This window comes from Streptomyces sp. NPDC017520, from assembly GCF_044329855.1.
In the GTDB taxonomy this organism is placed as follows: domain Bacteria; phylum Actinomycetota; class Actinomycetes; order Streptomycetales; family Streptomycetaceae; genus Streptomyces.
Map to the genome: position 1 here is coordinate 209,849 of NZ_JBIRKB010000011.1, position 49,850 is coordinate 259,698.

Consider the following 49,850-nt stretch of genomic DNA (forward strand, 5'->3'; position numbering starts at 1 on the left):
TCGCTGGAGTCCATGCTGGTCAGCACTCACGTCGACCACCGTGCCTTCTTCTCCGGACTTCACACCGTCGTCATCGACGAGGTGCACGCGTTCGCGGGCGATGACCGCGGATGGCATCTGCTCGCTGTCCTGGAGCGTCTGAGCCGGATCGTCGGCCGACCTCTCCAACGGGTCGGTCTGTCCGCCACCATCGGCAATCCTGACGAGCTGCTGACCTGGCTGCAGGGCTCAGGACACGGGCGTCGGCCCGCGCGGGTGGTGGCACCGCACCTCGCCGAAGCGCACCGGGCGGACATGCGGCCACAGGAGCGGGCTGTCCCGGGGCCACCGCCCGGCGATGTGGAACTCGACTACGTCGGTTCCGTCGTGAACGCCGCCACCGTCATCGCGGGCCTGCACCGCGGTGAGAAGCGCCTGGTCTTCTGCGAGACGCGCCGGACCGTCGAGGAACTGGGTGAGCAACTGCGCCTGAAAGGCATCACGACGTTCCTGTCCCACGCCTCGTTGTCCGTGGACGAACGGCGCCGTGCCGAGGAGGCCTTCGCCGAGGCACGCGACTGTGTGATCGTCTCCACCAGCACCCTGGAACTCGGCATCGACGTGGGCGACCTGGACCGTGTCATCCAGCTCGACGCGCCGTCCACGGTCGCCTCCTTCCTCCAGCGCATCGGCCGCACCGGGCGCCGGGCCGGGACCACACGCAACTGCCTCTTCCTCGCACTCGAACCCGAGGGTCTGCTGGCGACCGCAGCCCTTCTGTCGCAGTGGTCCCGCGGCTGGGTCGAACCCGTCGTCGCTCCGCCCGAGCCCCGCCACCTGGTGGCCCAGCAGCTCCTGGCCCTGTGCCTCCAGGAACACCGAGTGGGGGAGAACCTGTGGCAGGAGTGGTGGGGCGGTATGGGCCCCTTCGGTTCCGGCGCGCTGCCCGTTGTCCGTCATCTGGTCGAAGAGGGATACCTGGATCAGGACGGCGGACTGCTGTTCATCGGACCGGAGGCAGAACGACGCTACGGGCACCGGCACTTCATGAACCTGACCGCGATGTTCACCGCCCCGCCGGAGTTCACGGTACTCAGCGGCAGGAACGAGATCGGCCGCACCGACCCCGACCTGCTCACCGAGGAGATCGAGGGCCCGCGCAAGCTGCTCCTCGCAGGCCGCAACTGGCTGGTGACCTACATCGACTGGACGCGCAAGCGCTGCTTCGTGGAGCCTGCGGACGAAGGGGGCCGCGCACGTTGGAACGGCTTCGGCGGAGAGCGTATCCGCTCCTTCGCGCTGGCCCGTGCTGCCCGGGACGTGCTCCTCGGTCAGGATCCACCGGTCCGCCTCACCGCCCGCGCAACGGCGAAACTCGCCGAAGCGCGTGAGGCCCACCTGCACGTCGTCCACCCCGGCGGCACGGTGGTCAGCCGGCACCATGACGGTGAGGTCCGCTGGTGGACCTGGGCGGGCCACCGCGCCAACGCGACGCTGGCTGCCTCGCTGGCTTCGGTGGCGGCCCCGCATCGGCGTGTCAGCGACCAGTGGATCCGGCTCCGCGACGACATCACGCATCAGGTCTGGCAGACGGCCCGCGCGGATACGCAGGCGGGATTGTGTCTGCCGGATGTCAGCAGCAGGGCGATCCGTGGCCTCAAATTCGGAGAAGCTCTGCCTCCCCGCCTGGCAGAAGCCACCCTCGCTGCGCGCATGGCGGACGAGAAGAGCGCCGGAACCGTCCTCGCCGAACCGGCGCGCTTCATCACGCTGAGCCACACATAGCCCCACATCAGGGCCTGCCACCGGACGAGCCGAAACAGCCCTAGGTGTATTGCCCTGTGAGGTCGTGTCCGCAAAGTCTCGTCTGGCCGGATGGCGGACGACGATACTTTGCGGACACTCCCTAGAAGACTCCTGAAGATCTTGCTCGGGCCGACTGTTTCACCCCGGATTGCCGGTAAATGTCAATCAGGTCGAACCAGTGCAACCCGGGCACGATTTCAAGATCTTCATCGGTCTTCTAGCAGCCGGGGCGCCGTCGCGCGGTCTTCTTGGCGGCTCTTCGCGCCCGGTCGGGCCGGTCGGCCGTGACCACCGGTGGCGTTGTTGGTGATGCCCCCAGGACCTTGGACGCGAAGGCCGACCATGCTTGGGCGTCAGCACCGTTGAGGTCGTCCGTCCACATGAGCGAACCGTTCCGTCCGCCACCCTGTGTATGTGGAAGGACGCCGTTCTCTGCGTACCAGGTCTTCTTCAGTTCCCACTTCCGGGCGTAGTCGGGCAGGTCGAGCATTCCCGCGTGCTCCCAGTAGACCGTGCGTCCATCGGTGGTCGTGATCGTGAAATCGGGCCGGACGACCCGCCCGTCGATTCCGGTGAAAGGCCCCTCGTACTGCCAGTGGCCGGGGACGAGCCGGTCGAGGATGCCGGCGATGATGACCTCGTTCTTCGACGCCATGGGGATGCCACTCGCCGACACGTGGATGAGCTTGCGGTCGAAGCGGCGAGTTGTGCCCTGGATATCGAGTGCTACCGGATGTGGCGGGTCGAACAGATCGGTCAGCCGCCGGGCCGTCTCCGAGCGCCACGGCTGTGCAAGCTCGCGCAGATCGGCGAGCGTACCCTCGTGCAGAATGACGATCTTGTCCTTCTGTCTGGTGAGGGCGGTGTACATGAGTTCCCGGGAGACGTTCGCCCGGGCAGGGAGGATGAGGAAGGTAGTGCGGAATTCGGAGCCCTGTGACTTGTGGACCGTAACCGCCCATGCCAGTTCCAGTGGTGCGTCGTCGGATTGCGTCGGCCGGTACGCGTACTGGAACCCCTCCTGTGAGGAGAACTCGACGTTGAGGCGCAGCTGGGACTTGGGCGTCTTCGCCGTCGGTACGGTGCGCCCGATCGCAACGCCGATCTCGCCGTTGGCCACGTAGTTCAGCGCGTTCTGCTTGGGCCATGCGTTCGAGCGCCTGTTGGTGGTCTGCATGACCTTGTCGCCGCGCACGATCAGCTCGGGCCCGATGGGCTTCGGGATGTTGGCTCGACGGTTCTGCTGTGCCCACCTGGTGTCGCTCGACCGGTAGGTGCGCTTGATGTGGCGGTTGAGCTGGACCGTACCGAACGCCCGGGAGCGGGCCGGGGAGAGGATCTGCCAGTTCTCGGCATGCCCGCCCGCTCCCATCTGCCAATTGAGGTATTCGCCTTGGATGACGCCGCCATAGGTGAGCGCGAAGGCTCGCTCCGGGTCCGGGTGACGGTCGAGGTCCAAGTTGTGCCCCAGCTCGTCCGTCAGTGCCTCGACAGCGGTCCTGTCGCCCCAGGGCACGTAGCGCACGCTGGGCAGGTCGGGGTTGTCGGTCAAGTCCGCCCAGATGGTTTCGTCGCCCGCCCCTCGGGTGTTGTCGCCGAACCAGGCCGCCAGTTCGAGGTCGTGCCGGGTGCCATGGCTTCCGTCGGCGAGTTGGCGTCGGGGCACCTGGAGTTCGACGTATCCCGGTGCGACCCGTACCCAGTCGGGGAAGCTCTCGGGCCGCATCTTGTTGACGAGGTCGACGAAGGGCCGGCCGGCACCGATCGGAGGGAGTTGTCGCGGGTCGCCGACGAGGATGATCCGTTTGACTCCGGCAAAGGAGTCGAGGGTGGCCGCGAGCATCTCCTCGGTGAGCATCGAGGCTTCGTCAATGACCACCAACGCGTAGGTCTGCCGCGGTTGCTCGTCTCCCCGCACGAGGTACCGGCCGGACTTCCCGTCGTACCTGTGGGTGGCGCTCAGGTACGACGCCAGGGTCCTGGCGGGCAGCTTCACCTTCGTTTCCAGCTGAACCTTCGCCTTGCCGGTGGGGGCCAGGAGCAGCACATTGCCCGCGGCCGCTCCGACGTACTCGACCAGTGCGCGCAGCAGTGTGGTCTTGCCGGTTCCCGCTGATCCGATGAGCACCGAGAGGGGCGCGTCGTGAAGGGCCGAGAGGCCGGTGGTCTTCTCGGCACGCGCGCGCTCCTCCAACTCGTCGAGCTTTCCCGTGACGTTCTGGTTGCGGTCGAGGGCACCGTCCAGCATCTGTCTGGCGTCGGGCACCGGACCGAAGCTTTGGCGTTGCTCCTGAGCCATGATCCAGTTTCGGACAACGGACGCGGTTTCGTCGAACCTGGTGAGCTTGTACGCGGGAGTGCCGTCGGCGAGAGAAACGCTGGCCAGAGGAGACCACTCCTCCCACTCGTTGATGCCGTCATGGTCCAGCTCCTGGGCCTCCAGGATCATCCTGGTCAACACGGGCGGTTGGGCGAGTGGCACATCGAGCGCGAGCGCGATGGCCTCACCTGCCGGTACGACGGTGTCGCCCTGCCGTCCCCGTCCTTCGAGAACGTCGGTCAGCAACGCCTCGATCCGACGCCGGTCGTGGGGGCCCTCCAACGCGACGGCATCGGGAACCGGAGACTTCCACGTGACATGGGGCGGGGGAAAGAGGGCGCGGTCAACGGTGCTGAACGGTACGTGGTCCGCAGAGCCGTAGGTACACGTCGAAGCGAAGTACGGGTTCTGGAGCAGTTCCTCGGCCGACATCTCGACGTCAGTGTCGCCCTCGATCAGCATCTGCACCTGGGCCGGGGAGATGTCGAACCCGGACAGCAGACGCAGCACAGCCTGATGCTCCGGCGGCACCTTCCGCCAGATTCTTGCCTGGAGGGCGCCGAGATGCGCGTTGATCCCACCCGGCGCGCGGGATGGATCGGCGAGGACGGTGTGGAGGAGATCCCAGGGGTCGGTCGTCTCACCTGCTTCTGCCATCACTGCCCGCGCCGCCGCATATGGCTGTTGGACGCCCATCGCCTTGAGGAAACCCGGCAGTCCGGGAACAGGGCCGCGCAGCTGCCAAAGACGCTCGATCTGGACCTGTAGCCAGGTGAGGCCTGTGTCGGGCAGGGTCACGCCCAGTTGCCGCATGCCCTCGGCGGCCGACTGCAGAGAGGTGAGGGCTTCGATGGCGGCATCGTCGGAAAGGTGCTCGGTGACGTACGAGAACTCGACGACACGGCCCTCGGGTGCCCACGCCAGCGCCTTGTCGACGTCGATGCCCTGGTCCATCAGGGAGACGATCCGCTGGTACGGCAGGAGGAAGCCGTCGGTCATGTCGGCTCGGAGCGAGTGCTCGACAACCGTCTCCCACATGGATGACGTGAAAGGCGGGTCTCCTGATTGGTTCCACATCGGCGGCGGAGTGACGCGGCTGATGCGCGCGGCGCCCACCAGTAGCCGGTCGGTGCGCTGCTCCTGAAACGGCGAGTGCTTCAGATAGGCGAAGACCAACGAGTCACCCGGAGCGACGGCTTCGAAGAAGGTGTCCATGACGGCACGTTGGTTGTCTCCGTCCATCACCCATGGAGGGGCGGAGTTCAGCGCGGCGTCAACGGCGTCCTCGGCGACATGGCTGAACGAGGGAACCCGCTCATGGCCGACCTCGTGCGCGAGGGTGTCGCGGTTCATCCAGCGGAAGGGAACCGCCTCGAAGGCGTAGCCGGGGATTGTGACGCGGGTGTCGTGGAGCTTTCCCTGCAGGGCACGGCTCTTTTGGTACGGATGCTGCTTGAGAACCGTGTAGCCGAGTGGAGACATGAACGTCGCGCGTTCGCTCAGGCAGGGGAGTCGGTTCTGGTCGAGGATGTCTATCCCGGTGCCGGCGTGGGCGAGCTCGAACGAGTCGTCTCGCTCCTTACCGATCGCGGTGAGTAATGTGCATGACGAGTTTCCCAACGGGTCATCACAGATGAACTGGTCCCATGGGCGGTCCCGCCACGGAACCCTCATCGACAGGTGTTGAATGCCAGTCATGGCAGGAGGTCTATCACCTGCTACCGACACCGTCCGGTCTTCAGCCCTATTGGTGCCTTCGCCCGCGCTCGGTCGCGCGGGCACCGACCGTGACCAGGCCGCCCCTCCACGGTCGAGGCGCCTGGCGGCGCGTCCGACGCGGGTTGCCACCTCGCATCCTCGACCAGGACGGTGGCGGCGACCCTCCTGGGCGTGATGGCGATCGCCTCGTCGGCTTTCTGAAGGCGAGACGGTTCGAGCTCTGTTGTCGTGTGGTTCATGGTCCTCTCCGGATCGGTCCGTTGGGCCTCACGAAGACGACGACGTCTGCGGCGTCGATCTCTCTACAGTTCTCGGCCAGTTCTGTAGAAAAGAACCCCATCTCCGCTTCTTGTCGAGGCAGTTCCGGCTGAGCCAGAGTTCGGGGCGCGGCGACAGGAACATGTCATCGCCGCCGGGCAGTGTCCATGGAACACATCGCGCTTCCCCAGGCGCGGTGTGGCCACCCCCCCCATTGTCTGGACGCTCGCCTGCGTAGCGGAAGGAATCGCGTGAAGCACAGCCGGAAGAAGAACGCGCGCAGATACATCGTCGCCGCATCGATCGGCGCTCTCCTGTCGGCCGGAGTCGCCACAGGGGCCTACGCCGGGGCGCCGACGGAGCCCTCGGCTCCCTCGGCTCCGGCGTACCAGCCGGAGATGGTGAAGGCGCTCGCCACCACCCTGGGTGTCAGCGAGAAGGCCGCGGTGCGGCGGCTGGACCGCGAGGCCGACCAGCAGGACCGGTTCGCGGAGCTGCGGAAGGACCGGGTCGACACGCTCGGGGCCTTCTTCGCCGAGGACGGTTCGCTGATCGTCAACGCCGCCGACGCCGAAGCGGCGAAGGACGTCCGGGCCGCTGGGCTCAAGGCCCGTGTCCCCGAGCGCGGCGAGAGCGAGCTGGGCCGGATCAAGGCGCGGCTCGACGCCAAGGCGCTCAAGAGCGCCCCGGCCGGGGTGTCGGCGTGGTCCGTCGACCTCGCCTCGGACACCGTGACCGTCGAGGTCAACGGCGACTCGGACGCCGCGACCCGCAGCTTCCTCAAGGCGGCGAAGAGCAACGGTGCCGCCGTACGCGTCGTGAAGGGCCAGGAGAAGCTGGAGACCCAGGCCGTCGTTCCGCCCGGCAGCCGGATGACCTTCAACGGCTACCTGTGCTCCGTCGGTTACGGTGCCAAGGACCGTAACGGCAGGCAGGTGCTCGTGACCGCCGGGCACTGCATCGAGGATCTGCCGGCCCTGGCCTACAACGGCACCCGGTTCGCCAAGGGCACCCACACCCGGTTCGCGCTGGGCACCCGCAGCGTGGACATGGGCATCGCGCACGTCGACGCCGGCCACTCGATCGGCCTCGACGTCACCACGTACGGCCGGGCCGGCACCGTCCCGGTCAAGGGCAGCAAGCGGGCCCCCTCGGGTGCGGCGCTCTGCAAGTCCGGTCAGACCACCCAGTGGACCTGCGGCAGGGTCGGCTCGTACAACGTCAGCGTCACCTACACCGACCAGAACGGCGGTCCGGACACCGTCGTGACCGGCCTGGCGAGCTCCAGCGTCTGCACCCAGGGAGGGGACAGCGGAGGCGCGTACATCTCCGGTGACCAGGCCCAGGGCATGACGTCCGGCGGTCCCAGCAACCAGCGCTGCAACGGTCAGGTCAACTCGCCGGGCTCCTCCTACTTCCAGCCGCTCGACAACGCCCTCGCGTACTACGGGCTGACGCTCAACACCAAGTAACCGCACCGGAGCTCAAGACCGGCCGAAGGCCACCCCCCCCAGACGCGGGAGGCCGTCCACTCATCCTGGGCGGTCTCCCGTTCCACTTGTTCCCGTCCCGTAGTCCCACGCCACCCCGTGGACACCGGGCTTGCACCGGGAGGTGAGGACATGGACGTCGTGCGATTCGCTCAGCGGGATGCGCCGCCGGGCGCGGGGCGGGGCGCCGACCTTCTCCCGGACGTAGCGGTGGCAGTCCGACGGCAGGGCGCCGGGGTGGAAGAAGACCTGCTGGAGGTATTCGTGGAGGTTCGTCCGCGACCAGCGTTCGTAGTGGGTGGCAGGCGTCTCGGACGGGCTCACCTCGACCGCGTAACTCACCACCGTGGTGTCCAGTTTGGCCAGCTCCCGGCCGAAGTGGATCTCCAGCACGAGGGATTTGAGCCCCTTCAGATAGGTGGCCTCGGCGAGGCGTCCGCAGCTGACCCTGATGTCGACCGGCTCGGCCGCCTCGTCGTCGAAGCTGAGTACGAAGATCGCCCGGTCGGCCCCCGCCCGGCTGGCCCGCAGAACGTTCGTGGTGGAGATCGCGCTGAGGGTGCCGCTCTCGCCCATCCTCACGATGTCGTGGACCATCAGGGAGCTGGTCTCCTGGTTGAAGTGGCGGAAGCGGGCGCCGAGCGCCTTCTCGACCACCGAGTCCTCCCCGAGGATCTGGAGCGCCGCCCCCTCCGCGCCTGGCGGGGTGATCCGGCCGCGCGGGCGGCGCGGTCCGAGCAGCGAGCGCAGGGCTCCGGCGGGCAGTTCCAGGATCTCCTCCAGCACCTCCACCGCGCGCAGGGACCGGGCCCGTTCGGGCTGGCTCCGGCCGCGCTGCCAGCTGCTGAGGGTGGCCTGGCTGATGGTGATGCCGCGTACCCTGAGCCGGTCGCTCACCCGCTCCAGGGACAGCCCGCGGCGGTTCAGCGCCTCCCGCAGGGCCCTGGGGAAGGTGTCGGCGCCGGTCGCCGCCGCGTGCAGGGCCGAGGTGGTGATGGCCTCGCCCGTCCGCGCCGCGGTGGAGTGTGCCTCGGTGACCTGCGCTTCGGTGGCCCGTGCTTGGACCACCCGCGCTTCGGTGGCCCGTGCTTGGACCACCCGCGCTTCGGTGGCCCGTGCTTCGACCACCGGCGCTTCGGTGACCTGTACCTCGGTGACCCGTGCTTCGGTGGTGTCCGGGCCGGTGGAGTCGCTCGCTCCGCCGCCCGTGGCCTCCGGCAGCGTGACGCCGGTGTCCGCATCGCTCGACATGTTCCTCCCGTTCCCGGCACTCTCTCGGCGGGACGGCCTACGGGCCCCCGCATACTGGTTGACCACCGGGCGGGGGGCGGATAACAAAACCCTCAGGGGTGACCTGTCCCACATCCCGGTGGCGAACCGAACGAAGGGCGTGAACGGCGTGGACAGCACCGCTCTGGTCATCGCGGCGAGGAACGGCGACCGGGCCGCGGGGGAACGGCTGGCCGCCCAGTACCTCCCGCTGGTCTACAACGTCGTCGGGCGCGCCCTCAACGGCCATCCGGACGTGGACGACGTGGTGCAGGAGACCATGCTCCGGGCGCTGTCCGGACTGCCCTCGCTGCGCGATCCGGCCCGCTTCCGCTCCTGGCTCGTCGCCATCGCCATGAACCAGGTCCGCACCCGCTGGTCCGGTCTCGGCCACCGCCCGGCCCCGCTGGAGGCGACCGACGAGCCGGCCGACCCCGCCGCCGACTTCGTCGACCTGACGATCCTGCGCCTCGAACTCTCCGGCCAGCGGCGCGAGACGGCCGAGGCCACCCGCTGGCTGGACGACGCCGAGCGCGACGTGCTGTCCCTCTGGTGGCTGGAGACGACAGGCGACCTCACCCGGTCCGAACTCGCCGAGGCGCTCGGGCTTTCCCCGCAGCACGCCGCCGTACGCGTCCAGCGGGTGAAGAACCAGCTCGACGTCGGCCGCGCGGTCGTCCGGGCCCTGGCGTCCGACCCCCGCTGCCCGGCACTGGAGGATCTGCTGGGCGACTGGGACGGTACGCCGACGCCGCTGTGGCGCAAGCGGATCGCCCGCCATGTACGCGGCTGCGCCTCCTGCTCCGACGGCAGTGCGGGGCTGGTTCCGCCGGAGGGCCTGCTCTCCGGGCTCGCCCTGGTGGTGCCGCTCTACGACAGCGGGCAGCAGGCGGCGGTGGCCCTCGCCTCATCGGCGGCCCCGGCCGCCGCGTCCGCAACCGCCCCGGCCGCCTCCGCGCCGCTCGCCTCCGCCCCCTCCGCCTCCGGCGCGTTCTCGGCCGGGAAGGTGGCGGGGCTCATAGCCGGCGCGGCCGCCGTGACCGCCCTCGCCGTGCTGATCTGGCCCTCCGCCCCCGCCCCGCCCGCGTCACGGGGCGGGGGTGCCACATACAGCCCCCCACCCCCGCCGCCCGCGGCCGCCCCCGCCGAGCCGCTCCCCACGCCCACCACGGCCTCGCCCTCGCCGACGCCGAGCCGTACCGCCGCCTCCCGGCCGCCCACCGTCGCCGGTCGCCCGTCGACCGCCGCCCCGCCCGAGCCCGCCGAGCCGCGCTCCCGCCCGGAAGCGGGCGTGGTCACCCGGGTCAACACCCTGCGCGCCGCGAACGGCTGCCCGGAGCTGGAGACCGACCCCCGGCTGACCGAGGTGGCCCAGCGGCACTCCCAGGACATGGCCGCGCACGACTACTTCGACCACACGGACTCCTCGGGCCGGGGCGCGGGCGACCGGGTCGACGCCACGGGCTACGACTGGTCGGCCGTCGGGGAGACCATCGCGACCGGCATGAGCGATCCGGCGGCGGTCGTCGAGGAGTGGCGCAACAGCCCGGGCCGCGACGGCGACATCTTCAACTGCGATTTCGTCCATGTGGGCGTGGGCATCGCCGACTCCCCGCGCGGCCCCTACTGGACCCAGGTGCTGGCCACCCCGCGCTGAGCGGCCCTCGGCCGACTGTCAGTGGCGGGTGCCAGACTCGGTCGGCATGGAGAACAGCGTGCGGCTCAGGGATGTCGAACCAGCGGACCTGGAGGTCTTTCTCGCGTACGAGCACGATCCCGAGGCGGTCCGGAGATCGCGCTTCCCTCCCCGGGAACGGGAGGCGTTCATGGCGCACTGGACGTCGAAGGTGCTGGGGGACCCCGCCAACCTCGTGCGGACGGTCGTCGTGGACGGCGAAACGGCGGGGAACATCGTGGCCTGGTGGGACGGCGAGCGGCGCTACATCGGCTACTGGCTCGGCCGTCCGTACTGGGGACGGGGCATCGGCACCCGGGCGTTGACCGCGTTCCTGGAGCGGGAGACGGTCCGCCCGTTGTACGCGGACCCCGCCTCCGGGAACACCGGCTCGATACGCCTGCTGGAGAAGTGCGGGTTCACGGCGACCGGCACGGAGCGGCACGGGGAGGACGAGCACGTGGTCCTGGTGCTCGGCGGGGGCGCCTGAGCGATCGCCCCGCCGGACGGGCCGGCTCCCCGGCGCCCGGGTAGCCGGGCAGCCGGGTCAGGCTCCGGGCGGCAGGAGCGGCTTCGCCATGCAGATGCTGCTCTCGTACTCCCGGTAGTAGCCGAACTTCTCGCAGACCGTGTAGCCGCTCGACGTGTACAGCGCGATGGCCTCGGGCTGCTGGTCGCCGGTCTCCAGGACCATCCGGGTCCGGCCGGCGGTGCGTGCGTCCTCCTCCAGGGCGGCCAGCATCCGCCGGGCCAGGCCCCTGCCGCGCCCCTCGGGTATCACGAACATCCGCTTGATCTCGGCGTCGCCGTCCCAGTAGCCCTCGGCGTTGCGGTTCTGGGTCCGCCAGCCGCCGGTCGCCACGGGGCGGTCCAGCTCGTCGTAGGCGAGCAGGTACAGGCCGCGCGGCGGAAGGAACATCAAGGGGTCGAGCTCTGTGAGATCGCCCCCATCGCCGTAGCGCTCGGCGTATTCGAGCTGCACCTGATCGTTGAGTTTGACGGCGTCGGGGTGGTCGAAAGGCCGTGTCTGAATAATCATGCTAAATATCGTACATCTATGCGTAAGGGGGGAGTGGGTACTGTTTCGGGATGCTCACCGTTACCAGCGTAAATGTCAATGGGCTCCGCGCCGCCGCCAAGAAGGGCTTCGTCGAGTGGCTGGCGGGGACCGACGCCGATGTGATCTGCCTTCAGGAAGTGCGGGCCGAGCTCGCCCAGCTGCCCGAAGGTGTGGGCGCTCCCGAAGGGTGGCACACGGTCCACGCGCCCGCCGCCGCCAAGGGCCGCGCCGGCGTCTCGCTCTACTCGCGGCAGGCCCCCGAGCGGGTCCAGATCGGCTTCGGCGGCTTCGGGGCCCCCGGGGCGGAGGAGTTCGACGCGAGCGGCCGGTATGCGGAGATCGACCTCCCCGGTGTCACCGTCGCGAGCCTGTATCTGCCCTCCGGCGAGGTCGGCACCGAGCGTCAGGACGAGAAGGAGCGCTTCATGGCCGCCTTCCTGCCCTACCTTCAGGGATTGAAGGCGCGGGCCGCGGCGGACGGCCGCGAGGTCGTGGTCTGCGGCGACTGGAACATCGCCCACCAGGAGGCGGACCTGAAGAACTGGAAGGCCAACCGCAAGAGCTCCGGCTTCCTCCCCGAGGAGCGTGCCTGGCTGACCCGGGTCCTGGAGGAGGCGGCCTACGTGGACGTCGTGCGGGCGCTGCATCCGGAGGTCGAGGGGCCCTACAGCTGGTGGTCGTACCGGGGGCGGGCCTTCGACAACGACAGCGGCTGGCGCATCGACTACCAGATGGCGACCCCGGGGCTGGCCGGACGCGCGGTGAAGGCCTGGGTGGAGCGGGCGGCCACGCACGGCGAGCGCTGGAGCGACCATGCGCCGGTGACGGTCGTCTACGAGCGGTAGTTCCCGGCCGGCACCCGGAGAACGGGTCCACGCCTCGGGTCCCCGGCCGGCACCCCCGGGAAATCCGGCCGACGCCCCCGGGGAACCGGAACCGGCCGGCACCCCGGAGAATCCGCCCGACGCCCCGGAGGATCCGGCCGGCACCCCCGGGGGCCCCGGCCGACGCCTCCCCCGGGGGCCCCGGCCGGCACGCGGAGAACGGGGTCCACGCCCCGGGTTCCGGTGGGTGCCCCGGGCGAGGGGGCGGGTCAGTCGGACTTCGGGGGCTGTGTGCCGTCCTCGCGGCGCAGCCTCCGGTCGAAGGCCATGGACAGCTCGGCGTCCACCACCGCGCGGGCCAGTGGGCGGAGTTGGGCCGGTTCGGTCTCCTTGGCGTGGGCATGCAGTACGCGTACGAAGATCTCGGCGAGCGCGTCCGCGTGCTCGCGGACGCGGCGGCCCGAGGAGAGCACCGTGGACAGCGGCACCCCTCCCCGTACGAGCTCGGCCGACACCTCCAGGAGGCGGCGGCTGATGTGCACGATCTCGTCCCCGTCGGTGGCGAGATACCCCAGGTCCAGTGCGGTGGCGAGGTTCTCGGGCGTGACCTCGCTCTCGAAGTAGTCCGCGAGCTGCTCCGGGGTGAGCCGGACCGGGGTCTCCTCGGTCGGTTCGCCCAGGCCCAGCACCTCGGCGACATCGCGGCCGCTCTCGAAGGTGGCCGCCAGGTCGGCGATGCCGTTGAGGGTGTGGCCGCGCTCCAGCAGGCCCGTGATGGTCCGCAGCCGGGCCAGGTGGTGGTCGTCGTACCAGGCGATGCGGCCCTCGCGGCGAGGCGGCGGAATCAGCCCGCGCTCCCGGTAGAAGCGCAGGGTCCGCACGGTGATGCCGGCCTCCCTGGCCAACTCCTCCATGCGGTATTCGCGGTGCTCGCGTCCTTCGGCCACAGGGGCACCCTATGTTGTACCGCCGGTAACTTTCCTCGGTCCGCCCCCTACCCATCAGTACGGTCCTGCTCTACTCTCCGAACAATGCCAGTGATTGCTGGCAGAGTCGTGTGACGTACCGCGGGAGGCGGCAGCATGGCCCAGCAGGAACACGTACGTGTGGCGGTGATCGGAACCGGATTCGGGGGCCTGGGGGCCGCCGTACGGCTGCGCCGCGAAGGCATCACCGATTTCGTCGTCCTGGAGCGGGCCGACTCGGTGGGCGGCACCTGGCGCGACAACAGCTATCCCGGCTGCGCCTGTGACGTACCGTCCCACCTCTACTCCTTCTCGTTCGCCCCCAACCCCGACTGGCCGCGCACCTTCTCCGGGCAGGAGCACATCCGGGCCTACCTGGAGCGCGTCGCCGACAACTTCGGGCTCCGCCCGCACATCAGGCTGAACCACGAGGTGAAGCTGATGACCTGGGACAAGGAGAACCTGTACTGGGTGATCGAGTCCGCCGAGGGGGCCGTGCTCCACGCGGATGTCGTCGTCTCCGCCACCGGGCCGCTCTCCGACCCCAAGACGCCCGACATACCAGGGCTCGACTCCTTCCCCGGCAAGGTCTTCCACTCCGCGCGCTGGGACCACGACTACGACCTGACCGGCAAGCGCGTCGCGATGGTCGGCACGGGCGCGTCCGCGATCCAGATCGTCCCGGCGATCCAGCCGAGGACCGCGAAGCTCACGCTCTTCCAGCGCACCCCGCCCTGGGTCATGCCGCGCGTGGACCGCACGATCAGCAAGGCCGAGCGGGCACTGCACCGCGCCGTCCCCGTCACCGGCACGGCGCGCCGCGGACTGCTGTGGGGCATCAGGGAGTTGCAGGTCAGCGCCTTCACCAAACACCCCGACCAGCTGGGCCTGGTGGAGAAGATCGCCAAGTCCAACATGGCGCGGGCCATCAAGGACCCTGCCCTGCGGGCGAAGCTGACCCCGGACTACCGCATCGGCTGCAAGCGGATCCTGCTCTCCAGCACCTACTATCCGGCCCTCGCCCAGCCCAATGTGGACGTCGTCGCCTCCGGGCTCAGCGAGGTACGCGGTTCCACCGTGGTCGCCGCCGACGGGAGCGAGGCGGAGGTCGACGCGATCATCTTCGGCACCGGCTTCCATGTGACGGACATGCCGATCGCCGAGCGGGTCGTCGGCGAGGAGGGCATCACGCTCGCCGAGTCCTGGAAGGACGGCATGAACTCGCTGCGCGGCGCGACCGCCGCCGGGTTCCCCAACTGGATGACGATCATCGGCCCCAACACCGGGCTCGGCAACTCCTCCATGATCCTGATGATCGAGTCCCAGCTGAACTACCTGGCCGACTACCTGCGGCAGTTGAACGTGCTGGGCGGACGTGCCGCGCTCGACGCCCGTTCCGCCGCCGTCACCGCGTGGAACGACCGGGTCCAGCAGCGGATGAAGCGCACCGTGTGGAACACCGGCGGCTGCACCAGCTGGTACCTGGACGAGGCGGGCCGCAACACCACCGTCTGGCCCGGCACCACGGGTGAGTTCCGTCGGCAGACGCGTTCGGTGGACCTCGCGGAGTACGACGTCGTCCGGGCCGGCGCGGCGGGCGGGACGGGGCGGGCCGCCGGGAGCGGACGCGTACCGGAGCAGCCGGGCCGCACCGATCGCGAGACCGTGACCGCCGCCTCCGGCACGGCTTCCGACTCCGTCGCCGAGAAGGCCGCGCGATGAGCCGCCTCCTGCACCGAGACACCGTACCGCCGGTCCCAGCGGCCGAGCTGACCGCGCGCTCCGCCGACGGCTCCCGGATCCACGTCGAACTGCACGGCCCCGAGGGCGCCCCGGCGGTGGTCCTGGCCCACGGCTGGACCTGCAACACCCGTTTCTGGGACGCCCAGATACGCGACCTTGCCGCCGACCACCGGGTCATCGCCTACGACCAGCGCGGCCACGGGCTCACCCCCGCGCCGGGGCCCGGCGGCTACAGCACGGACGCGCTCGCCGACGATCTCGAAGCGGTCCTCGCCGCGACGCTCGCCCAGGGCCGCAGGGCGGTGCTCGCCGGGCACTCGATGGGCGGGATGACGGTGATGGCCGCCGCCGCGCGCCCCGGACTCCGCGAGCACGCCGCCGCCGTGCTGCTCTGTTCCACCGGAGTTACGCGGCTGACCGCCGAGGCCCGCGTCCTGCCGCTGCGCGCGGGTGCGCTGCGGACTCGGCTCACCACTGCCGTACTGGGCGCGAAAGCACCGCTCGGGCCGGTCAACCCGGTCTCCAGGAAAGTCCTCAAGTACGCGACGATGGGGGCCGGTTCGGCTCCGGACCGGGTCGACGCCTGCGCCCGCATCGTGCACGCCTGCCCGCGCCGCGCGCGAGTGGCGTGGGGCCAGGTGCTCGCCGAGCTGGACCTCGCGGCGGGCGTGCGCGAGCTGCGGGTGCCGACCGCGGTGATCGCCGGCACGGACGACCGGCTGACCCCGCCGGTCCACGCGCGGGCCATCGCGGCCGCGCTGCCGGTCGGGCTCGGACTGACCGAGCTGGCGGGCATGGGGCACATGACGCCGGTGGAGGCCCCGGAGGCCGTCACGGCGAAGATCAGGGAGCTGGTCACCCGGTACGTCGCCACGGGGGCGGCCGCCGAGCGGAAAGCCGCCACGGCGGAGAGGGAGGATGTCGCATGAGCGGCAAGCGCGGTCTTGAGGGCCAGGTCGTCGTCGTCACCGGCGCGGCCCGGGGCGTGGGTGAGCTGCTGGCCCGCAAGCTGTCGGCCCGTGGGGCGACGCTGGCGCTCGTCGGCCTGGAGCCGGACGAGCTGAAGCAGGTCTCCGAGCGGCTGCACGGCGAGAGCGGCCACTGGTTCGCCGATGTCACCGACCACGCGGCGATGGCCCAGGTGGCGCGCGAGGTCAAGGAGCGCTTCGGCAAGGTCGACGTCGTCGTCGCCAACGCGGGTGTCGCCGCGGGCGGCCCGTTCGCCGACTCCGACCCGGACGCCTGGCGGCGGGTCATCGAGGTGAACCTCATCGGCGGCGCGGTCACCGGGCGGGCCTTCCTGCCGGTGCTGATGGAGAGCCGCGGCTACTTCCTCCAGATAGCGTCGCTGGCCGCGATCACCCCGGCCCCGATGATGACCGCGTACTGCGCGTCCAAGTCGGGCGTCGAGGCCTTCGCGCACAGCCTGCGCGCCGAGGTCGGCTACAAGGGCGTCAAGGTCGGCGTCGGCTACCTCTCCTGGACCGACACCGACATGGTGCGCGGGGCGGACCAGGACGACGTGATGCGCGAGCTGCGCCGGCGGCTGCCGTGGCCGATGAACCGTACGTACCCGCTCGGCCCGGCCGTCGACCGGATCGTGGACGGCATAGCGCGGCGCTCCCCGCACGTGTACGCCCAGTGGTGGCTGCGCGGGATGCAGTCGGTCCGCGGTTACCTGCCGTCCGTCATCGCGATCGGCGGGCAGCGCGAGATGCGGCGGTTCGAGCCGCGGCTGCACACCGTGCCGAAGGGGCTGGTGGGGGCCGGGGGAGCGGCGGACCAGGACGCGCGTGCGGAGCGTGCTGACCGTACGTAGCGGTACGAAATGCGAGGGATGTCGGGCCGTGCAACGCTGGGCGAGGCCCCGCAGGGGGCCGTCCCCCACCTACCCCGCGCATCCCACAGGAGTGAACAGCATGGGTATTTCGGACCAGTTCAAGGACAAGGCGCAGGAGCTCGCCGACCAGGCCAAGCAGAAGGCCGGTCAGGGCAAGGACGAGGCCAAGGACCGCGCCTCCCAGGGCCGTGACCAGGAGTCGGGCTCCTCCTCGGGCATGAAGGACCGTGCCGAGGACGCGAAGGACAAGGCGCGCGAGCGTTTTGACCGTTGACGGTCACTGAGGTGTGACGCGTGCGTGCTGCGGTTCGCGCGTGCGTACGCGTCGCTCCAGGAGGCGCACCCGGGTGACCGGGTGCGCCTCCTGCCTGTGCGGACACGGGGGCACTCATGCGCCCATCTCCCCCGCACTTCTGCCAGAACGTCTCGGGCATGCGCCCTGCTCCCGTGGGGCTGGGCCGGCCAGACCGCTTTCCCAGGCCCAGGCGGCGATGCCCACCCGGTTGCGGGCCTTCAGCTTCGCCTGGACGTTCGCAATGTGGGACTTGGCTGTGCCCGCTGAGATGAAGAGTTTCTCGCCGATCTCGGCGTTGGTGAGGCCCTCGGCGACCAGCCGGGCAATCTCCTGCTCCCGGGCGGTGAGAGGCGACAGAGCCGTGGGCGCTGCTGGGGCGGGCGCAGGGACGAGGGTCTGGAGCAGGCGGACCGTGATCTGGGGGCTGATGAGGACGTCCCCGGCCATCGCCGCTCTGACACCCTCGATCAGCAGCCCGGGGCCCGAGCGCTTGAGCAGGAACCCGCAGGCGCCGTCGTGCAGTGCCGTGCGTACGTAGTCGTCGTGGTCGAAGGTGGTGACGACGAGGACACGCATCGGGTTGGGTACGTCCGGGCCGGCGAGGCGGCGGGTGAGTTCGAGGCCGTTCAGGACCGGCATGCGGATGTCGGCGAGGATCAGGTCTGGGCTCAGGGTGCGTGCGAGGTGAACGGCGGTGAGGCCGTCCGCCGCCTCGCCGACCACGGTCATGTCGGGCTGCGAGCCAAGAATCAGGCGGAAGCCGCTGCGTACGTCCTCCTGGTCGTCGGCGATCAGGATGCGGGTCGGGCCGAGGGGCGTCGTCATGAGGTCTCTTTCGGGAGCGTGGCAGGCAGGACGGCGGTGAGCTGCCAGCCGCCGTCGCCGTGCGGCCCCGCCGAGAGGGTTCCGCCGAGGGCCTGGGCGTGCTCGGTGAGTGCGGGGAGGCCGAGGCCGCCCCGCCAGGCGCGGCGGCGGGCCGGGGCGGTGCGGGCGCCGCGGTCATTGGTGACCCGGATCTCCACGGTGGTGGCGGTGGGGGTGAACGTGACGGTGGCGCGGGGGGCGCCGGGGGCGTGTCGGCGGATGTTGGTCAGCGCCTCGAGGACGATGCGGTACGCGGCGGAGCCCGCCTCGCGGGAGAGCGCCTCCGTGGCCAGGGGAGGCAGGTCCAGATGCGCCTCGGTGGCTCCCGCTGAAGTGAAGTCAGCTATCAGCGCAGGCAGTTGGGACACGTCGGGGAGCGGCTCGGCGGCGGGTGCCTCCCGGCCGTGCAGCATCTGTACGGTCCGGTCCATCGCGGCCAGGGCGCTCAGGCCCGCCTTTTCGATGCGTTCCAGGGCGAGCACCGTGTGGGAGGGGTCGGTGGAGGCGACGAAGCGGGCCGCCTGGGCCTGGACGACGATCCCGCTGATGTCATGGGCGACGAAGTCGTGCAGGTCGCGGGAGAGCTGAAGACGCTGGGCGCTGCGGGCCTCGGCCACCGCGCTGCGGCGCCGCAGTTCCTGGCGGCGGGGGTAGGCGCCGGCCACCAACGCGGCGGCTACGGGAAGCAGCCAGAAGGTGGCGATTCCGATGGATTCCAGGAAGGACTCACCGTCGACCAGCGGCAGCGGCCAGAGGATCACCGCAATGGCGGTCAGCGGGAGGGCCGACTTGAGTTCGCGCAGGGGTGACCAGCGGGTGACCACGGCCAGCAGGAGCAGCAGGACGGCGGTCTCCGCCAGCTTCCAGCCGGAGTCGAATCCCGCCTTCGGCAGAGCGAAGCTGGTGGTCAGAGAGAGGGCCGCACAGACCGTGGTCGGGCGGGCGAGGCGGCCGAGCCGCTGACGAACTGCGGCACGGGGGCGGGCAACGGCCCACACCAGCGTGCCCGCGGCCGCGAGCGACGGCAGAGCGCCAAGCACCTGGACGGCCGAGCCGGTTGATTCCCACATGGTGGTCAGCGTACGGATGCGCGATGTGGCGGGGCTCTCTGCCGAACGGCATAGGAGGGCCGGGCGGCGGCGCGATCTTTGTGCCGATCGGCGGATGGGATCGAGGCGCACCAGGGGTGAAGCTTGAGCCGTTCGACCGACCACGGCACTACAAATATCGTGCAAGGCAAGGGAGTTCATTATGCGCAACGCCGCAATCGGCGCTACAGCAGCCGTCGCCGTCCTCGCCGGGCTGGTAGTCGCCGGGCCCGCTCCTGCAGCCCCGGCTGCGTCCGTCGAGAGGAAGCCGGCGAAGACCGCGAGCGTCCACGGGGAAGCGCGAATCTCCTACATCGAGTCGATCAACGACGACATCCGCTTCACCATCCACGCCGAACAGACGCCGTTCACCCGGCCGATGCCCCCCACGGCTCCCGAGGGACTGTCCACAGATGCCCGGGGCACACTGAAGATCTCCCATACCCCCCGGGGCGGAGCCACGGGGTGGGCGGAGGCCCAGGTGGACTGCCTGGTCACCAGCGGCCGGACGGCGACCCTGACCGCAGTCGTAACGAAGTCGAACGTCGAGGAGATCGGCGCCCGGTTGGGCATCAGCGTCCAGCAGGGCGGGAAGGGCGAGCCGGACCGGCTCGGCTTCTCCTGGGGGGTGGTGAACGTCGACCCCGGGCACGTCGATGAGAACGGCCGGCCCGCAAGGCCGCAGGCCGGTACGTGCATGGCCCCCGCACCGTTCACGACCGTGGTCAAGGGTGGCTTCAAGGTGGTCCACGCCGAGATCACCAAGTCTCCCGCGCAGCCCGAGGCGGCGATCCGCCGTGGCTGACACCCTGGCTGTCGAGACGCCTGTACCAGGCGCGCCGCAGGTCCCCCGTTCCGTCCGCCTGGCGGCGCACGCAGCCGCACTGACCCTGGCGCCGTCCGGGCTGTGGCGTATCGCCATCGCCCTGGGCTGGGACTCCGGATTCACCGATGAGGTCCTTGGCCCGGAGAACTTTCCCGGCGAAGGGTCCCCCTATCTGATCGGACTCAGCCTGTTCGCCGAGGCGCTCGGGCTGCTCACCCTGGGCCTGGTCCAGAGATGGGGCGAGGAACTTCCGCGCTGGGTACCGGTCCTGGGCGGCCGGAGAATTCCCGTATCGGCCGCGGTGATCCCTGCCTCGCTCGGTGCGGCGTTCGTCACCTTCATCACGTTCACCGGTGCGTTCGGCTGGAACGATGCGGACAACATGGGTGCCGTCGGATCACCCGATGGCGCCCACTACTGGCTGATGACCGCCTGCTATCTGCCACTGCTGGCCTGGGGGCCGCTGCTCGCGGTAGTCACGGTGGCCTACTACCGACGTCGGCGTTGGGGTCGCTGAGTCCGGCAAGCGGGGTTCGGCGTCCCGATCCCGAGGCGTCGACATGGACGATACTGGCGGCAGTCTCATCGGGTTCCTCAGACGGTCTTCAGGAGCCCTCGGATCTGTTCGGCGAGCAGGCGGGCGTCGGGGCGTGAGGTGGTCGAGGCCGGGGCCGGGGTGGCGGCACCCGGGCCGGACCGGCGGCAGGGGCCGCAGAGGCCGTCGGGGAGGGATTCGGGGCGGCCCGGGGCCCCGCATTCGGTGCACTCGACCAGTAGACGGTGGGCCGTGACGCCCGGCGCGGGGGGCGTGGGCGGCAGGTGGGGCGGGAGTTTCCTGATGAGCCGGTCGCGGACGAAGCCGGCGGGGGAGTCGACCCTGGCCGGGATCCCGCAGGTGAGGGCCTGGAAGAGATAGTCCGCGTCCACTCCCCGGTCGAACCAGCCCTGCGCCAGGCTTTGCAGCGTCTCGCAGTCGGCGGAGGAGAGCGCCAAGCGAGGCTCGTGGCGGCCGAGTTGGGCCAGGGCCACGTAGGCGAGGGAGAGGGCGGCGCGGGGCGACTGCGGCAGTGCGGCCGGTGTCGTGGGGGGCGTCGCGGCGGGCGCTTGTGGCGGCGGGGCCGGGGCGGGGGGCGTACTCGCTTCCGGTGTCTGCGCTTCCTGCTGTTCGGGTCGGCGTACGTTTTCCTCTTCCGATTCCCGCTCGGGATCCGGCTCCGGAGCTTGCGCCTGCGGTGGTACGTGTGCGGCGGGCGCGGGCTCTTCAGCAGTTGCCCAGGGCGGGGGCCCGGTCTCGGAGGTCGTCGTCGACGGGGAGGTCCCGGCGTCCTCCTCCGCCAGGAACGCGTTCCACCACTCGTTGTCGCGGGCCGTGCGTGACCAGAAGGTCCGGAAGGCCCAGCGGACCTGGTCGCCCTCGCCCGCCGGGCGGCGTACGCGGCGCAGGTGTCCGGCCACCGACAGGGCGGTCAGGGCCGAGGACACGGCTTGCTGGCCGTAGAGCGGGAGCTGCTTGGCCAGGGTCTTGATGTCCATCGCCGAGCCGTCGGGCAGGTGGTCGACGAATCCGGCGACATAGCGCTCGCGCTCGGGCAGCAGGGCGAACTCCGCTCCGGTGGCGGGAACCCGGGAAGGTGCCGAGCGCTTGCCGTAGCCGGGCTTTGCCTTCGGGTAAGGGTGTGAGCGCGCGGGTGCACGCAGGGCGGGGCTAAGGTTCTCAGTAGCCACGGGATCGTCTTTCTAGGTTCTTCGGTCTTGTGGTGAGACCCCGGCACGGTGTTGTCAGCACCGGTCGGGGTCGTTTCATTGGGGGCACCGTAAGCAGCCGCGTGATGGCGCCGCAACTCGCTGCGGATTAGTCATACTTGCTGGTCGAGACGGGGGCGGGAGGGAAGGGAGGGGAGGGCGGTTTTCCCAACCCCCCTTGTTTCCCTACCGGTGACAGAAGGAGCTCGAACCTCGGAGCTCGTGTCCCGACACCCGCGTCCCGAAGCTCAAGCTTCGGGCCCGCACCCCTCCCACGTACACCCGAAAGAGTGAGCACTCCCCTTCCGGAGCTCGGCTCTCGAAGCTCGGCCCCCGAGCCCCGGGGGTCACCTCGGTGGCAGCGGTGGCCGTCGCAGGTTCGGGGCCGTTTCGTACGAGGGCGGGGTCGCCGCCGGGTGCGCGGCCAGGAGTTCCAGGGCCAGGCGGACCGCGTCGTCGAGGACGGCGTACCGGCCCTCCGCCCAGTCCAGCGGAGTGCGCAGGGCCTCCACGTCCGGTTCCACGCCGTGGTTCTCCACCGACCAGCCGTACGTGTCGAACCAGGCCGCGTTCATCGGGACCGTGATCACCGTGCCGTCGCCCAGGCGGTGGCGGCCGGTCATCCCGACCACGCCGCCCCAGGTGCGCTGGCCCACCACCGGTCCCAGCTTCAGCAGCCGGAACGCGGCGGTGATCATGTCGCCGTCGGAGGAGGTGGCCTCGTCGGCCAGGGCGACCACCGGGCCGCGCGGCGCGTTGGAGGCGTAGCTCACCGCCTGGGCGTTGCGGGTCAGGTCCCAGCCGAGGATCTTGCGGGTGAGGTTCTCGACGACCAGCTCGCTGATGTGGCCGCCCGCGTTGCCCCGTACGTCCACGATCAGGGCGGGGCGGGAGACTTCCAGCCGCAGGTCGCGGTTGAACTGCGCCCAGCCCGAGCCGCCCATGTCCGGGATGTGCAGGTATCCGCATTTTCCGCCGCTCAACTCCCGTACGACGTCACGGCGTTTGGCCACCCAGTCCTGGTAGCGCAGCGGGCGTTCGTCGACCAGGGGCATGATCGCCACCCGGCGGGACGGGCCGCCGCCCGCCGGGGAGAAGGTCAGCTCCACCGTCGTGCCGCCCGCCGCCGTCAGCAGGGGGTACGGGCCGGCGACCGGGTCCACCGGGCGGCCGTCGACGTGGGTGAGGACCGCGCCCTCCCTGATCCCCGTGCCCGCCAGCGGCGAACGGGCCTTGGAGTCCGAGGAGTCGCCGGGCAGGATGCGCTGGACGGTCCAGGCGCCGTCCCGGCAGACCAGGTTGGCGCCCAGCAGGCCGATCGCGCGCTGGTAGTGCGGCGGGCCCTCGTTGCGGCGGGCGGGGGAGACGTACGCGTGCGAGGTGCCCAGCTCGCCCAGCACCTCGCGCAGCAGGTCCGCGAACTCGTCCGGCGACGCGACCCGTTCGACCAGGGGGCGGTACTGGTCCAGCACCCCGTCCCAGTCGATGCCGCACATGTCCGGCTCCCAGAAGTAGGCGCGGATGAGCCGCCCCGCCTCGCCGTACGCCTGCCGCCACTCCGCCCCCGGGTCGACCTCGTGCAGGATGCGGCGCAGGTCCAGGAAGACGGTGGAGTCGGTGTCGCCGGGCTCGGTGGCCGGTACGGCGCGGAGTTCGCCGTCGTCCATCACGACCAGGCGGGACGCGTCGCCGCTGACCGCGAACCAGTCGAGGTGGTCGACCAGTTCGGTCCTGCGGGCCTTCGCGATGTTGAAGTGCTCCAGGGTCGGCCGCCCCGACATGTCGGCCGGGTTGGCGAACGTCTCGCCCAGCGCCCCCGAGATCGGCCAGCGCAGCCAGACCAGCCCGCCGCCGCTCACCGGGGCCAGCGCCGAGTACTTGGAGGCGGAGACCGGGAACGGCGTCACCCGGCTCTCCAGCCCCTCGAACTCGACCATGACCGTCGACCCCTCCGGCGTACCGCCTTCCGGCACGTCCACCGGGTCCAGGCCGCCCGCGGCCGGACGGCCGTCGGGCGAGAGGGCGAAGGGGGACGGGGTCGCCGAGGAGAGCGGGACCAGGTACGGGCGGCAGCCGAGCGGGAAGGACAGGTCGCCGGTGTGGACGTCGTACACCGGGTCGAAGCCGCGCCAGGAGAGGAAGGCGAGATAGCGGCCGTCGTCCGTGAAGACCGGGTTCTCGTCCTCGAAGCGGCCGTTGGTGACGTCGACGATCGCCGGGGCGCCGGGGCCGGAGATCCGGGCCAGCTTGATCTGCCGCAGCGAGCGGCCGATGCCCGGGTGCGACCAGGTCAGCCAGTCGCCGTCGGGGGAGAAGGCGAGGTCGCGCACGGGCCCGTTGACCGAGCGGATCAGCTCGGTGAGGCCGGGGTGCTCGTCGACCGGCGCGGCACGGTCCGGGGTCGCCGCACCGGCGGCGGCGTGGAGGTCGGCGCGGGTCGAGCCGCTGGGGGCCTTCTCCCCGGCTTGTGGAGCTTCCGCCTCCGGTTCCAGCAGCTCCGCCTGCCCCTCCCCCGTGTCCAGGAGCAGCAGGCGGCCGTCGTTCGACGCGATGGCGAGGCGTTCGCCGTCCGGGTCGGAGATCATCTCCTGGACCCGGCCCAGCAGCCCGGAGGCCAGCCTGCGCGGCGGGCGGTCGCCGCTGGCGCGCGGCAGATAGGCGATCTCGACGGCGTCGGGGCCGTCCGCGTCGGTGACGTACGCGACCTGACCGCCGCTGCCGAGCATCTCCGGCAGCCGCACCCGGACGCCGGGGGTGTCGGCGATGGTGCGGGCCGGGCCGTCGCGGTGGGTGAGCCAGTAGAGGCTGCCGCGTACGGTGACGGCGCTGGCCCGGCCCGTCTCGTCGACGGAGAGCGAGTCGACGTTGCTGGCGGCGGGCACCTGGTGGACGCGCCGGCCGGTGCGCGGGCCCCCGAGGCGCACCTCCAGCTTGCGCGGGGTGGCGTCGGGCGACTCCAGGTCCTCGACCAGCCACAGCTCGCCCGCGCACTGGTAGATCACCCGGTGACCGTCGCTGGAGGCGTTCCGGGCGTAGAAGGCGTCGTGGTCGGTGTGCCGGCGCAGGCCGGTGCCGTCCATCAGGCAGGAGTAGAGGTTGCCGACGCCCTCGTGGTCGGAGAGGAACGCGATGCGGCGGCCGACGAACATCGGGTTGGCGAGGTGGCCGTCGATGTCCGGGAGCAGGCGTTCGCCGTGCAGCCACAGGCGGCCCATGGCCCCGCCCCGGTAGCGCTTCCAGGCGGCCGGTTCGTGCGGGGGCGTGCCGGTGAGCAGCAGGGTGCGGCGCTCGCCGTCGACGTCGGCGACCGCGATGTCGGAGACCGGGCCCCAGGGGAGCCTGCCGCCGGGGCCGCCGTCGGTGGGGACGCTGTAGGCCCAGGAGAAGTAGGAGAACGGCTGGTTGTGCGAGGAGACGGCGAGGATCTGGCAGGCCTCGCCCGGATCGGGGCTCCAGCCGCAGACCCGGGCGTCGGTCGAGCCCCAGTGGGTGAGCCGGCGGGCCGGGCCGCCGTCCACCGGGGCGAGGTGGATCTCGGGGTCCAGGGTGCGCCAGGTCGTGTAGGCGATGGAGGAGCCGTCGGGCGAGAAGCGTGGATGGCTGACCCTGGTCCGGTCGGCGGTCACCCGCCAGGCCCGTCCGGGGCGGTGCCCGGCGGCGGCGAGGGGGGCGACCCAGAGGTCGTCCTCGGCCGCGAAGCACAGCAAGTCCTGGTGAAGGTGCGGGAAACGGAGATACGCGACGTCGTCACTCACCCCCCAATGTTTTCGGTGCGCGGGGTCCGGGGCAACTTGTGGTGCAGAACACAAGCGAAACGATTTCGTTTCGCTGGGCCGTGCGGGTACGGTTCACGTGTACGAAACAGTTTCGTTCGAGGGTGAGCGGAGCTGCTGAGCAGGACGGACTGTTGAGCGGGACGGACTGTTGAGCGGGACACCGGACAGTGAAGCGAAGGAGGTCGGCACATGGCACGCACCAGGCTGACCCCCGAGCGTGAGGGCGAGCTGTACGAGGCCGTCCTCGATCTGCTCCGCGAGGTCGGTTACGACGCCCTGACCATGGACGCCGTCGCCGCCCGTACCCGGTCGAGCAAGGCCACCCTCTACCGCCAGTGGGGCTCAAAGCCCGAGCTGGTCGCGAAGGCGCTGCGGCACAACAAGCCGGGGAGCCTTTCGGACATCGACACCGGTTCGCTGCGCGGGGACTTCCATGCCGCGCTGAGCCGGACCGACGACTGCCAGATGGAGAAGGACGCCGCGCTGATGCGGGGCCTGAGCCATGCCGTCCATGAGTATCCCGAGCTGCTCCAGGCCCTGCGCGAGCTGCTGATCGAACCGGAGATGACCGGCCTCGACCAGCTGCTGCAACGGGCGGTGGACCGGGGTGAGATGCGCCCGGACAATCCGGCGCTGAAGTACATCCCGCACATGCTGGTCGGCGCGCTGGCCGCCCGGCAACTGATCGAGGACCGTCCTGTCGACCAGGAGTTCCTCATCGACTACGTGGATTCCGTGGTTCTCCCCGCCCTCGGTGTCTGACGTCCCCGTCCCACCCGTACGGCCCTCTCCCCGACGCTCCACCTGACACGCCGCTCTCGTCGTCGGGCTGGTTCCGCATGCCCAATTCCACTCATACGACCTGACCGGGAGTACGCCCCCGTGGCCACTTTCCTCTACAAGCTCGGACGGCTCACCTTCCGCCGCCGCCGCTTCGTCGCCCTGATCTGGGTGGCGTTGCTGGCGGTCGCCGGAGTCGGTATGGCGACCGCGTCCACCGACACCTCCAACTCCTTCTCCATCCCTGGTACGGAGGCGCAGCGCGCCTTCGACCTGCTGGAACAGCGCAACCCCGGCACCAGCGCCGACGGCGCCACCGCCCGTGTCGTCTTCAAGGCGCCCGGCGGCGAGAAGGTGACCGATCCCGCCAACAAGAGCGAGATCACCGGCATCGTCAAGGAGCTGGAGTCCGGCTCCGAGCAGATCGCCTCGGTCGCCGACCCGTTCCTGAAGCAGGCCGTGAGCCAGGACGGCTCGACGGCGTACATCTCGGTCGGCTACGAGGTCAGCTCCATGGAGCTGACCGAAGAGACCAGGGAAGCTCTGAAGGGCGCGGCCGAGGACGCGCAGAGCAGCGGGATGAAGGTGGAGATCGGCGGTGACGCCCTCCAGGTCATGCCGCACACCGGGACCGCCGAGGTCATCGGTGTGGCCATAGCCGCGGTCGTCCTGGTCATCACCTTCGGCTCGCTGGTCGCCGCCGGACTCTCGCTGCTGACCGCGCTCATCGGCGTCGCGATCGGGGTCGGGACGATCACCGCGCTGGCCGATGTGCTGGATCTGGGCTCCACCACCGCGATCCTCGCCACGATGATCGGCATCGCGGTCGGCATCGACTACGCGCTCTTCATCGTCTCCCGTTACCGCGCCGAACTGGCCGAGGGCCGGAAGCACGAGGAAGCCGCCGGACGGGCCGTCGGCACGGCCGGATCCGCCGTCGTCTTCGCGGGCCTGACCGTGGTCATCGCCCTGGCCGGCCTCTCCGTCGTCAACATTCCGATGCTGACGAAGATGGGCCTGGCCGCTGCAGGCGCGGTCGCCGTCGCCGTCCTCATCGCGCTCACCCTCGTCCCCGCCGCCCTCGGCTTCGCGGGCAAGCGGGTCATGGGGCGCAAGGCGCGCAAGGCCACGGAGGCGGAGAAGAGCACCGAGGCCAAGCCGAACATGGGCACCCGCTGGGCGCGGTTCGTGCTGCGCAAGCCGGTCTGGGTCATGCTCGTGGGCGTTCTCGGCCTCGGCGTCATCGCCGTACCGGCGGCCTCGCTGGAGATGGGCCTGCCCGACGACGGCGCCCAGTCGGAGTCGACCACGCAGCGTCAGGCGTACGACATGCTCTCGGACGGCTTCGGCCCCGGGTTCAACGGTCCGCTGATGACGGTCGTCGACACGAAGAACAGCTCCGACGGCAAGGCCGCCGTCGCGCGGGTCTCCGAGGAGATCGAGTCCATCGGTGTCGTCGCCGTCGCCCCGGCCACCTTCAACAAGGCCGGCGACACCGCGACGATCGTGGTCATCCCCAAGGACCGGCCGTCCTCGACGGCCACGGAGGACGTCGTCCACTCCATCCGCGACGCGGGCGAGGACATCAAGGCGGACACCGGGGCCGAGGTACTGGTCACCGGCGCCACCGCGATGAACATCGACTTCTCGCAGAAGATGAACGACGCGCTGCTGCCCTACCTGGCGCTCGTCGTCGGCCTCGCGTTCCTGCTGCTGATGCTGGTCTTCCGCTCGATCCTCGTCCCGCTGAAGGCGGCCCTGGGCTTCCTGCTCTCGGTGGTCGCGGCCCTCGGTGCGGTCGTCGCGGTCTTCCAGTGGGGCTGGCTCGGCTCGCTCTTCGGCGTCGAGCAGACCGGTCCGATCATGAGCATGATGCCGATCTTCATGGTCGGCGTGGTCTTCGGCCTCGCGATGGACTACGAGGTCTTCCTCGTCACGCGGATGCGCGAGGCGTACGTCCACGGAGAGAGCCCCGGGCAGGCCATCGTGACCGGCTTCAAGCACGGTGCACGGGTGGTCACGGCCGCGGCGGTGATCATGATCGCGGTCTTCTCCGGCTTCATCGGCTCCGCCGAGCAGATGATCAAGATGATCGGCTTCTCGCTGGCGGTCGCCGTTCTCTTCGACGCCTTCGTGGTGCGGATGGCGATCGTGCCCGCCGTCCTGGCCCTGCTCGGCAAGCGGGCCTGGTGGCTGCCGCGCTGGCTGGACCGGGCGTTGCCCAACGTGGACGTGGAGGGCGAGAAGCTGCAGAAGCAGCTGGCCGACGAGCCCGGCTCCGAGCAGGGGCCCGGGGACGGCGGCGGCGAGGGTGAGCGCGAGCTCGCCCGCGTCTGACCCGTCCGTCCCGACGGTGCCCTCCCAGCTCCGGGGCCGGGTCTGAGCGGAGCGTGGCCCCGGAAGCGCCGGTTACCTGTGGGGACGGGGACCGGGGCACAGCGAAAGCCCCCGTGCGCACTGCACGGGGGCTTTCCTCTTGCGGTGTTTCTCCGGTCGAGGGCGGGCGAGTCGTCGAGGGCGGGCGAGGTGCGGGCGGGGCGCCGCACGCGGTCAGCGCGCTGCCGGGTCGCGGAGGAACAGCGACTTCGACCACAGGTAGCCGAGCACCACCAGGCCGAGGCTCCAGCCGACGGCCAGCCAGCCGTTGTGGCCGATCCCGGTGCCGAGGAGCAGGCCGCGCAGGGTCTCGATGACGGGGGTGAAGGGCTGGTACTCGGCGATCGGCTGGAACCAGCCGGGCATGGTGTCGGCCGGGATGAAGGCGCTGGAGATGAGCGGGAGCAGGATCAGCGGCTGTGCGCTGTTGGCGGCGGCCTCCGCGTTCGGGCTGGCCATGCCCATGCCGACCGCGATCCAGGTGAGCGCCAGGGCGAAGAGCGTGACGAGTCCGAAGGCGGCCAGCCACTCCAGGGCGGTGGCGTTGACGGAGCGGAAGCCGATGGCCACGGCCACGGCTCCGACCAGGACCAGACTGGCGAGGATCTGGAGCACGCTGCCGACGACGTGCCCGGTGATCACGGAGCTGCGGTGGATCGCCATGGTGCGGAAGCGGGCGATGATGCCCTCGGACATGTCGGTGGAGACGGACACCGCGGCCCCGATGACGGTGGAGCCGATGGTCATCATCAGGATGCCCGGGACGATGTAGGCGATGTAGTCGGAGCGGTCCCCGCCGCCGATGCCCGCGCTCATCACGTCGCCGAAGATGTAGACGAAAAGCAGCAGGAGCATGACAGGTGTGAGGAGCAGGTTCAGGGTGAGGGAGGGGTAGCGCCGGGCGTGCAGGAGGTTGCGGCGCAGCATGGTGTTGGTGTCGCGGACGGCGAGGGCGAGGGTGCTCATCGGAGGTTCTCCTTCGGCTGGTCGGCCTGTGCGGGCACGCTGGTGGAGGCGGTGAGGGCGAAGAACACGTCGTCGAGGTCGGGGGTGTGGACGGTGAGTTCGTCGGCCTCGATGCCGACCGCGTCCAAGTGGTCGAGGATGGAGCGCAGTTCGCGCTGGGTGCCGTCGCTGGGGATGGAGAGCGACAGGGACTCGTCGTCGGGGGCGGCCTCGGTGAGCGCGGAGGCGGCGGACCGGTAGGTGTCCGGGTCGGTGAAGCGGAGCTTGACGTGGCCGCCGGGGACGATCCGCTTGAGCTCATCGGCACTGCCCTCGGCGGCGATCCTCCCGTCGTTGAGGACGGCGATGCGGTCGGCCAGCTCGTCGGCTTCTTCGAGGTACTGGGTGGTGAGGAAGACGGTGACGCCGTCGGCCACCAGGCCGCGGATGATGCCCCACATGGTGTGGCGGGAGCGTGGGTCGAGGCCGGTGGTCGGTTCGTCGAGGAAGATGATCCGCGGGGAGCCGACCAGGGTCATGGCGATGTCGAGGCGGCGCTTCATGCCGCCGGAGTAGGTGGACGCGGGCTTCTTCGCGGCTTCCACCAGGTCGAAACGCTCCAGGAGTTCGGCGGCGACCCGCCGCCCCTCACGCCGGGGCAGGTGGTGGAGGTCGGCCATGAGGAGCATGTTCTCCTCGCCGGTGATCAGCCCGTCGACGGCGGAGAACTGGCCGGTGACGCCGATCGCGGCGCGGATGGCCTGGGCGTCGGTGGCGAGGTCGTGTCCGCCGACGCGGATCTCGCCGGAGCCGGCGCCGGGGGAGACGAGGGTGGAGAGAATCTTGACGGCGGTGGTCTTGCCGGCGCCGTTGGGGCCGAGCAGTGCGAAGACCGTGCCGGCCGGGACGGCCAGGTCGATGCCGTCCAGGACGGCCTTGTCGCCGTACGACTTCCGCAGCCCGTTCGCCGCGATGGCCGGATGAGTCATGGTCGTTGCTCCTCGAAGAGTGCGTTCAGGGGGCGCGTTCGGACGGTGCGTCCGGGGCGCGATGAGTGCGGGTCAGAGGCTGCGGGCGGTGATGTCGCCGTGGGCGGTGGTGGCGCGGATGTCGAGCTCGGCGGTGCCGTCGTTCTTGAGGGCGTTGCTGACGCGGCCGTGGTCGGTGCCGGCGTCCAGGGCGGCCGAGACACCGGCGGCGGCGGTGACCGAGATGTCGCCGGACCGGGTGCGGAGCACGACCGCGCCGCGCAGGGCTTCGGCGATCCGGATGTCACCGCGGGTGGTGCTGATCTCCGAGGGGCCGCCCAGCCGGCCGACCTCGACGTCCCCCTCGATCGCGGTGAGGCGGAGGCTCGCCGCCTCGTCGATCTTGATCCGGCGGTAGGCGCCGTCGAAGGCGACATCCCCGAGGCGTCCGACGCCGCGGAGTTCGGCGGCGCCCGAGCGCGCCTCGACGTGGGACCCGGCGGGCAGTTGGACGGTCACCTCGACGGAACCCGAGTCGCCGAGGATCCGGTTCCCGGACGCCGGGGCCGCGATGCGCAGGACGCCGTCGCCGTAGGCGACCTCGATCCGGTCGGCGGCCTTCACGTCCCGGCCCCTGGAGGCGTCGGCGGGCCGGACCTCGACGGTGGCGTCGCCTCGGTCGGCGGCGATGAACTGGACCCGTCCGGCGGGGATGTCGAGGACGGCGGTGACCGGGGCGGTGGTGTCGAACTTCTGCATCGTGCTCTCCTTGCACTCGTCGTTTCCGATGAGGGAAAAGCTACGTTGCCTTTACGGATTGCTCAACAGGTTCGTTGCAAGTAACTCTCGAAATAGCAGGTCGGAGCCGTTAATTCGTTGCAATGCTGCTCGCGATTAACGCAACGTCAGCTAGGGTTGCGTTGCAATAGATTGAGGGTGAACGCTAGAGTGGGGGCTCCGTGGACCACGAAGGAGAACCGCGATGCCGGGAGGCAGACTCACTCAGCAGGAACGTCAGCAGATCGCGCTGGGGCTGGCCGACGGCCTCGCCTACGCGGAGATCGCCAGGCGTCTGGACCGTCCGACCTCGACCATCACGCGTGAGGTGATGCGCAACGGCGGCCCCACCGCCTATCGCGCCGATCTGGCTCACCGTGCCACCGAACACCGCGCGCACCGGCGGAAGCAGGCGGCCCCCCGGGAGCCGCAGTCGTCGGCGCAGCCCTACGGGCGCGATGCCGAGGCCGTGCGGGAGTACGAGGAGCAGTTCACCACCGTCATCATGGGTTCGGGCATGCCTCTGATGATGTCCAGGGTGCTGGCCTGCCTCACCCTCACCGACTCGGGCAGCCTCACCGCGCCTGAGCTCGCCCAGCGCCTCCAGGTCAGCCCGGCGTCCATCTCCAAGGCGATCGCGTTCCTCGACAGCCAGGGCATGGTCCGCCGGGAACGCGACGAGCGCCGCCGTGAGCGCTACATCGTCGACGACGACATCTGGTACCAGTCGATGATGGTCAGCGCCCGGGCCACCGCCCAGCTGGTCGACACCGCGCGGCAGGGTGTGGGCGTCCTCGGGCCCGGCACTCCGGCCGCCGTCCGCATGGAGAACGTCGCCCGCTTCCTCGACTTCGTCTCCGAGGGCATAGCGCGCGCCGCCGAGCAGGCCCGCGACATTCTCCACGCGGCGCCGGCACCGGATGCGGCGCCGGCACCGGATGCGGCGCCGGCACCGGATGCGGCACCGGCACCAGATGCGGCGTCGGACGGGACGCCGAACGGGACGCCGAACGGCTCTGACGGGCCGGGTTCAGGCCGCGGCTGAGTACCCCTCCCTGCCCCCTCCCGGCGCTCCTCCCCGCGGCGCTTCAGCCGTGGGCGGGCTGTGTGCCCTGTTCCGCCTGTGCGCCCCGTTCCGGCCGCGTGCCCCGCTCGGGGCGGGCGGTGCGGGACGGCGGCTGCGGCTGGGATTCCCGGCCGGCGTCCGGCGCGGTGGCCGGTGTCTGCGCGCGAGTGCGGGCGAGGAAGCGGATCAGCGTCCGGATCTCGAACTGGAACACCTCGACTCCGTCCGTCGAGTGAAGCTCCACGATCAACTGCGTACGGCCGCACGGCCAGACGCGGACGTCGCCGCGCTCGATCGGGGTCCGCAGGCCGCGTTCCAGGAGGTCGCGGCCGAACGGCCAGTCGGTGCCGTCGGGCAGTCGTATGTGTACGGCGCGCCGCTCGTCGGCGGGGTCGTAGCGCAGGTCGACGGGGACCGGGCGGGTCAGGGGGCCATCGGTGATGAGCCGGGCGCGCGCATGTACTTCGATCACAGGGGACATGGGCCGGCTCCTCCTATATGTATCGCTCTGCCCTCTAATGTCCCATATTTTACGAAAGTGGCACGATGGGTCCGATCTGCCTCGGACCCGCAGGAGGCGGAGCCTCCCCTGCGTGTACCCGTACCCGATGGTTTCATCGATGCACCTGCCGAGGTCACCGCGCTGGCGGCCACCCACGATCTGCCGTACGCCCCTTGAGCTCTGGTTCCGTCGGCGTAAACAGGTCGTGACAGCACGGTGGTGACGGCGACCCGCCCCCCGAACACCCTGGCGGGACGTGCACCATGGGGGGATGAGCGGGAGCGCGGGAGTGAGCACGACGGCGGGCGCGGAAGCGGAATCGGGATCGGGATCAGGCGCGGGAGCGGAACCGGACACGGGGGCTGAACCACGCACGGGATCGGGATCAGGCACGGGAACCGAACCAGACACGGGAGCGGACGTGACCGGGGCCGACGCCGTGGCCCAGGCCGGGACCGAAGCCGGGACCGACGCCGTGGCCAAAGCCGTCACCGTGGACGTACGGGGCACGGTCGCGCCCGGGTTCGAACCGGTCGCGGAGGCGTTCGTCCGTAACTTCGAGCAGCGGGGGGAGCGCGGCGCAGCCGTGGCCGTCTACCGCCACGGGCGCAAGGTCGTCGACCTGTGGGCCGGTACGCGCGACGTCGACGGCACCGAACCGTGGGCCGTCGACACCGTCCAGATCGTCCGCTCGGCGGGCAAGGGCATCGCCGCCGCCGTCCCCCTGCTGCTCCACCAGCGCGGGCAGGTCGATCTGGACGCCCCGGTCTCCACCTACTGGCCGGAGTTCAAGGCGAACGGCAAGGAACGCGTCCTCGTCCGCGACCTCCTCGCCCACCGGGCCGGGGTGCCCGCCCTGGACACCGCCCTCACCCCCGCCGAGGCCGCCGACGGGGTCTCCGGGCCCGCCGCCGTCGCCGCCCAGCGCCCGCAGTGGGAGCCCGGCACCGACCACGGCTACCACGCCCAGACCTACAGCTGGCTGATCGGCGAACTGGTCCGCCGCGCCACCGGCCGCACCATCGGTCGCTGGATCGCCGAGGAGATCGCCCGCCCGCTCGGCCTCGACTTCTGGTTCGGGCTCCCGGCCGACGAGGCCCACCGCATCGGCCGTATCGGCCCGGTGGAGCCCCCGGCGGCGGCCACCGCGTCGGGCGCCCTGCGCGTACGCCCCAAACGCTCCGTCGTCGAGGCCTACCGGGACCCGGACTCCCTCACCCGCAGGGCGTTCGGCGCGATCGCCCCGTTCCCCGACGAGAACGACCCCGCCTACCGTGCGGCCGAACTCCCCGCGTCGGGCGGCATCGCGACCGCCCGGGGCCTGGCCCGCTGCTACGCCGCGATGATCGGCCCCGTCGACGGCCACCGCCGCCTGTTCGCACCCGCCACGCTCACCCTGGCCCGTACGGAGGAGTCGGCGGGCCCGGACCGGGTGCTGGTCGTCAACACCCGCTTCGGCCTGGGCTACATGCTGCACGGCCCGGCGTCGCCGCTGCTGGGCCCCGGATCGTTCGGACACCCGGGCCGGGGCGGCTCCCTGGGCTTCGCGGACCCGGAGTCGGGCATCGCGCTGGGCTATGTCACCAACGGCCTCCAGAAGGGAGTCACCGCCGACCCCCGTGCCCAGGCCTTGGTCAGAGCAGTACGGTCGGCGCTATGACTCCAGCACCCGTCCAGCCCCCGGCCGCCCGCTTCACCGGATACAGCGTCCTGGTCACCGCCGCCGGCCAGGGCATCGGCGCGGCAACGGCCCGCCGCCTGGCGGCGGAAGGCGCCTCCGTCCTCGTCACCGACCTCGACGCGAAGCGCGCCGCCCACACGGCGGCGGCGGTACGCGAGGCAGGCGGCACCGCCGAATCCCTCGTCTGCGACGTGGCCGACCGGGCGGCGGTCGAGGCGGCCGTCGCCCACGCGGTCGCCGCCTTCGGCCGGCTCGACGTCCTGGTCAACAACGCCTACGCGGCGGGCCAGGACACCCCGCTCTTCGAGGACGAGACGGACGAGGTCTGGGAACGCGACCTGGACATCACGCTCTCCGGCCCGTTCCGCTGCGCCCGCGCCGCACTGCCGCACCTGGTCGCCTCGGGCCGGGGCGCGATCGTCACCATCGGCTCGGTCAACGGGGAACAGGACTTCGGCGGCCACGCGTACAGCGCCGCCAAGGCGGGCCTGACCAGCCTCACCCGTACGCTGGCGGGCCACGCCGGACCGCGCGGTGTACGCGTCAACCTGGTCGCTCCCGGCACGATCCGCACCGACGCCTGGGCGGGCCGCGACGCCGAACTGGACCGGGCCGCCGCCCTCTACCCGCTGGGCCGCGTCGGCACCCCCGAGGACATCGCGTCCGCCGTGGCCTTCCTCGCATCCAGCGACGCGGCCTGGATCACCGGGACGACGCTGCGCGTGGACGGCGGGATCCTCGCGGTGAACACGGGCTTCCGGCAGGCGATGGCGCAGCCGTAAGGACGCGGCCGCAGATCTCGCCGTCTGCGCGGGCGACGAGGTGGCCGGGCACCCACCGTGCCCAACTACCGCTCGGCGCTCAGGGTCATCAGCATCTCGGGGTTGGGCACCGGGACGAACCCGACCTTCTCGTACAGCTCGTGGGCGTCCATCGTGGCCAGCAGGGTCCGCTTGAGTTCGTACGGGGCGAGGTGGTCGCGCACGGCGGTCGCCAGCCGTACGCCGAGGCCCCGGCCGCGATGCGCCGGGTCCACGTAGACGTCGCACAGCCAGGCGAAGGTCGCCCGGTCCGTGACGACCCGGGCGTAGGCGACCTGGGCCCCGTCGGGGCCGTAGACACCGAAGTTGAGCGACCCGCGCATGGACCGCTCGACGAGGTCACGGCTGCGGCCGAGTGCCCAGAAGGCGTCGGTGGAGAGCCAGTGGTGCACCAGGGCTATGTCGATGCGGTCCGGGTCGGTGTCGATCTCGTACCGGTCGGCGCACTGGTTCCCGTTCCCGTTCCCGTTTCCGTTCTCGGTTCCGTTTCCGTTCTCGTCTGTGCTGTGCGTGGTGGACGTCATGGCCTGGGATCGTAGTAGCGGCCCGCAGCACCGGTGGCGTCCGCGCGGTGGCGCTCGCTCTGGAGGGGACGGCAGGTGGGCGCGGGTTGGCCGGACGGGATGATGGCCCCCGACGGTTTCAGTCGTCTCGCTCGCCGCGTTGGGACAGCGCCACTTCCAGGCGGGCGATGTCTTCGGCGTCCTTGGCCCGGCGCGGCATACCGGGCACCCAGACCGGAGTCATTCGCTTGATCTCGATCTGTCCCTGTGGGCTGACGATGGGGGCCTCCAGGCCGGCGAGGCGACCAGGGGCGGCAGCGGGCATGGCCTCGGGCCACAGGGTTCCGGCCCACGGCCCACCAGCGACGCAGGAGCGGCCGGCCTCGTCCTCGGACAGGAGCGTGACGCTGATCTCCAGACCGGCTTTGGCGAAGTCGAGCTGCTGCTGTGGTGGCGGTCCGACGACCGGCTCATAGCCGCTCCGCGCCAGGGCAGCGGCCAGTCTTCCCGCGTCGGCCTCCCACGCGAACCAGTCGATGTCCCCGTGGTCCCGCGTGATCTCGCCGAGGAAGAAGTCCATCGCCCAGCCACCGCGAAGCCACACGGCGACGTCGTTCGCCTCGGCGACCTCCATGACCTCGGCAATGAGCCGGAGCTGCTGACCAGCACGTCGGGTGTCCACAGCTCGGCAGACTATGCGGCACCCGCCACCCCGTCACCCTCGATAGCGCAAACGTCCGCGTGCGTGCGCGAGGGACGTCGACGCCGCGACTTGGTGCCGACCGACGACTGGATAAACGAGGTGATTACGCCGGGCCGGCCCGACACACTGGTCCGATGCAGTACGAGGAAGAGCCGTTGCCCGGCGGCAATGTCAGTGACGGAGTCGTTCGCGTCGGAGATACCGTGCGCCGCCCTGCCGGCCCGTGGACGCCAGCAGTCCATGCCCTGCTCACTCACCTGCACGAGGTGGGATTCAAGGCGGCGCCTCGCCCGCTGGGCCTTGACGACCGAGGCCGCGAGGTCCTGACGTTCATGCCAGGACACGTGATGTGGCCCGATCGCTTCTCGCAGCTGGATACCGCGCCTCGACTGGCCCGCGTCGCCCAGCTGATCAGGGAGTTCCACGAGGCAGTCCAAGGCTTCAGGCCGCCATCCGACGCCTGCTGGCAGAAGCTGATCCCCGCTGACAGCAGTGACATCATCGCCCATCACGACCTGGCCCCATGGAACCTCATCATCGGAGACGACACGCAGTGGGCCTTCATCGACTGGGACGGCGCAGGCCCCGGTTCTCGCTTGTGGGACGTCGCCTACGCCCTCCACGGGTTCATCCCGCTTTCCGCGGATGCCGCATGGCAACGCCGTGACGCCGCTGACCGACTGAGGGTCTTCGTCAACGCCTACGGCCTCGACGAAGCGGAACGCCGTGAACTCGTCCCCCTGCTGGGACGCCGTACGCGTTCCATGCATGACTTCCTGCTCGACCAGGCGGCCCAGGGCGTGCAGCCCTGGGCCAGGCTCTGGGCAGAAGGCCACGGCGATGTCTGGCGAAGCGACGCCGAGTACATCGAGCTGCGCGAAGACCAGTGGACGCACGCGTTGCTTGCCGACTGAAGAACCCCGGCCAAGGCCGTCGCGACACTCAGAGAGTTGCGACGACCCCTGGAATTCGCCCCCGCCCCGTCGCGGGCCCCTCACCCCGAGGCATGGGGCGACGCGTCAGCGGCCGTCCGTGAGCCGTTCGGGGGACGGCGCGTACCACCTCGTGGACGCCGCGAGAGCCCACGGACCCAGCGGGAGCCGGCTCGTCTAGCGTCGCCGCATCCGCACCGTGAACGCCCGGAGGAGCCCGTCCGTGAATTCCTGGCTGCCCGAACGACGACGCTCACTCCTGTGCCTGCTCCTCGCGGTGAGCGCGGCCCTGGTGCTGCCCCTCGACAGCGTCGTGCGGATCTCGGCCTACGACGTCGGCGTGCTGGTGTTCTTCGCCTATCTGGTCCCGTACCTGACCATCACCTTGACCGCCTTCCTGAGCGCCTCGCCGGAGCAGATCCGTACCTGGGCGGACCGCGAAGCCCGAGGCACGTTCCTTCAGCGGTACGTCCTGGGCACCGCGCCCGGGCCGGGGGCGTCCATCCTCATCGCGGCAGCCGCGCTGGCCGTGGCTGTCGTGTGGCTGCCCGGCCACCTCAGCACCACCTTCGCCGAGGGGCCGCGCGCCCTGATGGCGCTGTCGCTCGTCGTCATCGCCTGGACCTGCGTCGTCGTCGCGTTCGCCGTTGCCTTCCAGGCCGACAATCTGGTGGAGAACGAAGCGGCGCTCGACTTCCCCGGAGCGGGGGCTGCGGCCTGGGCCGACTACGTCTACTTCGCCGTGGCCGTCATGACGACCTTCGGCACCACCGACGTCAACGTGACCTCCCGAGACATGCGGCGGACCATCTCGGCGAACGCGGTCATCGCCTTCGTCTTCAACACGGTCACCGTCGCCAGCCTGGTCTCCGCGCTCCGGGACTAGGGCGTGCCGTCAACCGCCGTCGTCGCCCGGAGGGCGGCCCTGCGGGGTCAGGTGCGTGCTCTCGGTGTGCCGGGCGCCGGTCCTCGGAGGCAGGAAGGTGTTGCATCGTCAGCTCGAACACCCTCTGGTCATGAGCGAGGTGCGTAACGCGGCTGTGCAGGTGATGCCGATGGGTCGGGAAGAGCGGGTGATCGAGGGGGGGCGGGGCACCTTCTGCTGGACGAGTCGCCGGAGGCGGTCCTCGTCGCGGTGCGGGAGATCTGCGAGGCCGTCGCGACGGGGTCATGAGCCGCGACGGTCTGTCTGCGCGCCGGTCTGTCTACGCGGCGACCGGCGGGGTAGGCGGAGGCGGGAAGGCCCCTCTGACCGGAGGCACCCCCTCCGACCTGCAGATAGGTGTCCGATAAACGTATCCGTGGTTCCGCATAACGATGACGTCACCCGCCCAGCATCTTCATGGACGCACGCCGATAATGTGATCTGCATCACTAAAGATCAGCTAAACGGCGTGGTACAAATGCCCAACTTCGCAGGCGGAACCCTTGCCGAAGCGGAGCGCCGGGACCGCCCCGGTGGCAGGCCAGAGCGACCGTCGCCGTCGTCCACTCCATGGGACACGCCGGATCGCCGACCGGACGACGACGTTCGCTCACCCCTCCAGATACGACCCCCATCGCACACCGACCGGCGAAGACACCCCACCTGTCCGCTGTTCCCGCGTCATCGAGGTAGCCAACGTGTCACTCGAATCCATAACCGAGAACGTCGACGAAGCCGTCAGCGGGTTCTTCGAACCGATAGCCGAATGGCTCGGCGAGATCGTCTTCTACGCCGTCCCCGTCGGCGGGACGGACCTCCCGCTCATCGTCGCCTGGCTCGTGGTGGCGGGCCTCGTCTTCACCGGCTGGTTCGGATGCGTCCAGGTACGCAAGTTCCGTCTCGCCGTCGACGTGGTGCGCGGCAAGTACGACGACAAGGACTCGGCGGGCGAAGTCAACCACTTCCAGGCCCTGACCGCCGCCGTCTCCGGCACGGTCGGCCTCGGCAACATCGCCGGCGTGGCCGTCGCCGTCTCCATCGGCGGCGCCGGAGCCACGTTCTGGATGATCCTCTGCGGCCTCCTCGGCATGGCCACCAAGTTCGTCGAGGTCACCCTCGGCGTGAAGTACCGCGAGGTCCACGCCGACGGCACCGTCTCCGGCGGACCCATGCACTACCTGCCCAAGGGGCTCGCCGAACGCTTCGGGAAGAACGGCAAGAGCTTCGGCAAGGTCCTCGCCGTCCTCGCCTCGATCATGATCCTGTTCTTCGGGCTCTTCGGAGGCAACCTCTTCCAGGTCAACCAGTCCTACGCCCAGCTCGTCTCCGTCACCGGCGGCGAGGACGGGGCGATGGGCTCCTCCGCGGGGGCGCTCTTCTTCGGCATCCTCGTCGCCGCCCTCGTCGGCATCGTGCTACTCGGCGGCATCCGCTCCATCGCCTCGGTCACCAGCCGGCTCATCCCCGCGATGGCCGGGATCTACATCGCCGCCTGCCTCGTCGTCATCCTCGTCAACGTCACCGCCGTGCCCGCCGCGATCGGGACGATCATCGAGGGCGCCTTCAACCCCGAAGGCGTCGCGGGCGGTGTGCTCGGCGCACTGATCATCGGCTTCAAGCGTGCCGCGTTCTCCAACGAGGCCGGCCTCGGCTCCGCGCCGATCGCCCACTCCGCGGTCAAGACCAAGCACCCCGCCAGCGAGGGCCTGGTCGCCCTGCTGGAGCCGTTCATCGACACGGTCGTCATCTGCACCATGACCGCGCTGACCATCGTCATCGCCAACCCCGCCAGCTGGGCCGAGGCCCGCAACGACGACTCCATCGGCGGTGTGACGATCACCTCGGACGCCTTCGAGACCGTACTGCCCTGGTTCCCGTACGTCCTGACCGTCGCGGTGATCCTCTTCGCCTTCTCCACGGTGCTGACCTGGGGCTACTACGGCCTCAAGGCCTGGACCTACCTCTTCGGCCGCAGCCGCACCAGCGAGATCGTCTTCAAGTCCCTCTACACCCTGTTCGCCGTCTCCGGGTCCCTGCTCACCCTCCAGACCCTCATCGACCTGGCCGACGCGGTGCTCTTCTCCCTGGCCGTCATCAACATCATCGGCCTCTACCTCCTCGCGCCCATCGTCAAGCGCGAGCTGAACACCTTCCTCGAATACGTCCGCACCCGGAAGGCCGGCGGAACGGACGGGGACAGGAACGACGAGCCGTCCAAGACCACCGCCTGAGGTCTGCCTCTCACCATCGGTGATCGATGCCCCTCGCCCCTGCCGGTACGCAGGGCGGGGGGCATCAACTCGTGTGCAGCATCAGGCCGATGCCCACCACCATCAGCCCCGCCGCCGCGATCCTCGGGGCCCCGAAACGCTCCTTGAAGAACAGTGTGCCGATCGCCGCGCCGACGATGATCGACGACTCGCGCAGCGCCGCGATCGGGGCGAGCGGGGCCTTCGTCTGGGCCCAGAGGACCAGCCCGTACGCGGCCACGGAGAGGGCCGCGCCGAGCAGGCCCCGTACGGCGAACGGCTTGAGCTGCGTGATCAGTTCGGCGCGGCGGCGGTAGTACGCGTACGCCGGGATCGCCAGGCCCTCCAGGACCATCAGCCAGGCGACGTAACCCAGCGGCGTGCCCGAGGCGCGCACGCCGACGCCGTCGACCGTGGTGTACCCGGCGATGGCCAGGCCGGTGCCGAGGGCCGCCACGATCGCCGGCCAGTGCGGGCGCTTGCCGGAGCCCCGGATGCCCCACAGTGCCAGCCCGACCAGCCCGGCCGAGGCCACCGCGACGCCCGCCGTGGCCCAGCCGTCCGGGCGCTCGCCGACGAACACCGCCGCCAGGACCGTCACCACCAGCGGGGCCGTGCCCCGGGCGATCGGGTACATCTGCCCGAAGTCGCCGAGCGTGAACGAGCGCATCAGCAGCAGCATGTACAGCACGTGCAGGGCGGCCGAGGCCGCCAGGTACGGCCAGGCCTCCGCCGCCGGGAACGGGGCGAAGAGGGCCATCGCCGCGCCGATCAGCAGACCGCCGCCGGAGATCAGCGTGAACGAGAGCAGCTGATCCTTGATCGCGTGAGCGATGGCGTTCCAACTGGCGTGCGTGACGGCGGCTATGAGGACCGCGAGGGCGACCAGAGGGGTCACTGGGCGGGCTCGCGCACATCCGCGACCGTCGCGCCCGCGTGCGCGATCAGCGTTTTCGGGTCGAGCGGGAACACCGTGTGCGGGGTGCCCGCCGCCGCCCACACCACCGGGTGGTCCAGGAGGCGTCGGTCGGCCAGGACCCGGGTCCTGGTGGCGTGGCCGAAGGGCGGTACGCCGCCGATCGCGTACCCGGTCGTCTCCCGGACCAGCTCCGCGTCCGCCCGCTTGACCTTCCGCACGCCCAGCTCACGCCGTACCAACTCGACGTCCACCCGCGAGGAGCCGTCCATCAGGACCAGCACCGGCACGCCGTCCGCCGTGAAGACCAGCGACTTGACGATCTCGCTCAGCGAGCAGCCGACCGCCGCCGCGGCCTCCGCCGCCGTACGGGTCGCGTCGGGGAAGCGGCGCACCTCGACCTGGAGGCCCAGCTCGGCCAGCGCCTCGGCGAACCGGGGATGGGCGTGGGAGACGGGGGCGGCGGGAGTGGTTTCGAGGGGTTCGGGAGTGCTCATGGCTGCACGCTAGCCGGTCGGTGCGGTATGCATGCAGGGGTTCCGGGGGGTGGGCGCCGCACAGGCCCTGGGCGGCCGCGCCCCGCCGCGTACGCCGTTCCCCTGGGACGGGCAGGTGCCCTCACTCCGTCCGGTGGGAGCCCGGGGTGTGGCCGAACGTGCGGCGGAACACCTCGATGAAGGCGCTGGTGGACGACCAGCCGCACTGGTGCGCCACCGCGGTCACCGGCGTCCGCTCGGTCAGGAGGATCAGGGCGTGATGGAGACGGAGCTGGGTGCGCCACTGCGGGAAGGTCATGCCGAGGTCGCCGCGGAACAGCCGGGACAGGGTCCGGTCGCTCGCCCCGACCTGGCGGCCGAGTTCGGCGAGCGTACGGCTGTCGCCCGGGTCGGCCCGGAGGATGTCGCAGAGGGCGCGCAGCAGCGGGGCGGCGGGCGTCGGCAGGTGCAACGGCTGCTGGGCCGAGGCCCGCAGCTGGTCGAGGAGGACGGCGCGGAGGCGGGCCCGTTCGGGGCGGCGGTCGTCGCCCTCGGCGCGGGTGTAGGCGATGAGCAGTTCGCGCAGCAGCGGGCTGACGGCCAGCACGGTCGGTGTGTCCAGGCCGAGCGGATTTTCGGTGACGGGCAGCCCCACCAGGTGCAGATCGAGTTCGCCGTAGGCCCGGTGCGCGTGCACGGTGCCGGCGGGTACCCAGATCGCGCGCGTGGCCGGGGCGACCCAGGACCCCGCGCTGGTCGTGACGGTCAGCACCCCGCGGCCCGCGTAGACGATCTGGTGGTCGTCGTGCCGGTGGGCGTCGATCGAGCCGCCGGGAGCCAGCCGCCGGGTGCGGGTCGGGGCCACCGGATCGTGCCGGACGGCAGGCTGGTGGATGTCAGGCTGGTGGATGGAAGCCTGCCGAGTGGCAGCCTGCGGGGTGGCAGCCTGCGGGGTGGCAGCCTGGCGGATGTCCGTCATCATGTGGCAGTTTATCGAAAGCGCGACAGCGGCCCCGGGTCGGACCATGGCGGCATGCGAAGGAACACGCCGATCGTCCTGCTGTCCGTGGGCCATGCCTGTGTCGACGTCTACCAGGGCTCCGTCGCGGCCCTGGTGCCGTTCTTCCTCGCCGAGCGCTCCTACTCCCTCGCGGTCGCCTCGGGCATCGTGCTGGCCGCCTCGCTGCTGTCCTCCGTGGCGCAGCCGCTGTTCGGCGTACTCACCGACCGCTGGGCCATGCCGTGGCTTCTGCCGGTCAGCACGCTGCTCGGCGGTGTCGGCATCGCGCTCAGCGGGCTGAGCGGCTCCTATGCGCTCACCCTGGTGTTCGTCGCGCTGTCGGGGATCGGGGTGGCCGCCTACCACCCCGAATCCGCCCGGGCCGCCCGGATCGCCGCCCGGGGCAGCCACCGGGCGATGGGCTGGTTCTCCACGGGCGGCACGGTCGGCTTCGCGCTCGCCCCGCTCATGGTCGCCGCCGCGATGAGCGTCGGAGGGCTGCGCTGGACGCCCCTGCTCGTGCTGCCGGCCCTCGTCGGCGCCGCGCTGTGCCTGCCGGTCGTGCGCGTCCTTCAGCAGCGGCAGGCCGCCGGGCCCCGGACGACGCCGCCCGCCGGGAGCGACGACGTCGCCTCCTTCGTGCGGCTGTCCCTGGCCGTGGTCTTCCGGTCGATCGCGTTCATCGGCCTGAGCACCTTCGTCTCGCTGTACGTCCGCCAGCGCCTGGGCGGCGGTATCGCCGTGGGGACCGCGGCCCTGTCCGTGCTCTACCTCGGCAGCACGGTCGGCGCGGTGCTCGGCGGGTCCCTGGCCGCCCGGTGGGACCGGGTGGTGGTCGCGCGCTGGTCGTACCTGGTCACGGTCGCGGCCGTCGCGGGCGTGGTGTGGGTGCCCGGCCCGGCCGTCTTCCTGTTCCTGGCGCTGACCTCGGCCGGCCTGTACGTGCCCTTCTCGCTCCAGGTCACGCTCGGCCAGGACTACCTGCCCTCCCGGGTCGGCACCGCCAGCGGTATCACCCTCGGCCTGACCGTCAGCGTCGGCGGCCTGGCCAGTCCCGCCGTCGGGGCGCTCGCCGACGCGACGTCCCTCCAGACCGCCCTGGCGCCGCTCGTGGCGATGCCCCTGCTGAGCTGGCTGCTCTTCCGCACCCTGCCCGAACCGGGTGTGCCGGGGGCCGAGTCGCCCGGGGCCGTCGCCGCCGCGCGCTCCGGGAGCGGGGCGGCGGAACCCGGATGACCCGGGCGGGGGGCCGCGGCCTCAGCGACCCGCCTTCAGCACCTCGGCGACGACCGGGCCCGCCGCGTCGCCGCCGTGGCCGCCGGTCTGGACGACCGCCGCCGCGGCGAGGTCGTCGCTGAAGCCGGTGAACCAGCTGTTGGAGGTGTCCTGCCCGTCGACCTCCGCCGAGCCGGTCTTGGCTCCCTTGTCGCCCCCCACCGAGGCCATCGCCTCCGCGCCGGTGCCCCAGGCGGCCGTGGCGCGCATCATCGTCGTGAGCTGCTGGGTGACGGACGGCGACAGCGACCGCGAGGCCGTCGCCAACTGCCGGTTGTCCAGGGACTGCGGGACGATGACCGGCTGACGGAACCTGCCGGTGCGGGCGGTGGCGGTGATGGACGCCATGTTGAGGGCGTTCATCTGGACCGTGCCTTGGCCGATGTACTGGGCGGCGGCCTCCCCCTCCACCTCCTCCGGCACACTGCCGTCGGTCGTGACGACACCGGACTTCCAGTCCAGACCGATCCCGAAGACCTCCCGCGCCTCCTTGGCGAGCGCCGAGTCGTCGTCGACGTCGTCGATCAGCTTGACGAAGGCGGTGTTGCAGGACTTGGCGAAGCTCTGCGTGAACGTCGAGCCGTCCGGCAGCGAGAAGTGCTTCAGGTTGTGGATCGTACGGGTGTAGTACCTGGCTTCCTTGGGGCACTCCGCCGCCCCGTTCGCCGTGACCAGGCCCTTCTCCAGCAGCATCGCCGCCGTCATGATCTTCAGCGTGGAGCCGGGCGCCTGCTTCCCCTGCAACGCCGCGTTGAACCCGGTCGCCGGGTTGTTGGCCACCGCGCGGATCGCCCCGGTGGACGGCTTCACCGCGACCACGGACGCCTCCGGGAACTTCTTCACCGCCCGCTCGGCCGCCGCCTGCGCGTCCGCGTCGATCGTCGTCTGCACCTTGCCGGGCTTGCCCTCGGCCAGCGTCAGCAGGTTGACGTCCGGCTGGGTCTCGTCGGCGGGCTCGATCCACGTCTCGACGCCGGGCGAACCGCCGGCGCTCTCCCCGTACTTCTCGCGCAGCGTGTCCAGGATCGGTCCGAGCGAGGGGTACTTCTCCTTGGTCAGTACCTTCCCGTTGTGGTCGACGGCCTCGATCATCGGCGTCGAGGACTCGCCCGTCTTCAGCGTCGCCCCCTCCGTCAGCTGCGGATGCACGACCGTCGGCGCCCAGTCGACCAGCGCCTTGCCCGTTGTCAGGCCGCGCACCACGGTCAGCTCCGAGGCGTACGACAGAGGCTTCGACTCCCCGTCGTACGAGACGGTCGCCTTCACCGTGTAGGGCACCTTCGTGCCGACCGCCGGGCCCGGGGTGATCTTCACCTTGCCGATGCGGGCGTCCTCGCCGTACGAGGCGAGCACCGGCTCCGCGCCCGCCTCGTTGTTGGTGAGGAGCGACGCGGCCGTCGCGTCCCCCGCCGCCCACGCGTCGAAGAAGCCCTTCGACGTCTCGGCTATCTCCTCCGCGCTCGGCGGCCCCGTCTTCACCTTCGACGACTCGGACGCGCTCCGCGTACCGCCGTCCCCGCCGACGGTGTCGCCGAGCATGCTGTACGCCCCGTAACCGATCCCTCCGGCCACCAGGACGAACGCTCCGCCGATCACGGCGACCTTCGCTCCACTGCGCATCTCGCAGTCCCCCTCCCCTGGAGAGCCCCCTGAACACGTTCAAGGGGCAACCGTGAGGAACCCTAAAGGCTTTTGGCAGGCAGGGAGGACGTTGTTACCGGACCGGAATGCTTGGCCGGAAAGCGTTCTCCGCTGTGTGGCGGTGGCCCGCGGTGGGCAGACTGGCCGGGAACACACGGGGGAGTGAGCGTCGGGGGGCGTGCGGCATGGGCCTACGTGGGCATGTGGCGGTGGACCGGTGACGGCGTATCACATCAAGCGTCTGCCACCGGAGATCCTGCCCGACGGCGCTTGCACCACCTGGTCCGTGACCGGAGGCGGCACGGTCTCCCGGCTGTCCGGCGGCGTCGCCGTCTGGCCCGCGGCCGATGCGGAGCGGTGGCGCAAAGCGGGGGTCCCGGCCGTGCTCGCCCCGGTCGCGGGCGGCTGGATCCTCGCCGCCCTGGTGGCGGCGGCGTACGTCCTCCTGTTCGGGATCTCGTCCGGCTCCGAGGCGTGGGGCGGCGGGACCGGGGGCGGGACGGACTGGCTGAGGTACCCGGGCGTGGTCCTGCTGACCGCCCTGCCGTTCTGGTACCGGTACGTCCCGGTCGCGGCGGTTCCGGCCGCGCTGTACGTCGCTGTGGCGGCGGGGCTGTCCCTGGCCCGGCCCGGCGACTCCGACCGGCCGGCGACAGCCGGTCACCTGGTCGTCCTGGCCGTCTGCGCCTCGGTGCTCGCGGGAAGCCGCCTCCGGCTGCGGGCCCGCAGCCGACAGCGGGCCCTGGCCATCGAAGCGGCCGGAACGCGTCGCTTCCCGCTGCCCGACCGCGTTCCGGAATCGGACGGCCATCGCGGCCACGCGCAGGTGTACCTCGGGCTGGCGCTCTGCCTCGTCGCCGTGGGGATCCTGACCGACGGCCTGGTCGAGGACCTGACCTCGGGCGGCGTCGGGTACGACGCCGTCGGCCAGCAGCGCATCGGCCTGGTGTTCCTCGTCACCGGTACGACCTTCGGCGGCTGGGGTCAGCTCGCCTACCGGGCGGCGCGGCGGCTGCACGAGAAGGAGCAGCCGGCCCTGATCGTGGGCGTGCGCGCCGGAGCGGACGGGCGCCACTGGATCTGCGCGGACGCCCGCACCCGCACCGCGCCGCCCCTGATCGCGTACACCCCCCGCACGAGCGACACCCGCGAACGGACGCGGCTCCTGGGCAGTGGCTCGGCGTACGGGGTGGGGAACGGGCACCACGACATCGACCCGAAGCACGAGCCCTTCGAAGCGGTCCTGTACGGCACCCTCGCGGAGGGCGACGAGATCGTCCTCGCCTACGCCTGCGCCGAATACCACCGCCACCAGGAGATGGGGCGGATGTACGCGACCGTGACCACGGCCCTGCTCCGCCCCGACCGCCGCCACCGGCTGGGCCCGTGGGAACCGGCGGACGGCGCCGCCCGGCAGCAGGAGCGGCTGCGCGAGGGCCGGGAGCGGGTGGAGCGCCAACGGAGGGCACAGCGCGAGGCGGAGGAGCGCCGCAGGAACCCACCGCCCCGCCCGTCGCGCGGGAGCGGCTCCGGCAACCGGCACAACGGGGGCGGCTGTGGGTCCAGCTGCGGATCGAGCTGCGGAGGCGGTTGCGGGGGCGACTGAGCCCCCGGAACCGTCGTGCCGGCTGCCGCGCTACCGCCCTACTGCGCCCAGTCGAAGACGTCCGACTCCAGGTCGATCTGCGCGGTGCCGCCGCCGAGGTTGAGCCCGCCGACGCCGTCCTCCAGCTCGAAGACGTACGGGGTCAGCCCCTCGGGCATCCCCTGGCAGGGCATGATCGTTCCGCCCAGGTGCGAGGTCCCCTCGATGGACGACCAGAACTCCTGGAGCTGCTCGTCCTCGGAGGACCAGGCGGCCACATAGCCGCCCGCGCCGTCCTCCGACGGGGCGATGCCGGTGTTGGCGTCGCCGGTGCGCTCGCCGAGCCAGACCGTGGTCTCGGGGGCGCTGTCGTCCCAGGCGTTCTGGCCGCGGCTGTACCGGTCCCCGAGGCCGGGCGGGCGGATGTCGGCCGGAGGATCCATGCGGGGCGCGGCGAACTCCTCGGCGGTGAGCCACAGGAGCGCGTGCGCGCCGCCGATGAGGTCCTCCAGGTCCCGCTGCTGGGGATGGCGCGCCGCGGCCGTCGCGGCCACCGCGGCGAGAAACGGATCGGCGCCCTGCTCGGCGGTGGGCGCGGTGCCCGCCAGCAGCTCGGCGACGCCTTCGATGTCGTCGGCGACATGGTCGTCGGCGTGGAAGAGGGAGAGGGCCACCAGATTCTCGCCCTTGCGCCGGTAGTCCTCCGGCAGTTCGAGGGTGATGACGTGAATCATCGGCAGTCCGGTGACGAGGCTCCGCGGCCACGCGGCCGTGCCGATGCCGGGCGCACGACCGCCGCACCACCCGGCGACGCGGGCACCGGGCAGATCGGTCTCGGTGAGCTTGCCGGGGCGGACCGTCAGCTTGTCCGCGGATTCCCCGAACCTCAGTTCGTACGCCTTCACTGTGTGCCTTCCGTTCGACTGCGACGGCGCTCAAGCTACGCGAGGGCACGGACACCCCGGCCGTGGTTGCCGACACCAGGCAGCCGGGACCGGTCCGGTTATGCCTGCATCAGCTCCTGAAATCGCCTCGGTCACCCGCCTACCCTGCTCGGACACGAGGATCACGAGGATCACGAGGATCACGAGGACGCGGAACGTCGGCTCGACGCCGACGATGCCGACGAACCGACGGGCAAAGGGGGGCGAGCCAGGTGGACGGCGAAGCGAACGGGGGCGCGTCCGGAGTGCGCGCCCCGGCGAAGACAGGCGCGGCCGGCGGCGGAGCGAACGGGCTGGGGCCCCGTGCGTCCATGCTGATGTCGTTGGCTCTCGGCCTGCTGCTGGGGGCGCTGTCGGCGATGGTGATGTTTCCGGCGGCAGAGCACCTGCGCTCCCTCCAGGACGGCGAGCGGGCCCAGGCGACCTTGCACACCAGCGGCGCGTGCATGACGGGCCAGTGCGAGGTCACGTTCGAGGCCGGCGGGCAGACCGTGGTGGCGGACCTCCCCGTGGGCAGCGGAGGCGGCAAGCGGTCCGTCGGCGCGCCCATGACCGTCCGGTACCAGGCGGACGACCCGCAGGTGGTCGCCCGCGAAGCAGACGTCGGGGGTGGCGGCGCGGCCCTGCTGGCGTGGATGTCGGGCGGGGCCGCCGCGTTCTTCCTGGTGCTTTCGGGGGCGGCCGCGATCTTTCTGGCGCGACAGCGGCGATCGTGAAGGCGATGATGTGAGAGCGATGTGTGAATGCCGAATTGCCGGGCACCAGGACCTTCGCAACGAGGTTCTGGCGACATTCGGAACCGGGCGGTACCGGTGAGGTGCACTGAGGCCGTTGTGAAGCGCAGGCGCATACGCGTCTGAACCGACTTGACGATGGGAAACGAAAATGATCATTCTGGGGCTTATTCTGCTGATCATCGGCCTGCTTGTCGGTGTGGGGCTCCTGACGACCATCGGCGGAATTCTCATTCTGGTCGGCGCCATCCTGTGGATCCTGGGTGCGACCGGCCGCGCGGTGGGCGGGCGAAAGCACTTCTTCTGACCTTCGGGTTCAGAAGAAGGATCCGGGAATCCGTCGACCGGACGGAATCCTGTGGAATGCGGGCGGGGGGGGGGGGGGGGGGGGGGGGGGGGCGGGGGGCCCCCCCCCCCCCGCCGCGCTCCGGACGCATAAGGCCTACGCATAAGGCCTACGCGCACGGCCTACGCATACGGCCCAGGCGCACGGCCTACAGGTGCGTCGGCT

The 49,850-nt window shown here is 70.9% G+C and carries 42 protein-coding genes (1 of these 42 cut by a window edge); 23 read left to right on the forward strand and 19 right to left on the reverse strand.

Annotated features, from left to right (window positions below; genetic code table 11):
• Positions 1 to 1,764, forward strand: partial view of a DEAD/DEAH box helicase gene (locus ACH4KB_RS26055; RefSeq protein ID WP_398068312.1) — the 3' portion only. It extends 399 nt beyond the left edge of the window; 1,764 of the gene's 2,163 nt are visible here — the last part of the coding sequence; its start codon lies beyond the left edge, outside the window; the stop codon is at positions 1,762 to 1,764.
• Positions 1,765 to 2,002: 238 nt separating this feature from the next.
• Here the strand turns inward: ACH4KB_RS26055 and ACH4KB_RS26060 are convergent, their stop codons facing one another.
• Positions 2,003 to 5,953: an AAA family ATPase gene (locus ACH4KB_RS26060; RefSeq protein ID WP_398068313.1), complete on the reverse strand. Its 3,951-nt coding sequence runs from the start codon at positions 5,951 to 5,953 to the stop codon at positions 2,003 to 2,005.
• A gap of 380 nt (positions 5,954 to 6,333) precedes the next feature.
• On the opposite strand from ACH4KB_RS26060, the gene ACH4KB_RS26065 reads away from it, so the two are divergent.
• Entirely contained in the window at positions 6,334 to 7,554 is a 1,221-nt protein-coding gene (locus ACH4KB_RS26065) for a S1 family peptidase (protein ID WP_398068314.1), read from the forward strand.
• A gap of 60 nt (positions 7,555 to 7,614) precedes the next feature.
• Here ACH4KB_RS26065 and ACH4KB_RS26070 read toward each other — a convergent pair whose 3' ends face one another.
• Positions 7,615 to 8,823 carry a multiprotein-bridging factor 1 family protein gene (locus ACH4KB_RS26070; RefSeq protein ID WP_398068315.1) on the reverse strand — a complete coding sequence of 403 codons (1,209 nt, stop codon included), beginning with the start codon at positions 8,821 to 8,823 and terminating at the stop codon, positions 7,615 to 7,617.
• A gap of 139 nt (positions 8,824 to 8,962) precedes the next feature.
• Between ACH4KB_RS26070 and ACH4KB_RS26075 the strand changes: the two genes are divergently transcribed.
• Positions 8,963 to 10,498, forward strand: coding sequence for a sigma-70 family RNA polymerase sigma factor (locus ACH4KB_RS26075; protein WP_398068356.1), 1,536 nt, complete (start codon positions 8,963 to 8,965; stop codon positions 10,496 to 10,498).
• 46 nt (positions 10,499 to 10,544) lie between these two features.
• Positions 10,545 to 11,006 carry a GNAT family N-acetyltransferase gene (locus tag ACH4KB_RS26080; RefSeq protein WP_398068316.1) on the forward strand — a complete coding sequence of 154 codons (462 nt, stop codon included), beginning with the start codon at positions 10,545 to 10,547 and terminating at the stop codon, positions 11,004 to 11,006.
• A gap of 57 nt (positions 11,007 to 11,063) precedes the next feature.
• On the opposite strand, the gene ACH4KB_RS26085 is transcribed toward ACH4KB_RS26080, so the two are convergent.
• A complete protein-coding gene (locus ACH4KB_RS26085) occupies positions 11,064 to 11,555 on the reverse strand; it encodes a GNAT family N-acetyltransferase (RefSeq protein ID WP_398068317.1) in 492 nt (163 codons plus the stop codon).
• A 50-nt stretch (positions 11,556 to 11,605) separates the two neighbouring features.
• Here ACH4KB_RS26085 and ACH4KB_RS26090 point away from each other — a divergent pair, with 50 nt between their 5' ends.
• Complete coding sequence (locus ACH4KB_RS26090) at positions 11,606 to 12,421, forward strand: exodeoxyribonuclease III (protein ID WP_398068318.1); 816 nt, start codon at positions 11,606 to 11,608, stop codon at positions 12,419 to 12,421.
• A 248-nt stretch (positions 12,422 to 12,669) separates the two neighbouring features.
• On the opposite strand, the gene ACH4KB_RS26095 is transcribed toward ACH4KB_RS26090, so the two are convergent.
• Entirely contained in the window at positions 12,670 to 13,314 is a 645-nt protein-coding gene (locus ACH4KB_RS26095) for a MerR family transcriptional regulator (RefSeq protein ID WP_398068357.1), read from the reverse strand.
• 168 nt (positions 13,315 to 13,482) lie between these two features.
• Between ACH4KB_RS26095 and ACH4KB_RS26100 the strand changes: the two genes are divergently transcribed.
• The 4 genes from ACH4KB_RS26100 (at position 13,483) to ACH4KB_RS26115 (ending at position 17,222) form a co-directional block, all read left to right on the forward strand.
• Entirely contained in the window at positions 13,483 to 15,087 is a 1,605-nt protein-coding gene (locus tag ACH4KB_RS26100) for a flavin-containing monooxygenase (protein ID WP_398068319.1), read from the forward strand.
• The gene (locus ACH4KB_RS26105) at positions 15,084 to 16,037 is read left to right on the forward strand and encodes an alpha/beta fold hydrolase (protein ID WP_398068320.1); all 954 of its coding nucleotides are present in this window, start codon (positions 15,084 to 15,086) and stop codon (positions 16,035 to 16,037) included. The genes ACH4KB_RS26100 and ACH4KB_RS26105 overlap by 4 nt, the downstream gene beginning before the upstream one ends.
• Positions 16,034 to 16,927, forward strand: coding sequence for an SDR family oxidoreductase (locus ACH4KB_RS26110; protein ID WP_398068321.1), 894 nt, complete (start codon positions 16,034 to 16,036; stop codon positions 16,925 to 16,927). Before ACH4KB_RS26105 ends, ACH4KB_RS26110 begins: the two co-directional genes overlap by 4 nt.
• Before the next feature lie 100 nt (positions 16,928 to 17,027).
• Positions 17,028 to 17,222, forward strand: a complete 195-nt coding sequence (locus tag ACH4KB_RS26115; protein WP_398068322.1) for a hypothetical protein — start codon at positions 17,028 to 17,030, stop codon at positions 17,220 to 17,222.
• A 114-nt stretch (positions 17,223 to 17,336) separates the two neighbouring features.
• On the opposite strand, the gene ACH4KB_RS26120 is transcribed toward ACH4KB_RS26115, so the two are convergent.
• The gene (locus ACH4KB_RS26120) at positions 17,337 to 18,068 is read right to left on the reverse strand and encodes a response regulator (RefSeq protein ID WP_398068323.1); all 732 of its coding nucleotides are present in this window, start codon (positions 18,066 to 18,068) and stop codon (positions 17,337 to 17,339) included.
• Entirely contained in the window at positions 18,065 to 19,177 is a 1,113-nt protein-coding gene (locus ACH4KB_RS26125; protein ID WP_398068324.1) for a sensor histidine kinase, read from the reverse strand. Before ACH4KB_RS26125 ends, ACH4KB_RS26120 begins: the two co-directional genes overlap by 4 nt.
• A 181-nt stretch (positions 19,178 to 19,358) precedes the next feature.
• On the opposite strand from ACH4KB_RS26125, the gene ACH4KB_RS26130 reads away from it, so the two are divergent.
• Together ACH4KB_RS26130 and ACH4KB_RS26135 are read left to right on the forward strand one after the other, a co-directional pair.
• Complete coding sequence (locus ACH4KB_RS26130; protein WP_398068325.1) at positions 19,359 to 20,000, forward strand: hypothetical protein; 642 nt, start codon at positions 19,359 to 19,361, stop codon at positions 19,998 to 20,000.
• Positions 19,993 to 20,538 carry a hypothetical protein gene (locus ACH4KB_RS26135; RefSeq protein WP_398068326.1) on the forward strand — a complete coding sequence of 182 codons (546 nt, stop codon included), beginning with the start codon at positions 19,993 to 19,995 and terminating at the stop codon, positions 20,536 to 20,538. Before ACH4KB_RS26130 ends, ACH4KB_RS26135 begins: the two co-directional genes overlap by 8 nt.
• 77 nt (positions 20,539 to 20,615) lie before the next feature.
• Here the strand turns inward: ACH4KB_RS26135 and ACH4KB_RS26140 are convergent, their stop codons facing one another.
• The gene (locus ACH4KB_RS26140; RefSeq protein WP_398068327.1) at positions 20,616 to 21,746 is read right to left on the reverse strand and encodes a MarR family transcriptional regulator; all 1,131 of its coding nucleotides are present in this window, start codon (positions 21,744 to 21,746) and stop codon (positions 20,616 to 20,618) included.
• A gap of 365 nt (positions 21,747 to 22,111) precedes the next feature.
• Complete coding sequence (locus ACH4KB_RS26145) at positions 22,112 to 25,519, reverse strand: S41 family peptidase (protein ID WP_398068328.1); 3,408 nt, start codon at positions 25,517 to 25,519, stop codon at positions 22,112 to 22,114.
• 210 nt (positions 25,520 to 25,729) lie between these two features.
• Between ACH4KB_RS26145 and ACH4KB_RS26150 the strand changes: the two genes are divergently transcribed.
• A complete protein-coding gene (locus ACH4KB_RS26150) occupies positions 25,730 to 26,302 on the forward strand; it encodes a TetR/AcrR family transcriptional regulator (RefSeq protein WP_398068329.1) in 573 nt (190 codons plus the stop codon).
• A gap of 120 nt (positions 26,303 to 26,422) precedes the next feature.
• On the forward strand, positions 26,423 to 28,657 hold the full coding sequence (locus ACH4KB_RS26155) for an MMPL family transporter (RefSeq protein WP_398068330.1): 2,235 nt from the start codon (positions 26,423 to 26,425) through the stop codon (positions 28,655 to 28,657).
• Positions 28,658 to 28,870: 213 nt separating this feature from the next.
• Here the strand turns inward: ACH4KB_RS26155 and ACH4KB_RS26160 are convergent, their stop codons facing one another.
• The 3 genes from ACH4KB_RS26160 to ACH4KB_RS26170 form a co-directional block, all read right to left on the reverse strand.
• Positions 28,871 to 29,662 carry an ABC transporter permease gene (locus ACH4KB_RS26160; protein WP_398068331.1) on the reverse strand — a complete coding sequence of 264 codons (792 nt, stop codon included), beginning with the start codon at positions 29,660 to 29,662 and terminating at the stop codon, positions 28,871 to 28,873.
• Positions 29,659 to 30,630 carry an ATP-binding cassette domain-containing protein gene (locus ACH4KB_RS26165; protein ID WP_398068332.1) on the reverse strand — a complete coding sequence of 324 codons (972 nt, stop codon included), beginning with the start codon at positions 30,628 to 30,630 and terminating at the stop codon, positions 29,659 to 29,661. The genes ACH4KB_RS26160 and ACH4KB_RS26165 overlap by 4 nt, the downstream gene beginning before the upstream one ends.
• Positions 30,631 to 30,702: 72 nt before the next feature.
• A complete protein-coding gene (locus tag ACH4KB_RS26170; protein WP_398068333.1) occupies positions 30,703 to 31,368 on the reverse strand; it encodes a DUF4097 family beta strand repeat-containing protein in 666 nt (221 codons plus the stop codon).
• Between the two features lie 223 nt (positions 31,369 to 31,591).
• Between ACH4KB_RS26170 and ACH4KB_RS26175 the strand changes: the two genes are divergently transcribed.
• Complete coding sequence (locus tag ACH4KB_RS26175; protein WP_398068334.1) at positions 31,592 to 32,431, forward strand: helix-turn-helix domain-containing protein; 840 nt, start codon at positions 31,592 to 31,594, stop codon at positions 32,429 to 32,431.
• A 43-nt stretch (positions 32,432 to 32,474) separates the two neighbouring features.
• On the opposite strand, the gene ACH4KB_RS26180 is transcribed toward ACH4KB_RS26175, so the two are convergent.
• On the reverse strand, positions 32,475 to 32,933 hold the full coding sequence (locus ACH4KB_RS26180; RefSeq protein WP_398068335.1) for an SsgA family sporulation/cell division regulator: 459 nt from the start codon (positions 32,931 to 32,933) through the stop codon (positions 32,475 to 32,477).
• Between the two features lie 514 nt (positions 32,934 to 33,447).
• Between ACH4KB_RS26180 and ACH4KB_RS26185 the strand changes: the two genes are divergently transcribed.
• Positions 33,448 to 34,614, forward strand: a complete 1,167-nt coding sequence (locus ACH4KB_RS26185; protein ID WP_398068358.1) for a serine hydrolase domain-containing protein — start codon at positions 33,448 to 33,450, stop codon at positions 34,612 to 34,614.
• A complete protein-coding gene (locus ACH4KB_RS26190; RefSeq protein ID WP_398068336.1) occupies positions 34,611 to 35,417 on the forward strand; it encodes an SDR family NAD(P)-dependent oxidoreductase in 807 nt (268 codons plus the stop codon). Before ACH4KB_RS26185 ends, ACH4KB_RS26190 begins: the two co-directional genes overlap by 4 nt.
• Before the next feature lie 65 nt (positions 35,418 to 35,482).
• Here ACH4KB_RS26190 and ACH4KB_RS26195 read toward each other — a convergent pair whose 3' ends face one another.
• Together ACH4KB_RS26195 and ACH4KB_RS26200 are read right to left on the reverse strand one after the other, a co-directional pair.
• The gene (locus ACH4KB_RS26195) at positions 35,483 to 35,980 is read right to left on the reverse strand and encodes a GNAT family N-acetyltransferase (protein WP_398068337.1); all 498 of its coding nucleotides are present in this window, start codon (positions 35,978 to 35,980) and stop codon (positions 35,483 to 35,485) included.
• Positions 35,981 to 36,098: 118 nt separating this feature from the next.
• The gene (locus ACH4KB_RS26200) at positions 36,099 to 36,641 is read right to left on the reverse strand and encodes a nucleotidyltransferase domain-containing protein (protein WP_398068338.1); all 543 of its coding nucleotides are present in this window, start codon (positions 36,639 to 36,641) and stop codon (positions 36,099 to 36,101) included.
• 155 nt (positions 36,642 to 36,796) lie between these two features.
• Here ACH4KB_RS26200 and ACH4KB_RS26205 point away from each other — a divergent pair, with 155 nt between their 5' ends.
• The 3 genes from ACH4KB_RS26205 to ACH4KB_RS26215 all read left to right on the forward strand — a co-directional run bounded on the left by ACH4KB_RS26205 (position 36,797) and on the right by ACH4KB_RS26215 (position 40,750).
• Positions 36,797 to 37,576: a phosphotransferase enzyme family protein gene (locus ACH4KB_RS26205; RefSeq protein ID WP_398068339.1), complete on the forward strand. Its 780-nt coding sequence runs from the start codon at positions 36,797 to 36,799 to the stop codon at positions 37,574 to 37,576.
• Between the two features lie 241 nt (positions 37,577 to 37,817).
• The gene (locus tag ACH4KB_RS26210) at positions 37,818 to 38,480 is read left to right on the forward strand and encodes a DUF1345 domain-containing protein (protein ID WP_398068340.1); all 663 of its coding nucleotides are present in this window, start codon (positions 37,818 to 37,820) and stop codon (positions 38,478 to 38,480) included.
• 737 nt (positions 38,481 to 39,217) lie between these two features.
• The gene (locus ACH4KB_RS26215) at positions 39,218 to 40,750 is read left to right on the forward strand and encodes an alanine/glycine:cation symporter family protein (protein WP_398068341.1); all 1,533 of its coding nucleotides are present in this window, start codon (positions 39,218 to 39,220) and stop codon (positions 40,748 to 40,750) included.
• Between the two features lie 64 nt (positions 40,751 to 40,814).
• On the opposite strand, the gene ACH4KB_RS26220 is transcribed toward ACH4KB_RS26215, so the two are convergent.
• The 3 genes from ACH4KB_RS26220 to ACH4KB_RS26230 all read right to left on the reverse strand — a co-directional run bounded on the left by ACH4KB_RS26220 (position 40,815) and on the right by ACH4KB_RS26230 (position 43,142).
• Entirely contained in the window at positions 40,815 to 41,666 is an 852-nt protein-coding gene (locus ACH4KB_RS26220) for an EamA family transporter (RefSeq protein ID WP_398068342.1), read from the reverse strand.
• Complete coding sequence (locus ACH4KB_RS26225) at positions 41,663 to 42,181, reverse strand: YbaK/EbsC family protein (RefSeq protein ID WP_398068343.1); 519 nt, start codon at positions 42,179 to 42,181, stop codon at positions 41,663 to 41,665. Before ACH4KB_RS26225 ends, ACH4KB_RS26220 begins: the two co-directional genes overlap by 4 nt.
• Before the next feature lie 121 nt (positions 42,182 to 42,302).
• Positions 42,303 to 43,142 carry an AraC family transcriptional regulator gene (locus tag ACH4KB_RS26230; RefSeq protein WP_398068344.1) on the reverse strand — a complete coding sequence of 280 codons (840 nt, stop codon included), beginning with the start codon at positions 43,140 to 43,142 and terminating at the stop codon, positions 42,303 to 42,305.
• Between the two features lie 51 nt (positions 43,143 to 43,193).
• Between ACH4KB_RS26230 and ACH4KB_RS26235 the strand changes: the two genes are divergently transcribed.
• Complete coding sequence (locus tag ACH4KB_RS26235; protein ID WP_398068345.1) at positions 43,194 to 44,396, forward strand: MFS transporter; 1,203 nt, start codon at positions 43,194 to 43,196, stop codon at positions 44,394 to 44,396.
• A gap of 21 nt (positions 44,397 to 44,417) precedes the next feature.
• On the opposite strand, the gene ACH4KB_RS26240 is transcribed toward ACH4KB_RS26235, so the two are convergent.
• Entirely contained in the window at positions 44,418 to 46,055 is a 1,638-nt protein-coding gene (locus ACH4KB_RS26240) for a penicillin-binding transpeptidase domain-containing protein (RefSeq protein WP_398068346.1), read from the reverse strand.
• 238 nt (positions 46,056 to 46,293) lie between these two features.
• Between ACH4KB_RS26240 and ACH4KB_RS26245 the strand changes: the two genes are divergently transcribed.
• Positions 46,294 to 47,682 carry a hypothetical protein gene (locus tag ACH4KB_RS26245; RefSeq protein WP_398068347.1) on the forward strand — a complete coding sequence of 463 codons (1,389 nt, stop codon included), beginning with the start codon at positions 46,294 to 46,296 and terminating at the stop codon, positions 47,680 to 47,682.
• 38 nt (positions 47,683 to 47,720) lie between these two features.
• Here ACH4KB_RS26245 and ACH4KB_RS26250 read toward each other — a convergent pair whose 3' ends face one another.
• Positions 47,721 to 48,566 carry a hypothetical protein gene (locus tag ACH4KB_RS26250; RefSeq protein ID WP_398068348.1) on the reverse strand — a complete coding sequence of 282 codons (846 nt, stop codon included), beginning with the start codon at positions 48,564 to 48,566 and terminating at the stop codon, positions 47,721 to 47,723.
• Between the two features lie 350 nt (positions 48,567 to 48,916).
• Here ACH4KB_RS26250 and ACH4KB_RS26255 point away from each other — a divergent pair, with 350 nt between their 5' ends.
• Entirely contained in the window at positions 48,917 to 49,321 is a 405-nt protein-coding gene (locus ACH4KB_RS26255; protein WP_398068359.1) for a hypothetical protein, read from the forward strand.
• A 169-nt stretch (positions 49,322 to 49,490) separates the two neighbouring features.
• A complete protein-coding gene (locus ACH4KB_RS26260) occupies positions 49,491 to 49,646 on the forward strand; it encodes a hypothetical protein (RefSeq protein WP_397921004.1) in 156 nt (51 codons plus the stop codon).
• Positions 49,647 to 49,850 lie beyond the last annotated feature (204 nt).

Bases quoted from the DNA above. Each gene is read 5' to 3' on its own strand.
- ACH4KB_RS26125 (WP_398068324.1), bottom strand. From the start codon at position 19,177: ATGTGGGAATCAACCGGCTCGGCCGTCCAGGTGCTTGGCGCTCTGCCG.
- ACH4KB_RS26190 (WP_398068336.1), top strand. From the start codon at position 34,611: ATGACTCCAGCACCCGTCCAGCCCCCGGCCGCCCGCTTCACCGGATAC.
- ACH4KB_RS26195 (WP_398068337.1), bottom strand. From the start codon at position 35,980: ATGACGTCCACCACGCACAGCACAGACGAGAACGGAAACGGAACCGAG.
- ACH4KB_RS26080 (WP_398068316.1), top strand. From the start codon at position 10,545: ATGGAGAACAGCGTGCGGCTCAGGGATGTCGAACCAGCGGACCTGGAG.
- ACH4KB_RS26090 (WP_398068318.1), top strand. From the start codon at position 11,606: ATGCTCACCGTTACCAGCGTAAATGTCAATGGGCTCCGCGCCGCCGCC.
- ACH4KB_RS26160 (WP_398068331.1), bottom strand. From the start codon at position 29,662: ATGAGCACCCTCGCCCTCGCCGTCCGCGACACCAACACCATGCTGCGC.
- ACH4KB_RS26095 (WP_398068357.1), bottom strand. From the start codon at position 13,314: ATGGAGGAGTTGGCCAGGGAGGCCGGCATCACCGTGCGGACCCTGCGC.
- ACH4KB_RS26130 (WP_398068325.1), top strand. From the start codon at position 19,359: ATGCGCAACGCCGCAATCGGCGCTACAGCAGCCGTCGCCGTCCTCGCC.
- ACH4KB_RS26115 (WP_398068322.1), top strand. From the start codon at position 17,028: ATGGGTATTTCGGACCAGTTCAAGGACAAGGCGCAGGAGCTCGCCGAC.
- ACH4KB_RS26100 (WP_398068319.1), top strand. From the start codon at position 13,483: ATGGCCCAGCAGGAACACGTACGTGTGGCGGTGATCGGAACCGGATTC.
- ACH4KB_RS26105 (WP_398068320.1), top strand. From the start codon at position 15,084: ATGAGCCGCCTCCTGCACCGAGACACCGTACCGCCGGTCCCAGCGGCC.
- ACH4KB_RS26070 (WP_398068315.1), bottom strand. From the start codon at position 8,823: ATGTCGAGCGATGCGGACACCGGCGTCACGCTGCCGGAGGCCACGGGC.
- ACH4KB_RS26230 (WP_398068344.1), bottom strand. From the start codon at position 43,142: ATGATGACGGACATCCGCCAGGCTGCCACCCCGCAGGCTGCCACCCCG.
- ACH4KB_RS26110 (WP_398068321.1), top strand. From the start codon at position 16,034: ATGAGCGGCAAGCGCGGTCTTGAGGGCCAGGTCGTCGTCGTCACCGGC.
- ACH4KB_RS26225 (WP_398068343.1), bottom strand. From the start codon at position 42,181: ATGAGCACTCCCGAACCCCTCGAAACCACTCCCGCCGCCCCCGTCTCC.
- ACH4KB_RS26165 (WP_398068332.1), bottom strand. From the start codon at position 30,630: ATGACTCATCCGGCCATCGCGGCGAACGGGCTGCGGAAGTCGTACGGC.
- ACH4KB_RS26175 (WP_398068334.1), top strand. From the start codon at position 31,592: ATGCCGGGAGGCAGACTCACTCAGCAGGAACGTCAGCAGATCGCGCTG.
- ACH4KB_RS26205 (WP_398068339.1), top strand. From the start codon at position 36,797: ATGCAGTACGAGGAAGAGCCGTTGCCCGGCGGCAATGTCAGTGACGGA.
- ACH4KB_RS26180 (WP_398068335.1), bottom strand. From the start codon at position 32,933: ATGTCCCCTGTGATCGAAGTACATGCGCGCGCCCGGCTCATCACCGAT.
- ACH4KB_RS26235 (WP_398068345.1), top strand. From the start codon at position 43,194: ATGCGAAGGAACACGCCGATCGTCCTGCTGTCCGTGGGCCATGCCTGT.
- ACH4KB_RS26150 (WP_398068329.1), top strand. From the start codon at position 25,730: ATGGCACGCACCAGGCTGACCCCCGAGCGTGAGGGCGAGCTGTACGAG.
- ACH4KB_RS26260 (WP_397921004.1), top strand. From the start codon at position 49,491: ATGATCATTCTGGGGCTTATTCTGCTGATCATCGGCCTGCTTGTCGGT.
- ACH4KB_RS26255 (WP_398068359.1), top strand. From the start codon at position 48,917: ATGCTGATGTCGTTGGCTCTCGGCCTGCTGCTGGGGGCGCTGTCGGCG.
- ACH4KB_RS26170 (WP_398068333.1), bottom strand. From the start codon at position 31,368: ATGCAGAAGTTCGACACCACCGCCCCGGTCACCGCCGTCCTCGACATC.
- ACH4KB_RS26240 (WP_398068346.1), bottom strand. From the start codon at position 46,055: ATGCGCAGTGGAGCGAAGGTCGCCGTGATCGGCGGAGCGTTCGTCCTG.
- ACH4KB_RS26085 (WP_398068317.1), bottom strand. From the start codon at position 11,555: ATGATTATTCAGACACGGCCTTTCGACCACCCCGACGCCGTCAAACTC.
- ACH4KB_RS26120 (WP_398068323.1), bottom strand. From the start codon at position 18,068: ATGACGACGCCCCTCGGCCCGACCCGCATCCTGATCGCCGACGACCAG.